The sequence below is a fragment of the Amycolatopsis sp. NPDC051371 genome, from assembly GCF_040682155.1.
Taxonomy (GTDB): domain Bacteria; phylum Actinomycetota; class Actinomycetes; order Mycobacteriales; family Pseudonocardiaceae; genus Amycolatopsis.
Genome location: NZ_JBFBAG010000001.1, coordinates 457,828 through 503,541 on the forward strand (window position 1 = coordinate 457,828; position 45,714 = coordinate 503,541).

The window sequence follows — 45,714 nt, forward strand, 5'->3', positions numbered from 1 at the left end:
CGGCCGGCACGCCGAGCAGGATCCGGTACTGCGCCTCGAAAGCGCTCAGCGCGCCGTCGATGTCGTGGCGGGCGACGAGGGCCCGCGACCGCGCGCCCATGCGGACCCGCTCGGCCGGATCGGCGGCCAGCTCGGCGATCCACCGCGAGAGGGTCGTGACGGCGCCCGGTTCGAACAGGTAGCCGTTGGCGCCGTGGTGCACGAGGTGCGGCAGGGCGAGCGCGTCCGCGGCGACGACGGGCAGCCCGGCGGCCATCGCCTCCATCGTGGCGAGGCTCTGCAGTTCGGCCGTGCCGGGCATGCAGAAGACGTCGGCGGCGGCGTACCGGCGGACGAGCTCCGCGTCCGACACGAAGCCGTGGAACGTCACGCGGCCGGCGATGCCCAAGTCGGCGGCGAGGGAGGTCAGCTCGGCCCGCCGGGTGCCGTCGCCGACGAGGTCCGCGCGGACGTGCGGCAGCGGGGCGAGCGCGCGCAACAGCTGGTCGACGTTCTTCTCCGCGTCCAGGCGGCCGACGAACAGCACCGACATCGGTTCGCCGGCCGGCCGCGCGGCGGCGGCGTAGTGGGCGAGGTCGATGCCGCAGGACACGACCTCGACCGCGCGCTCGAGCCCGATCCCGGCCAGCACCTCGGCCGCGCGCGGGGTCGGCGTGGTCACCAGGCGCGCGTCGCGGTAGACGCGCCGGAGGTCGCGCCACGCCCAGCGGGCGAGCGTTTCCCGCACGCGGCGGGGGAACGGCGTGTAGCCGAGCAGGTTGTCCGGCATGAAGTGGTTCGTGGCCATCCCCGGGATCCCGCGCGCCGCCGCGGCTCCGAGCAGGGCGCGCCCGACGCCGAAGTGGGCTTGGACGTGCACGACGTCGGGCCGGAGCCGGTCCAGGAGCGGTCCGACAGCCTTGCAGGCGCCGGCCGGGGTGCAGAAACGGTAGTCCCCGTGGAACGGGATGGCCCGCGACCGGATCCGGTGGACGGTGTAGCCGTCGCGCTGCTCGGTCCCGGCCGGACCGGCGTCGGAGGGGCAGGCGACGTGGACGTCGTGGCCGCGTCGCGCGAGTCCTTTGGCGAGACGTTCGGCGAAGAAGGCGGCACCGTTGATGTTGGGCGGGAACGTGTCGGCACCGATCAGGACGCGAAGGCCGGACGACGGGGGCACAGGGATCTCCTCGGCTCGGGAACGGGCTGGCGGGACGGCACCGGCGAGCACGCGCACACCGGCGAGAGCGACGACCGCGGCGATCGCGGCGGCGGGTTTCGGGGCCTCGCCGTAGGCCAGGGACGCGACGGCGACGGCGGTGAGCGGGTCGAGGACGGTGGTGGTGCCGACGACGACGGCGGTGGGCCCGGCGGCGTAGGCGCGGTGCAGGACCACGCCCCCGGCGCCGAGCAGCAGCAGGGCCTGGCCGCCGAGCAGCACAGCCACGCCGGGCGACTGGGAAGCGGCGGCGTGCACGACCGCCGAGCCGAGTCCGAAGAGGACGGCCGCCGCGGCGGAGAGCACGGCGCAGCCCGCCCGGGTTCGCCACGCGACGGCGGCGATCCCGAATCCGGCGAGGGCGACCGCCTCGGCGGTGCCGGCGGTGATCGAAGTGGCGGTGGCGGTCGACGCGGCGAGCGCCACGAACCCGGCCACGCCCGCCACGACGAGCACGACGGCGGTCAGTATCCGGCGGTCCCGGACCCGCCGCCCGAAGACGACGGTGAGGACGAGGCTGAGCACCCCGAGCGGCTGGACGACGGGAAGAGGGGCGAGCGAGAGGGCGACGAGGTGGAGGAGGCTGCCCCCGATGGCCAGCCCGGTGCCGGTCCACCAGCCGGGGGACCGCAGGAGCCGCGCGAGGGCGCGCAGGCCGGGGCTGCCCTCGGTGCCGAGGCCGGCGACCTCGGCATGCTGCCGGACCGCGGCGGCCGCGAAGAGCGCGGCGCCGAGCAGTGCGCAGACGACGGCGAGCGCGGTCATCGGTCGGCCTGCTGTGGCGTGGCGCCGAGCGGTGCGGCGGCGGGCGTGGTCATCGGCCGAGTCCGCCGCGGCGCTGCTGCCGCGAACAGTGCCGCGCCGGGCAGCGCACAGGCGAAGGAGCGCGTGGTCATCGGTCGGCCCGCCTTGCCACAGGCGCGGTCGCGGCATCGCCCGCGGGCATCCCGGCGTCGACTCCCCGCCGCGCCGCCGTCGCCACCGTGGCGATGATCAGGAACTCCGCCAGCAGCGCCAGCCGCTCCAGCAGGCCGGCCGGGAGCCAGCCGACCACCTGCGCCACCCCGAATGCCGTCGCCGTCACGACCCCGGCGACCGCGCCCCGCCTGACCAGCGGCGCCACACCCAGCCAGCGCGCCTCCGACCGCAGCCGGATGCTCAACGCCCAAGCCGCCGACGGAAGGCTGGCGAACAGCACCGCCCCGCCCGCACGGTGGATCGAACCGGACGTCGTCGGGTCCGCCGCGCTGACGTTGCTCGGGAACACCGCGACCACCACCAGCCCGGCCGCCCACAGTCCGAAGAGGACGATCACGCGCGGCGGCAGCGGCAGCGCCGCGAGGCGGGCCGCGACCGCGAGGGTCACCGCCGCCGCGAGGAGCAACAACACCGCCAGCGTGAACAGGAACCGGCCGCCGTGGTGCCACGCGTAGTCGCTGACCGGGTCGCGCAGGGGGTCGACCGGGCCGGCGAAACCGACCGTCAACCCGGCCATGATCGCCTGGGCGATGAGGGCCAGGACAAGCGTCAAGGTCGCGGGCGTCGGCCGTGGGGTCACCTGTCAGACAGTGCTGGCCGTCCATGAGAGTTCGATGAAGATCGCGCGCAGTTTCCTTAAGAAGACGGCAGGACCAAGTCGAACCGCGCGCCGCCGGTGTCGGCCCGCGACGCCGAGGCGTGCCCGCCGTGCTGCGTCAGCACCTGGTCGACGATCGCGAGCCCGAGCCCCGAGCCGGGCAGCGCGCGGGCCGCGTCGGCGCGGTAGAACCGCTCGAAGACGTGCGGCAGGTCGGCTTCGGCGATTCCCGGGCCTTCGTCGTCGACGCGCACCCGCACCGCCATCGACGTCACCGCCATCGACACCCGCACCGTTCCCCCGGGCGGCGACCACTTCGCGGCGTTGTCGAGCACGTTCAGCACCGCCCGTTCCAGCGCCGCCGGCCGGGCGACGACTTCCGCGTCGGTCAGTTCGGCCGTGAAGGACACCTTCGGCCACCGCGAGCGCGTGCGTTCGAGAGCCGAGCCGACGACGTCGGCCAGCGCCAGCCGTTCCGTCGCCTCGCTCGGCCGCTCCCCGGTGGACAGGTCGACCAGCTCGCCGATCAGCGCGGTGAGCTCGGTGGCCTGGGTGTCGAGGTCGGCCAGCAGCCGCGAGCGGTCCTCGGCCGACAGCTGCCGCTCAGGGTTCGCCTCGGCGTGGATGAGCAGCTCGATGTTGTTGCGCAGGCTCGTCAACGGCGTGCGCAGCTCGTGACCGGCGTCCTCGGCGAGCCGCCGCTGCTCGTCCCGGGAGCGCCCCAGCGCGCCGAGCATCTCGTTGAACGACGTCGCCAGCCGCCCGATCTCGCCCGTCGCGGTGACGTCGATGGCCGCCGACAGCTCCTGCGTCCGGGCGATGTCCTCGGCCGCCGCGGTCAGGTCGTCCACCGGGCGCAGCGCCGAGCGGGCGACGGCCCGGCCGGCCAGCGTCGCCCCGAGCACACCGCCCAGCGACACGACGAGGAGCCAGACACCCAGGCGGGCCAGCGTGTCCTCGATGTCTTCGGAGTCCTGGGCGACTTCGACCGTCCCACCGCCGGCCCGCTGGGCCGTCCACACGCGGAACCGGTCCCCGCCGACGCGGCGGACGGTGGGAGTGTGGCCGTCCGCCGTCGGCGCGACGGGCTCGTCCGGCGCGCGCGGGAGGAACGACAGCGCGCCCGCGATGCCCGTCTCGGTCCCGGTGGCGGACAGGAACCGCACGGTCAGCCCGCCGTCTTGGCCGAACCCGGGGCCGTCTTCGGTGGACCGGAGGGTTTCCAGTGCTTCCTCCGGGGACGACGTCTTCGCCGCCAGCTGGGCGTAGGACTGCAGCCGGGCGTCGAACTGGTCGTAGAGGTTCGCCCGGGTGATGCTCCACGAGCTCGCCGACACGGTGACCACGGCGATCGCCACCGCGGCGGCCACGAGCACGCCCAGCCGGGCCCGCAGCGACAGCGTCTTCCAGCGGGGCCGTTTCACAGCGGTTCCTCGCGCAGCACGTAGCCGACGCCGCGCACGGTGTGCAGCAACCGGGGCTCTCCCTCGGCCTCCAGCTTGCGGCGGAGGTAGCTCACGTAGACGTCGAGGCCGTTGGACGCGGTCCCGAAGTCGTAGCCCCACACATTCTCGAACATCACGGTGCGGGTCAGCACGATCCGCGGGTGGCGCAGGAACGTCTCGAGCATCGCGAACTCGGTCCGGGTCAGGTGCACCGGCCGCGCACCGCGGAACACCTCCCGCGTCGCCGGGTCCAGTGCCACGTCGGCGAACCGCAGCGCCGGGGGAGCGGCGGGCGCGGGCGGGGTGTTGTAGTCGGTGCGCCGCAGCAGCGCGCGCACCCGGGCCAGCAGCTCCTGCAGCGCGAACGGCTTGACGAGGTAGTCGTCGGCGCCCGCGTCGAGCCCGGCGACCCGGTCGGTGACCGCGGTCCGCGCGGTCAGCATGAGGATCGGGACCGTGTTGCCTTCGGCCCGCAGCACCCGGCACGTCTCCAGGCCGCCGAGCACCGGCATGGTGACGTCGAGCAGGACGCCGTCGGGAGCTTCGTCGCGGATCATCGTGAGCCCGGCGGCCCCGTCGCCGGCGACCGAGACGGTGTAGCCCTCGAAGCGCAGGGTGCGCGACAGCGAGTCCTGCACCGCCGTCTCGTCGTCGACGATCACCAGGTGCACCCGGTGCCCCTTCCTCCGGCTTCCGATGACACACCGTGACTGTAGTCGAGGTCGCCGCGGGGGCGGCCAACTCTCATCGAACGTTAACGATCGAAGGCGTCCGGCCGCGATTTCCGGAGCTAGCCTCGGGGTCGGGGACTTCACCGACGCGGAAAGAGAAGACGATGAGCGACAACGTGCCCGGCACCTTGGCGGAAGACGGGATCCGCTGCTCGGATGCGGAACGTGAGCAGGTTCGCGCCGCCCTCTACACGGCGGCCGGCGAAGGACGGCTGACGATGGACGAAGTCGAAGACCGCCTGGGCCGGCTCGAGGAAGCCCGCTTCCGGCACGAACTCGCGGCCATGACCGCGGACCTGCCGGCCTCGGAGCCGGCGGAGGCGACGGGCTGGCGGCCGATCCTGGCCGCCGCCCGCCGGACTCTCCTCGCCGACCTGGCCGTCCTCTTCGGACGGTCCGCCGAGCCGGCCCCCGCGCGCCGGCGGGTGCTGATGATCGTCGCCGCCGTCATCGTCCTCGTGCTGATGGCCGCGATCGCTTTGCAGGGCTTCGAATCGCACGGCTTCGATCCTCGCGGCCTGGAGCGCGGCTGAGGACGAAGACGAGGACGGCCACCAGCACGCCGGCCCCGGCCCACATCGACTGCCGCCAGCCGTCCACAAAGGACTCCTGGGCCGCGCGCAGTACCGCCGGTGGTGCGGTGAGCGCGTTCGCCACGCCCTGGCGGGCGCTGTCGGCTCCCGGAATCCCCGCGAGCCGGGAGTCGACGGCGTCGCGGTAGCCGGCGGTCAGGACCGTTCCCAGCAGCGCGACGCCGAGGGCCGTGCCCAGTTCCCGGGTGACGTCGTTGAGCGCGGACGCCACGCCCTGGCGGTCCCGCGGCAGCGAGCCGGTGATGGCTTCGGTGGCCGGGGTCATCGTCAAGCCCATGCCCAGTCCCATGGTCAGCATCCCGGGCAGGATCGACAGGTACCCGCCGTCGACGGACACGAAGACGGCCATCAGCGCCAGTCCCGCCGCGCCGACGGCGATTCCCGCCGCCATCACGGCGCGGCGTCCGGCGCGCGCGGCGACCCGCGGGGCGAGCCCGGAGGCGGCCATCATCAGCAGCGCCGTCGGCATGAGCGCCAGGGTGGCGCGGAAACCGGACCAGCCGAGCACCGCCTGGAAGTACGGGAACAGCACCACGAAGATCCCCGCCTGCACGCCGAAAACCGCCAGCAGGGCCACGGAACCGCTCGTCAGGCCGCGCTCGCGGAAGAGGCGGACGTCGAGCAGCGGCGCCGGGTGGCGCAGCTCCCACCCGACGAAACCGAGGACGCCGAGCACTCCGGCGGCCAGACTCAGCAGGGTGACCGGCGCGGTCCAGCCGCGTTCCGGTCCTTCGTGGAGGACGAAGACGATCCCGACCGTGGCAACCATCGACGTCAGCGCGCCGACGACGTCGAAGGCGTGCCGGGACGCCTCGCGGGAGTCGGGCACCGAGCGCAGCGTCACGACGACGGCCGCCACGACGAGCGCGATCGGCAGGGCGAACAGCCAGCGCCAGCTCGCCACGTCGACCAGCACCGCCGACAGGAACATCCCGAGGATCCCGCCTCCGCCGGCGACGCCGGTCCACACGCCGATCGCGCGCGAGCGCTCCTCGTCGGGGAAGGTCGCCGTGATGACGGCCAGCGTGACCGGCATGATCATCGCGCCGCCGACGCCGCTCAGGAGCCGGGCGCTCAGCAGGATTTCCGCGGACGGCGCGAGAGCCGCCAGCAGGTTCGCGAGCCCGAAGAGCGTCAAACCGCCGAGCAGCACGGGTTTGCGGCCCCACCGGTCGCCGGCGGCGCCGAGCGGCAGGAGCAGCGCGGCGAGGCTGATCGGGTAGACGTTGACGATCCACAGGACGGTGGTCTGCGACGCGCCGAAGCCGACCGCGAGCTCCGGTTGGGCGACGTTCAGCCCGGACACCGACGCGATCACCGCCATGAGCGCGAGACAGACGCCGATCAGGACCGCGCGGCGGCGGCGCGGGTCGTCGATCGTGGTCATGCTGACCTCCTCGCGCGCACGACGACGTCGTGACCGCGGTCTTCGGCGGTGACGATCTCCCAGCCGTCGAGGAGGGCGGTGATGGCCGGCGCCGCGGCCGACGCTTCGGGCACGTGGTGTCCCTCGGCGTGCCCGACGACGAGCAGCGTGCCGCCGGGTGCGACCCAGCCCGCGATGCGGTCGTAGAAGGCCGGTTGCGGCATCGCCGGGTGGGCGTAGTGGGTCATGACCAGGTCGAACTGTCGTTGTGGCGTCCACGTCGTCAGGTCCGCCCGCACCCAGGCCACGGTGTTCGCGGCCGCCTGGATGAGGGCTTCCGCCGAGATGTCCACCGCGGTGACGGCCCAGCCGCGCGCGGCGAGCCAGGCGGCCTCGGCGCCCCGGCCGCAGCCGGCGTCCAGCGCGGTGCCCGGCGTCAGGCCGGCGGTCTCGTGGACCAGGTGAGGGTTGGGGTCGGTGTCGTGGTGGCGGGCGTGCCGCCAGTGGTGCTCCCAGTAGGGCTGGTCGAAGTCGTTCACGGGACCACCGTGCCGGGCGGTCGGCCGGATTGGCAAAGCTTCTTGCCGATCGGCAAAATGGCGGCATGGACGATGCGATCGACCGGGCGCTCGACGCCGTGGGGCCGAGGCTGAAGCGCCTCCGTCAGCAGAGGGAAACCACGCTCACCGCGCTGGCCGAGCAGACCGGCATCTCGGCGAGCACCCTGTCCCGCCTGGAGGCGGGGCTGCGCCGGCCTACGCTCGAGCAGCTCCTGCCGCTCGCGCGCGCCTACGGGGTCACGCTCGACGAGCTCGTCGACGCGCCGCCGACGGGCGACCCGCGCGTCACGCTGCGGCCGGTCGCGTGCCGGGACGGCTCGACGATCATCCCGCTGACCCAGCGGCCGGGCGGCATCCAGGCGTACAAGTTCGTGCTCACCGCCGGGGACGCGGAGCCGGACCTGCGCACGCACGAGGGCCACGACTGGGTCTACGTGCTCAACGGGACGCTCCGGCTGGTGCTCGGCGAGCACGACCTCGTCCTCGGGCCGGGGGAGGCGGCGGAGTTCGACACCCGCACGCCGCACTGGTTCGGGGCCACGAGCGCGGGGCCGGTCGAGTTCCTCAGCCTCGTCGGGCGGCAGGGCGAGCGGGCGCACGTCCGCGTGTCGGCCAAGCCGGCGGGCTGACCGGGGTACCCGGAGGGTCAGTTGGCGTACCTGGAGGGGTCGGCTCGCGTGATCCGGGGCGTGACTCGCGTGATTGGGGACGTAACTCGCGTGATTGGAGACGTAACTCGCGTGATTGGGCGGGCATCTCGCGTGATTGGAGGGGCATCACGCGTGTCTGGGGGCGGCACGGGTGGTCAGTCGTCGGTTGAGGTGAGGCGGTTGCGCTGGTGCTCGGTGATGTCGGCCAGCGTGCGCTTGAAGCGCTCGTAGTCCTCGTGGCCGAGGCGGTCCGCGTGGCGCTGCTGGATGGCGGCCATGATCGCGTCCGCCGCGCGCATCTGGGCGAGGCCGCGCTCGGTCGGGCAGATCAGCTTCGCGCGGCGGTCACTCGGGTCCGGCTGCCGCTCGACGTACCCCAGGCCCTCCAGCTCGTCGATCAGCGTCCCGATGATCTGCTTGTACTGCCCCGAAAGCCGGGACAGCTCGGTCGCGCGGACGCCGTCCGGGTCCAGGTAGGCGAGCACGGCGCCGTGCCGGTGCTTGAGGTCGTCGAACCCCTGGGAAGCCAGCGTCGCGAACAGCTCCCGCTGCACCGCGAACAGCAGCCGTCCCGAGAGGACACCCAGGTCGGGGTCCGTCGCGTTCCGCTCCGCGCGGGTGACCATCGGCTGCCCTCCTCACCGTCGGCCCCCACCCTAACGATCGTCACGAGCCGAGCGTGGGAAGGAAGGCCGGGGCCCGGCGCGCCGGGGCGGCCCGCTCGAATGCGGCCGCGAAGGCGAGGACCCGGGCGTCGGCCCAGCGACCGGCGAAGAACGAGACGCCGATCGGCAGCGGGCCCGCGAACCCGGCCGGGACCGACACGTTCGGGTAGCCCGCGACGGCCGCCGGCGTCGACGAACCGAGGACGAACGCGTCGCCGGCGGCGTAGTCCGTCTTCCACGCCGGGCTGTTGGTCGGCGCGACGATCGCGTCCAGGTGCAGCCGCGAGAGCGTCTCGTCGATCGACCGCTGTGCCAGTGACGTGGCCGTCGCCCGCTGCTGCCGGTACGTCGGGTCGCTCGGTGGCGGCGCGGCCGCGGCCTGCTCGAACAGCTCCTGGCCGAACTTCGACAGCTCCACCGGGTCGCGACGGTTGAACGCGATCAGCTCGTCGAGCGTGGCGGGGTGGCCCGGCCGGTGCTTGAGATACGCGTTCAGGTCGCGCTTGAACTCCGTGAGCAGTGCCGGGGTTTCCGCGGCGCCGATCTGGTCCTGGTACGGCAGGTCGACCTCGACCACCGTGGCGCCGCGAGCGGTCAGCGTCCGGACGGCGTCGCCGACGACCCGGTCGACGTCGGCGTCCAGGCCGGCCAGCCGCCAGACGCCGATCCGGGCCCCGCGCAGAGCACCCGGGTGCAGGAGGGCCGCGTAGTCGCGCGGCTGCCCCGCGGGGATGGCCGCCGTCGCGGGGTCGGCCGGGTCGCGGCCCTGCAGCACGGACAGCGTGACGGCGGCGTCGACGACGTGACGCGCCATCGGCCCGGCCGTGTCCTGCTCCGCGGAGATCGGCACGACGCCGGTCCGGCTGACGAGCCCGAGCGTCGGCTTCTCGCCGACGACGTCGTTGGCGCCCGCCGGGCACACGATCGAGCCGTCGGTCTCGGTGCCGATCGCGACCTGGGCGAGCGTGGCCGCGACGGCGGCGCCGGAGCCCGACGACGAGCCGCACGGGTTGCGGTCGAGCACGTAGGGGTTGTTCGTCTGGCCGCCGATCCCGGACCAGCCCGACGTCGAGTGGGTGGAGCGGAAGTTGGCCCACTCGGAGAGGTTCGTCTTGCCGAGGATGACGGCGCCGCCGCGCTGCAGCCGGTTCACCAGCGCCGCGTCGGCGGCCGGCCGGCTGCGCGGCAGGGCCCGCGAACCCGCGGTCGCCGGCTGCGCGCGCGTGTCGATGTTGTCCTTGAGCAGCACCGGGATCCCGTCCAGCTGCCCGAGCGCGTGGTGCGCGCGGCGACGGGCGTCGCTGGCGGCGGCCGCGCGGAGCGCACCCGGGTCGACGGCGACGACCGAGTGGACCTTGCCGTCGAGGGCGTCGATGCGGTGGAGGTAGGCGGTGGTCAGCCGGACGGCGGTGAGGCCACCGTGGTCCATCCGCTGCTGGAGTTCGGGGATGGTGGCCGCGTCGAGGTCGAAACCCAGGCCGGTCGAGGCGGCGGCGGGGACCGGGGCCAGTAGGGAACCGGCGAGGACGACGAGCACGGCGGCCGAGCGCAGACGATTCACGGCGTCCATGGCACTCCTGAACGCGGCGCCGGTCAACCCTCCTTTGGTCGGGCGCCTCCTCTGTCCACAAGGGACTCGATACCGGGCGGGAGGCTCGCGCGGTCGGCCACGAACCCGACGATCGCGGTGCGCAGCGCCCGGACGGCCCGGGTGGGCTCGACCTCCTTGCGGTAGGCCAGCTGCACGATCCGGGTCATGCCCGCGTCCGGCGCGAAGCGCGTCATCAGGAACCGCTCGCCCGCCACGGTGCTCGGCACCACCGCGGACCCGACGCCCGCGCGCACCAGCTCCAGCACGGCGTCCATCTCACCGCCCTCGATCGCGAACGACGGCTCGAACCCGGCCGCGCGGCAGGCGTTGACCGTCGCTTCCCGGACGTCGTAGCCGCGGCGGAACATCACCAGCGGGACGTCGGCGAGCTCGCGGACGTCGAGCCGGGCGCCCGCGCGGGGCACCGGCGCGTCCGCGGGGGAGATCACGACCAGCTCCTCGAGCAGCAGGGGCGTCGCCGCCAGATGGGGGTCGCCGGACATCCGGGCACCGGCCAGCAGGGCCAGGTCCAGCGCTCCCTCGGCCAGCCGCTGCCGGAGGTCGCCCGACCCGCTTTCGTGCAGCTCCAGCTGGATGCCCGGGTACCGGCGGCGGAACGCCGAGAGCATCGCCGGCAGCAGCCCGGTGCACAGGCTGGGCGGCGCGCCGAGCCGCACGCGGCCGCGGTCGAGCTCGTCCAGCTCCCGGATCGCGAGCCGCGCGGATTCGGTCTCCGCCAGAATCCGCCGCGCGATCGGCAGCAGGACCTCGCCGGCTTCGGTGAGCGAGACGTTGCCGCGGATCCGGTGGAACAGCGGCGCGCCGAGGTCGTGTTCGAGCGTGCGGATCTGCTGGGACAGCGACGGTTGCGCGACCCGCATCTCTTCGGCGGCGCGGGTGAAGTGCCGGTGCTCGGCGACGGCCACGAAGTAGGCGAGCTGGTGCAGCTGCATCGCTCTATGATAGCTGTTGGCTATCAAGTGTAGAGTTATGATGTCTTTGACCTCTGGTGAGCGCGCTCCTAACGTCGGTCGGGTGGTAAACGACCTCGCGGTGCGGCGGCGCTCGAACATCCGCCGGTTCTGGGACTCGACGATCGGCAAGAAGATCGTCATGGCGGTGAGCGGTGGGCTCCTGCTCGCGTTCGTGTTCGCGCACATGGTCGGCAACCTCAAGACGTTCCTCGGTGCCGGCGACCTCAACCACTACGCGCACTGGCTGCGGACCATCGGCGAGCCGGTCCTGCACTACGCCTGGTTCCTCTGGATCCAGCGCGCCGTCCTGCTTCTCGCGCTCGTCCTGCACGTCACGGCGGCGGTCCAGCTGGTCCGGCGCGACCTGCGGGCACGGCCGGTGCGCTACGTCCACCGGCGGCCGGTGCGCGCGACCTTCGCGGTGCGCACGATGCGCTGGGGCGGCGCGACGCTCGCGGTGTTCGTCGTCTGGCACATCCTCGACTTCACCGTCGGCACGGTGAACCGGGACTTCGTGCCGGGTGACCCGTACCACAACCTCGTCGCGGACTTCCAGGTCTGGTGGGTCAACGTGATCTACCTCGTCGCGCTCGCGATGCTCGGCCTGCACATCCACCACGGCTTCGCCAGCGCCGCGCGCACGCTGGGCGTCACCAGCGCGCGACGGGAACGGGTGATCAAGATCCTCGGCAGCACGACGGCGGTCGTGATCGCGGGCGGCTACGCGCTCGTCCCGGTCGCGGTCATGACGGGACTGGTGGACTGATGTCCGACTACATCGAGGGCGACCCGATCGCCGACACCAAGGCGCCCACCGGTGCGCTGGAAAACCGGTGGGACGAACGGAAGTTCACCGCGAAGCTGGTCAACCCGGCGAACCGGCGCAAGCACCGCGTGATCGTCGTGGGCACCGGGCTGGCCGGCGGCTCGGCCGGGGCGACCCTGGCCGAGCAAGGCTACCACGTCGTGCAGTTCTGCTTCCAGGACTCGCCGCGGCGGGCGCACTCGGTCGCGGCGCAGGGCGGGATCAACGCCGCGAAGAACTACCGCAACGACGGCGACTCGGTCTACCGCCTGTTCTACGACACGGTGAAGGGCGGCGACTTCCGGTCGCGGGAGTCCAATGTGTACCGGCTGGCGCAGGTGTCGGCGCAGATCATCGACCAGGCCGTGGCGCAGGGGGTGCCGTTCGCGCGGGAGTACGGCGGCCTGCTCGACACGCGTTCGTTCGGCGGCGTGCAAGTGCAACGGACGTTCTACGCGCGGGGCCAGACGGGTCAGCAGCTGCTGATCGGCGCCTACCAGGCGTTGTCCCGGCAGATCGACGCGGGCAACGTCGAGCTGCACCCGCGGACGGAGATGCTCGACCTGGTCGTCGTCGACGGCCGGGCGCGCGGGATCGTCGCGCGGGACCTGGTGACCGGGGAGATCGAGACGCACCTCGCCGACGCCGTCGTCCTCGCGACCGGCGGCTACGGAAACGTCTTCTACCTGTCCACCAACGCCAAGGGCTCCAACGCGACCGCGATCTGGCGGGCGCACAAGCGCGGCGCGTACTTCGCGAACCCGTGCTTCACCCAGATCCACCCGACGTGCATCCCGCGTTCGGGGGAGCACCAGTCGAAGCTGACGCTGATGAGCGAGTCGCTGCGCAACGACGGCCGGATCTGGGTGCCGAAGCGCAAGGGCGACACGCGGCCGCCGGAGGAGATCCCCGAGGACGAGCGCGACTACTACCTCGAGCGGCTGTACCCGAGCTTCGGCAACCTGGTCCCGCGCGACATCGCGTCGCGTGCGGCGAAGAACGTGTGCGACGCGGGCCTCGGCGTCGGGCCCGGCGGCCTCGGTGTCTACCTGGACTTCGCCGACGCGATCGAGCGCATGGGCCGCCCGGCGATCGAAGCCCGCTACGGCAACCTCTTCGACATGTACCAGCGCATCACGGCGGAAGACCCGTACGCGGTGCCGATGCGGATCTACCCGGCCATCCACTACACGATGGGCGGGCTGTGGGTGGACTACGACCTGCAGAGCACGATCCCCGGGCTGTTCGTCATCGGGGAGGCCAACTTCTCCGACCACGGCGCCAACCGGCTCGGCGCGTCGGCGTTGATGCAGGGCCTGGCCGACGGCTACTTCGTGCTGCCCGCGACCCTCAACGACTACCTCGGCGGAACCCGTCTGGACGAGGTTCCCGCACGCCACGACGAGGTCACGCGGGTGGAAACCGAAGTGCGCGAACGGATTTCGCGGCTGCTCGGGGTCGGGGGGACGCGGTCGGTCGACTCGTTCCACCGCGAGCTGGGCCTGCTGCTGTGGGACCACTGCGGGATGTCCCGCAGCCGTGAAGGCCTGCGCAAGGCCCTGGAGCGGATCCCGGGCCTGCGCGCGGAGTTCTGGCGCGACGTCCGCATCCCCGGCGGCGCGGGCGAGCTGAACCAGGAGCTGGAGAAGGCGAACCGCGTGGCGGACTTCCTGGAGCTGGCCGAGCTGCTGCTGATCGACGCGCTCGCGCGGGAGGAGTCCTGCGGCGGGCACTTCCGCGAAGAACACCAAACGGCCGGCGGCGAGGCACAACGCGACGACGAGCACTTTTCGTACGTCGCGGCGTGGGAGTACGGCGAGAAACCCGTGCTGCACCGCGAGGACCTCACCTTCGAGCACGTCCACCCGACCCAGCGGAGCTACACATGAAACTCACCGTCCGCATCTGGCGGCAGGCCGGCCCGGCCACCGAGGGCCGGCTGGTGTCCTACCCGGTCGACGACGTCAGCCCGGACATGTCCTTCCTCGAGATGCTCGACGTGCTCAACCAGGAGCTGATCGCCAACGGCGAAGAACCCGTGGCCTTCGACCACGACTGCCGCGAGGGCATCTGCGGCTCGTGCGGCGTCGTGATCAACGGGCAGGCGCACGGCCCGGAGCGCACGACGTCCTGCCAGCTCCACATGCGATCGTTCGAAGACGGCGACGTCGTCGACGTGGAACCCTGGCGGGCCCAGGGATTCCCGGTGATCAAGGACCTGGTGGTGGACCGTTCGGCGCTGGACCGGATCGTCCAGGCGGGCGGCTACGTCAGCGCCCCGACGGGCAGCGCCCCGGACGCCCACGCGACCCCGGTCCCCAAGCCGGACGCGGACCTGGCGTTCGACAACGCGACGTGCATCGGCTGCGGCGCCTGCGTGGCGGCGTGCCCCAACGGCTCGGCGACGCTGTTCACCGCGGCGAAGGTCACGCACCTGAGCCTGCTGCCGCAGGGGCAGCCGGAGCGGGCGCAGCGGGTGCTGGACATGGTGGACACGATGGACGCGGAGGGGTTCGGCGGGTGCACGAACACCGGTGAGTGCGTGGCGGCGTGCCCGAAGGGGATCCCGTTCGCGAGCATCGCCAACCTCAACCGGGAGTTCCGGAAGGCGAGCCGCTCGGGTCGTCCTTGAGCGGCTCGCCACCCGGGGGTTCAGCGCTTGAGCGTGAAGGTGAAGTCGCCGGAGAGCTTGCCGCTCAAGCGGACCGCCGAGACGACCTTCCCTTCCTCGATCAGCCGCTCCACCTCGGCCCGCGAAAGAGCGCACCCTTCCGCGATTAGCCGCGCCGGCCGGATCGGGATCGGCTCGGCGAAGCGGACCGAGACGTCGAGCAACTCACGGTCGAGGTAGTCCGACCCGCCGGTGTCGAGGCGCCAGGCACCCTCCCAGTCGAGGGCGACGTGGTTGCGGCGCCGCAGCACCGGATCCCGGATCAGGATCGTTGGCGTGCAGCCGGTCCAGCAGCTCGGGGCGTACGGCGCGCACGTCCACACGCTCCAGGACTGTGAGCTTCACGGTGTCTCCGCACCGGTGCGGAGCGCGAGGAGCCACCGGTTCCAGTGAGAAGTCCGCGGCAAAAGGCGCGCGGCGCGCGACGGTTCAGCGCTCGGGAGGTCTCATGCGATGTACAACGGCGGGTCCTTCGGCCGGACGACGGGGCTCGCAGGACAAAATGGCGCGCGGCGGTGCCGTTCCACCGATTTTCGCGCGCCGCCGGGACGAGAGCCGGGTCAGCTCGGCGTTCACCTACCGCTGGCCCGGCTCGGCGTCACTTCTTGAGCTTGGCGTACACGATCACGTTGTCGAGGTAGTTCCGGTTCGCCGCGTCGTACTTGCCGCCGCAGGTGATCAGGCGGAGCTCGGCGTCGGAGGTGTTGCCGTACACGGCTTCCGTCGGGAACTCCTTCTTCGCGATCTGGTCGACCTTCGTCACCTCGAACGTCAGCTTTCCGCCGTCGGCGCGGTCGACGTGCACGGGATCGCCCGGCTTCAGCTCGTGCAGCCGCCAGAAGATGCCCTTGCGGTGGTCGCCGTCGATGTGGCCGAGGATCACCGCCGGCCCGATCTCACCGGGCGTCGGGCCGTACTCGTACCAGCCGGCCTGGAGCGGCTGGTCGACCGGCGGCACCTCGACGGTGCGGTCCGGGTTGAGCCCGAGCGACACCAGCGTCGACTTCGCGTCGATCGCGGGGACGTCGAGCGCGGTCGGCAGGGACCGCGTCAGAGCCGCGGTGGCGGGAGCAGGCGGCGGAGCGGCAGGGGTCGCCGTCGCACCGCAACCGGCGAGCAGCAGCGCGGAAACGGCGATGAGGAGGGCGCGGCGCAGCATCGCCTCAGCCCTCGGTCGCGAGGCTGCCGTCGCCGGTCTGCGGGGCACCGGCGGGGATGACGACGACCTGCCCGGGCCCGGTCGGGCGCGGCGGCGCTTCGGGGGCGCGTTCCTTCGACGGGCCGCAGGTGACGGAGGCGAGCTTGACGTCGCCGCTGCCGAGTGCGCCGGTGGTCTTGCCGCCGAGCAGCTTGATGTGCAGGGCCGTCACTTCGAGGGAGCCGTCGTAACGCTGGAGCTGTTCGTTGACGATCACCTCGGCGACCCCGGGGATGCCGAGCTTCCGGTTGGGCGAGGTGGCGGCGGGGAGCGTGCCGAGCCGGCCGAGGTTGACGCCGGCGAGGTCGCTGCTGCCGGTGACGTGCCCGTCGGCCGAGGCGCAGCGCGCACTGATCAGCCGGATCGACGGCACGCGCCCGGCGGCCGCGGCGAGCAGCGGCAACGTCACCTCGGCGACGCTCGCCTTGGCGGCCACGGACCCGGTGCCGTCGACGACGGAGCTGCTGATGGCCTTGGCGGTGACGAGCCCCTTGAGCGGGACATCGGCGACGCTCGCTTCGGCCGGGCCGGCGCTGCTCGACTTGGCCAGCTGCCCGGTGTCGACGGTGATTCCCTTGCCGTCGGTGAGGACGCCCGGCAGGAGGGAGACACTCGCCGACGCGCCGAAAGCGGACCCGGTGACGGCGTCGTCCGCGGCGGCGACGCCGGTGGAGCCGGCGAGAACGGCGACGGTCACCCCGGCCAGGCCCCCGGCTCGGAGCAGGGTCGTGCGCATGAAGAAGTCCTTTCGCCGGAACGGAAAACGGGGAGACACCGCAGCGGGATGTGACCCGGCGGCGAGGGAAAGCCCGGCCACGCTATCAAAATCGCTACGCGGGGCAAGGAACCGTTGCGACGGCGGGGATCGCGGCGGTTCGCGAAACGTGATCTTCCGATGCGGGGACGACACGAAGCGGTCACTCAAGCGCTCGGGTTTTCAGAATGTGCCGACGCGGAGTAGTGCGCACTGCGGCATTCGAGGGGGTTCGGCCGGGGATCAGACACGGAAGAGTGATTACCTGGACGGGCGGCGGCGAACACTCAGGGTGATGTGACCACCACGGCCCTGGGCCGGTGGTGGAGCGGGCGCGCCGATGACGTGAACGACTCTTCCCCGTCGTCCGGGTGACAGGAAAGAGTCGTTCACGACATCGTCCGGCGGCAGCCGTTCAAGCCCGGTAGGGGCCGTGGTTCCCGAGATCCGGGCTCACCCGCGGCGGCGGACCGCTCTGCCCGGGCACCGGCGTCACGGCCGTCTGCTCGATCCCGGTCTCCACCGGCTGGACGTACAACTCACCCGGCCGGTCGGTCTCCCGTTCCTGGTAATGGGATTCGACGATCGTGTCCTGCCGGCGGCGGCCGAGAACGGCCAGGGTCAGCCCGTGCGCCACCGCCAGCAGCAGCAGGAACACGCCCAGCCTGCCGACCAGGGCGGCCGTCGAGCCCGACCAGCCAGGGCCCACCACCGACAGCAGGGCCAGCACGCCGAACGCGACCAGGTGGAAGACCGTCACCACCATCCACGCCATCGAGCCGGTTCCTTCGCCGCCGTCCGGGCCGCTCAGGTAGCGGCGGCCGCCGCGGTAGAGGATCTGACCGTCGGCGATCACGAAGATCAGGCCGATGATCAGGAACCCCGGGAGTTCGTTGTCGGGCATCGTCTCCTCCTCCTTTCGGCGGGGGTACCCGGGGACGGCGGCGCGATGGGCCGCTTCACCGGATCGGGCGACGGCCGACCTGGAGGAACCCCGGGTTTACGATCGCGATCATGCGATTCGCCATCAAGACCTCGCCCCAGAACACCGTCTGGGCGGACATGCTCGCCGTGTGGCAGGCCGCCGACGAAATCGAGCTCTTTGAGTCCGGCTGGACCTTCGACCACTTCTATCCCATCTTCTCCGATTCGACCGGTCCCTGCCTCGAAGGCTGGGTCACGCTCACCGCGCTCGCCCAGGCCACCCGGCGCCTGCGGCTGGGCACGCTGGTCAGCGGGATCCACTACCGCCACCCGGCGCTGCTCGCGAACATGGCCACGACGCTCGACATCGTTTCGGGCGGCCGCCTCGAAATCGGCATCGGCGCCGGCTGGAACGAAGAGGAGTCCGGCGCCTACGGCATGCAGCTCGGCACGGTCAAGGAACGCAGCGACCGCTTCGAGGAGGGCTGCGAGGTGCTCGTCGGCCTGCTGACCCAGGAGACGACGACGTTCCAGGGCGAGCACTACCAGCTGACCGATGCCCGCTGCGAGCCGAAGGGCGTGCAGAAGCCGCACCCGCCGATCTGCATCGGCGGCAGCGGCGAGAAGCGCACCCTGCGCACGGCCGCGAAGTACGCCCAGCACTGGAACTTCGTCGGCGGCACGCCCGAAGAGTTCGCCCACAAGCGCGAGGTGCTGCACCGCCACTGCGCGGACATCGGCCGCGACCCCGCCGAGATCACGCTGTCCTCGCACGTCCGCCTCGGCCCGGACGGCGACTACGCCAAGGTCGCGGCCGAAGCGGAGGCGCTCGGCGAAGCGGGAGTCGATCTCGCGATCGTCTACCTGCCGCCGCCGCACACCCCGGCCGTGCTGGAGCCGCTGGCGAAGGCGCTCGAACCGCTGCGCTGAGGAAGGCGGTTCTCACCCGGGCGTGCGGAGTGGATCACCCGCCCGAGTTGCCCGGAATGCGCGACCCCGGACCCGGTGGCAGCGTCGGGAGACCGAACTGCTTTCCCGCCACGGATCCAGGAGTCGCGCATGACCACCACCGAGATGCCCGCCGTCCACGAATGCACCGTCAGCGGCTGTTCCTACAACCACGACGGCTGCCACGCCTTCGCCATCACCGTCGGCGGGGACAACGGTTCCGCCGACTGCGGCACCTTCGTCCCGCTGAACACGAAGGGTGGCCTCGACCGCGTCGTGGCTCAGGTGGGCGCCTGCTCGCGGGCCGACTGCCGGCACAACTCCTCGCTGGAGTGCACGGCTTCGAGCGTCCGGGTCGGGCCGGGCGAGGGCGCCCACTCCGCCAACTGCCTGACCTTCACGAAGTAGCGCTACGCGTCTCCGGCGCCGGTCGGCTCCCGACCGGCGTCGCGGCGCGCCGCCGCACCAGGTGCAACCCGGCGGCGGCCACCGCGCCCACCGCCGTGACGACTCCCACCGCCACCGGGCTCAAGGATTTCGACAGGCTCGGCGCCGTGCTCGGCCCGGCCAGCCAGACCGCCAGCGGAACGACGTAGGCCGCCGCCATCAAGCCGCTCCACCAGCGGGCCGTGCGGGACCGCAGGGTGCGCGCCAGCACGATCGCGACCGGGATCCCGGCGAGCAACGCGAACTGGCCGAGCACCATGACCGGGAACGCCCACGCCGCGACGAGCACGGCCTTCGACGGGCGAGTGGGTACAGACATCGCATTCTCCTTCGAGATCAGCAGTGGCGGGCTTCGGCGGCGGTCTTGAGGTCGGCCAGCCACCGGTCGAGGCCGGGGGCGAGGTACTTGATGGCCGTGGCGGGGTCGGCCTCGATCTGGGCGCCCGTCCAGCTCTCTTCGGTGCGGACGACGACGCCGCCCCGGACCGGCGTGAACGTCCAGACGTGGACGCCCCGGTCGATGCTCAGGCCCTCGCCGATCGCCGGGCCCGTCCAGCGGATGCACCGGTCGCCCTGGACCTGCTGGACGGTGGACGTGATGACGAGCGTCGTGGCGGGGGAGGACGGCGTCGCCGGGGCCGGTGTCGTCCAGCGGAACCGCGAGCCCGGGTGCAGGGGCCCCGGGTCCAGCCGCCGCACGCTGGTGACCGCGGCCTGCCAGTCCGGCCAGCCCTCCACGCCGGTCTGCACCTTCCAGACGGTGCTCGGCGGCGCTTGGACGAACGTCTCGGTCCGGTGGTGGAGCTGCGCGGCCGGGTCGATGCCCTGACCGCGGCAGGTCACCGTGTCCGCGGTAGCCGTGTTCGTGGTGGCCGCGTCCGCCGGGGCGGCGGCCAAGAGGGCCGCGGCGGCCATGGGGACGGCGACCAGGGCGGACCGCAGCGGGATGGTCGGGAACATGGGGTCTCTCCTCGTTTAGTTAGTGCCTATTGCTGTAGTTAGAAGCTATAACCAATCAGGGCTTAGTGTCAATAAGGAAAGTGATAGCCTCTAACTGTCGGGAAGGAGTCACTCATGACGGACGCGGGGCCGAGCTCACGCGAGCGCTACCGGGCGCAGGTGCGCGCGGAGATCAAGCAGCACGCGTGGGAGCAGATCGCCGAGGCGGGCGTGCCGGCCCTGTCGCTCAACGCCATCGCCAAGCGGCTCGGCATGAGCGGGCCCGCCCTCTACCGGTACTTCGCGAGCCGGGACGAGCTGATCACCGCGCTCATCCGCGACGCGTACCGGAGCGTCGCCGACACCGTCCGGGCGGCCCACGACGGCGGGGCGGACCTGGCCGGGCTGGCGCGGGTCATCCGGGACTGGGCCCGGAAGGACCCCCAGCGGTACTTCCTCATCTACGGAACGCCCGTCCCCGGCTACCGCGCTCCCGACGACACCACCGCGATTTCGCACGAGGTGATGGCGGTGCTCATCGAAGCCTGCGGCGCGCGGCAGGCGGAGGCGCCGGCGACACCGTTCGACACCCACCTGGAAGACCACCGCGAGTGGGCCGGCGACCACCCGGCACCCGCGGCGGTGCTGCACCGCGCGCTGTCGTTCTGGACGCGCCTGCACGGCGTGCTCTCGCTCGAGCTGGCCGGCCACTTCGCCGGCATGCGGTTCGACCCCGGCCTGCTGGCCGACGAGGAGGTCGCCGGTTTGGCACCGGGATCCGAGGGGTAGCCGAACCGACATGCCCGGACGCGAAGACCTGCCCAGCACCCTCCTGCGTTCGCCGCGCAAGGCGCAGGACACGTGGGTGGCCGCGCACGACTCGGCGCTGGAAACCTACGGCCCCGGCCGGCGCGCCCAGCAGACGGCGTACTCGGCGGTGAAGCACTCTTTCGAGAAGGTCGGCGACCACTGGGAACCCAAGCCCGAGCGCGGCCCGTCGGACGAGCAGGCCGCCCGGGGCGCGGGGGAGCCGGCCAAGCCGACGCGCGGGGGTGTCAACGCGACCGCGAGCCGGCAGCACCTCTACGAGCGGGCCAAGCAGCTCGGCATCCCCGGCCGGTCGCGGATGTCCAAAGAGGACCTCGTCACGGCGCTGGAGAAGGAGAACCGGCGGCGCACCGACCGGGCCCGGCGCTGAGCCGCCGCTCTCAGGTGACGGACTTCGCGGCCGGCGCGACGATGCCGGCCAAGCCGAGCCGGGCGAGTTTCCCTTCCACTGCGGCCGACGCCGTGACGATCACCCGGGGGCCGGCGCCCTGCAGGTAGGGGATCAGCGCCGCGACGGCCTCGGTGGTGAAGTGGTCGACGCCGGACAGGTCGACCAGCACGGTCGGTGCGCCGGCGGTCGCGGTGGCCAGCGCGGCGGCGAGACCGTCGGCCGGTGGTGCGCCCTGCGCCCGGACGATCACCGTCTCCCCGGCGGATCCACTGACCTCGATCGTGCCGTCCGGCACCGTGCTCATCGGGGGTTTCCTTCCGACGGTGAAGTGGTCGTGGGGCGTTCGGAGCCGGTCGGCGTCCGGATGGGGGCCTCAGGGGGTGAAACAGCTCAGCGACGGGAGCGCCGCCGCGGAGCTGTCCGACAGTTCGACGAGCCACACGAGCAGGTGGATCACGACGGCGACGACGTCCTCCGGCTCCCCGCGGGTGGCCAGCTCCACCTGGATGTCGCGGCTGGCCTCGTCGTCGCCGAGGGCCGCGAGCAGGGCCCGCAGCGCGGCCAGGGGCCCCGGCGGCAGCCGGTCCACCTCGACCGGCCGGGCCTGGTCGTCGGCCACGACGATGGTGAAGATCGACCCGGGATCGGCCGGGTGGCGGGCGCGGACCAGGGATGCGCACCGGCCGACCAACTCCCCGGCGATCTCGGCGGGGACGTGCGGTGAGCCGGCGCGGGTGAGCACGCCCAGCGCGTCGGCCACTTCGTCGTATGCCCCGGCCGTCGCGGCCCCGACGAGGTCGGCGGTGAACTGCCCGACCGCCCCGCCGGAGTTTCGGTTGTCCGTCATCCGATCGAGGTACCCGGCCGGCCCGGGGTTAATCCGTCAGCGCGGCTCCGGCAGCGCGAAGAGGGTGTGCTGGGCGGGATCCTCGGGTTCGCCGCCGAGGCGCAGGCACTTGCGGCACGTCACCGCCAGGTCGACCGGGGTGATCTCGCCCGCCGCGCCGAGCCCGGACCACCCCTGGTGACAGGCGGGCGCCGGCAGGGTCAGGTCGTCGAGCCAGGGCACCCACGCGACCCGGTGGGCGACGCCGGAGCGGCCGATCCGCAGCCGCATCCCGGTGAAGAGGCGGTGCTGCGCGGCCGCGAACCGCTCGGGATCGACGCGGGTGACCGGGAACAGCGGGATCGGTTCGCTCACCCGCCCAGTATGCGGGGCCCGGGTACGTGTGCGCGGTGGCCGGCCGGTCGGGGGGCGTGCCGCCCGGCCACCGCGTCGAACAAGAAGAGGGGCCCCGCCCCCGGCTATGACGGCCGGACGGTGGGTTCACCGGTTCGGGTGACGACCTCAGCCGGCGGCCAGCCAGTCGAGGTTGATCGAACCGGTGTCCCCCGAGGCGTACGACAGCGTGACCACCGTGTCCCGGCCGGCGAGCGGGACGTCGGCGAAGGTCACGGTGCCCCAGGCGTCCCAGCTGTCGGAGACCTTCGGGAAGCTCACCTGCCGCAGCGGTCGCCCGTCCACCGACAGCATCATCGTGCGGGTGTCGCTGTTGGCGTTGGCGTAGCGCACGGTGATGGCGGTCGTCGCCGAGCCGCTCGACGTGCGGTGCAGCGTGAACGACGACGCCGCGCCCTGCGCCCAGAGCCCGTCGAGGAACGCGCGGCCGGAGTAGCCGGTGTGGTTCACGTTCGTCTTCACGCCGCCGGTGTTGACCGCGTCCTCCGCTTCGAGGTGGCCGGGGGCCGGGCAGCCGTCGACGGTGCCCGCGGTGTCGGCGCAGCGGTCGGTCGCGTCGGGCACATGGTCGCCGTCGCGGTCGCCGGCGGCCGCGCCGGTCATGGTGATCACGATGGTGTGGCTCCCGCTCAGCGTGGCCGGGACGGCGTTGCCCGGCGCGGGCCGGCCGTCGATCGTGAACGAGCCGACCCGGGTGCCCGCGCCGCGCAGCGTGATCGTGAGATTCGCATTGCGGTAGCTGAGGTTCCGGAGGGTGACGTCGCCCCAGCCGGCGGGGAGATCGGGCGCGAACGTCAGGCCGCGGTCGGTGAACGTCAGCCCGAACAGGCCGGTGTGGATCATGTCGAGGAACGCGGTCGCCGACCAGGTCTGGTCGGGTTCGGACCCCCAGTGGAACTTCACGGTGTCGCCGAGCCGCTGGTAGCCGCCGTCCACGACGCCGGTGTTGCCGTTGTAGATCTCCCAGAACCCGCTGTTGCCGTCCGCCAGCTTGGCCAGGCGCGCAGTCTCCGACGCGAAGGCGCCCTGGTTGCCCTGCCCGGCCAGCGCTTTGGCCCACAGGCCCTGGACGAGCGGCCAGACGATCGCGTTGTGCCGGCCCGGTTGCGCGTCCGAATAGCGGTCCCAGTTCGGGAAGGTGTCGGGCATGCCCCACGGCATCTCCCGGACCTGGGCGACGATCGACCGCGCCTGGGCCGGGTTCGCGATGCCGAAGAGCAGGGCGAACGCGAGTCCGGTGCCTTCCTGGTAGGCGCCGCGGGTGCCGTCGGCGAGGAGCTGGTAGTCGTACAGGCCGGTCTTCCCGTTCCAGAAGTTCCGGTTGATCGCGGTTTTCAGCGCGTTCGCCTTGGTCCGGTAGCCGGCGGTCTCCGCGCCCGGACGGCCGAGCTTCTCCGCCATGTTCGCGGCGTTGACGTACGCGGCGTAGTAGACCTCGTTGGTGCTCAGGTACATCCCGCTCGCGACGCCCGGCCACGGCATGCTTCCGGTGCTGACCGACTCGGTGGCGTCGGCGGGCGGCGCGGGGTAGCCGGCGATGCCGTCGTTGAAGAAGGACGCGCCGGTGAACAGCCCGTACTTCGTGTTGAAGCCCGCCGTGGTGGCATGTTCGCGGATGGTCAGCGTGTCCGCCGTGGTGCGGTAGGCGTTTTCGAGGAACCCGCCGTCGCCGGTGACCAGGTAGTGGTGCCACGCGGCGGTCGCCCAGATCACCTGGTCCCATTGCTGGTCGTCCTGCTGGACGCGCAGGGCGCCGCCGGCGTCCTTGTCGACGACCGCCCACAGCGTGTTCTCCGCCAGGGCGGGGGAGAGGAGGCTGGTCGCGTTCCAGCTGTTGATCGAGGCGTCGCGCGTCCACGGCTGGTTGTAGCCGCCGCCGGCGCGGACGAGGCCGGTCGACGGGTCGAGCAGGCCGCTCTTGTCGTACTTCGCGTCGTAACCGATCGTGTTGGTGCGCAGCAGGTTGTCCAGCGCTTCGCGGTAGGCGGTGCCGAACAAGGTCTGGCTGGCGGGGTTCGCGAACTCGAGCTGCGGCGGCGCCGGACTCGCGGACGCCGGGCTCGTGGACGTCGGAGCGGCGATGACGCCGCACGCGACAGCCACGGCGAAGAGTGTCGAACCGACCCGTTTTCTCATGCGCATACCTCTTTCGGCGCCCGGGGGACCGCCGCCAGTGCACCACGGAACGCGAGTTCTTCCCGGAGAACAGGGGAAACCTGTCCGTTTCTGTCCGGCGGTCCGAGCGGCCGTCACGGTCCGGTAAAGATCGTTGTGCCTGGTAGCACCGTGTGATCGGGTGTCGGGACCGTGACCCGAGTCCGGTGAGGAGGATCGGTGGCGTTCTTCCTCTCGCGGCTGTTCGCGCGCTGGATCCCGAACCACGGCTGGCTCCTGCCGGCGGCCGTGGTGGTGGTCGTGTTCGCGACGAGCTGGCCGCTGATGGCGCTCGCCGAACCGGCCGGCAGCGAGCTCGTCCGGCCGGGCAACTACTGGTGGTACTTCGTCGTCACGACGACCACGGTCGGCTACGGCGACTTCTCGCCCGAGACGGCCGCCGGGCACGTCGTGGGCGCGTACGTCATCGCCGGCGGGCTCGCGACGCTCACCACGGTGTTCACGAAGCTCGCGTCGGTGCTGGAACAGGCGAAGGGACGGCGGATGCAGGGGACGGAGGCGGTGCGGGCGACCGGGCACACGGTGCTGATCGGGTACGCGGCCGGGCGGACCGAGCGGATCGTCGCCCAGCTGCTGGCCGACGGCGTGACCGGGCTGGTGCTCTGCGCCGAGGTACCGGTGCACCCGATGCCGGGGCAGCCGGTGGAGTTCGTCCGCGGCGAGCCGACAGCCGCCGACGTGCTGGCGAGGGCAGGCGTGTCACGCGCGGCCGCCGTCCTGGTCGACATGGCCGACGACAACGAGGCCCTGGCCGTCGCGGTCACCGTGGACCACGCCAGCCCGGCGTCGCACGTCGTGGTCACCCTGCGCGACCTCGAGCGGGCCGAGCTGGTGCGGTACGTGGACCCGCGGATCCGCTGCGTCCAGTGGCACACGCCCCGGATGGTGACCGAGGAGCTGACGTCGCCGGGGATCGCCGAGGTCTACGCGGAGCTGATGACGGCCGGCGGAGCGGACACGTTCTCGGTGACGCTTCCGGAGTCCCTCGGCCGGCTGCCGGCATCCCGGTGCCGCATCGCCCTCGGGCGCGCGTACGGCGCGACGGTGCTGGCCGCGCGCACCGGGGAGGACCTGGTGGTGAACCCGGGCTGGGACGCGGAGCTGGCGGCGGGAGCGGTCCTGTACTACGTCGGCCCCCGGCGGCTCACGGGCGGTGAAGTCGAGACGGCGTTGCGGGACTCTGACCTGTGATTCAGGCGCTTTGTCCGGATTTCTGCGGGCTGATGGTGGCCGGTTCGGGCTGGGGGTTGCATACTTCGACCATGGCGCGAGGGAAAGCGGAGGTCGCGCGGTGAGTCCCCGGGAGGGGCCGCCCCGCCCGAAGTTCGGCAGGATCGACCCGTTCTGCCTGATGGCGGTGCTGCCGGTGCTGCTGGTGGCCGGCATCATCGGGTCGCTGGTCAACCTGGCACTGGGGCTGGGCTGCGCGGTGTTCGCGGGGCTGATCGTGCTGTTCGACTCGTGGGCGAACCGCCCATCCCGGGCCCGGACGCCCGAGCCCGAGCCGGAGAGGCGCGAGCGAGCGCCCCGCCCGGCGGCGGCGCGTCCCCCGGTGCGGCGTCCAGGGCCGCCCCCTCCGCGACCGCAGGTGCCCCGTGGGCAGGCGCCACGGGCCCAGGCGCAGCGTGGACAGCCTCCGCGCGCACAGGCGCCACGGGCGCGGCAGGCGCCGCGTGAGGCGCCTTATCATTGAGCGAAGGTGCGCGTACCGCGTGTAGCCGGAAGCGGTTCGCGGCGCTCTGGCTTCGCGGCGGCGTTCTCAGTTGCCCGCAGTGACGCCGGGCGGGCCACCGACGTCGGGCCGGACGCGCGGTGCGGGTGCGGCGCGATCAGTGTGACGGGTCGGACTTGAGCGTGGCTTCCGGCTGCGCTGATGCCGACGGCGCACCAAGCCCGAGCCTCCTGCGGCCGCGCAGCGAGTGCCTCGCACGGTTCCACCGCTACGCCGGGCAGATCCGCGCCCCTCGCCGCCGCCTTCCGCGATTTCGCCGGCCTACCGCCGTGCGCCCGCGTACCTCTTCGTGGCGCACGGGTTCGCTCCCTCGCGACCGCACATGCCTCGCCAGGATCACCCGCGCAGTCCAATTCAGTCCGAAGTGGACACCGCAACCCCTCCGTTCAAACGGCCCCCATATCCAGCGAAAGCCAATGCTCGGGCCGCAAGAACACCACGATGTGCTCCCCGATCTGCGTCCGCTCGAACTCCAGGTACCCGGCGACCTTCTCCTCCGGCAGGTACCGCGCCGCCATCTCCCGCGCCCGCTCCGGCGAGTCCGGTTCCGTCCTCGTCACCGGTCCCTCCACCGAGACGTACCGGACCGTCGGCGCGGTGCGCTGAGCCATCAAGCTGAACCGCCCCGCCGCGTCGATCGCCTTCATCTTGCGAGACCCCGGCGACGTGCGCACCCAGAGCTCGCCGCCCGGGGTGTACTGGTACCAAAGGGGAACCGTCAGTGGCGCGCGGTCCGGCCGCTCGGTCACCGACAGCGCGCCGATGTGGGGCTCGGCCAGGAAGTGCTCGCGTTCCTCCGTCGAAAGTGCCATGCGCCGGACGCTACCGCGCACCACCGACAAGAACCGACGTCCGGAACGGACCGGCGTTCAGGAGTCCTGGTGCTGCGCCATGTACCGCGAGTACCAGACCGGCCATTCCGCGTCGTACTCCCCGGTCTCCTTCTCGTGCTCGCCGTGCGCGGCGGCGGCCTCGCGCAGCGCCCGCTCCAGCTGCTCCGCCGAGCCGTACGTCACGCCGTCGACGCGGCCGGGGAAGCGGGTCGTGATCTCCTGCAGCAGCCAGGTGTTGCCGTCCAGGTCGCTGAACGACGCGAACGACGAGTACGTGCCGCGGTCGGGGTGCACGCCCGGGGCGAACGCGCCGGTGTCGTCGCGGTGGAAGACCTCGCTGACGTCGACGCCGTGGCCGGCGAGCTCCTTGCGGGCCGCTTCGATGTCCTCGACGACGAGGTAGGTGCTGCGGACCGAGCCCGGCGCGGCGTCGGTGATGCCGGTGCCGAAGTGGACCGACGTCGGTGATCCCGGCGGGGTCAGCTGCACGATCCGGGAGGTGCCGAAGGCGATGTCGGCGTCTTCGCGCCAGCCGAGGGTCTTGTAGAAGTGCTTGGTCCGGTCGACGTCGGTGACGGGCAGGACCACGACTTCAAGCTTCATGTCCATGAGCGGAACTCCTTCGGGTGAGGCGAGCGGGCTCGGTGCCGCTCGAGACCACTTTCCCGCGGCACGGGGCCCGTTCGCCCCAGGGAGACACCCTGGTGTACCCCCGGGGCCCGGTAATGTCACCGAGCATGTCGGGTCACGGGCTCCGGTTGCTCGGCCGGGACGACGAACGCGCGGTGCTCGACCGGCTGCTCGCCGACGCGCGGGCGGGGGCGGGCCGGGCGCTCGTCCTGCGGGGCGAGGCCGGCATCGGCAAGACCGCGCTGCTCGACCACTTCACGGCCCACGCCTCCGGGTGCCGGGTCGCGCGGGCGATGGGCGTCGAGTCCGAGCGGGAACTGCCGTACGCCGGGCTGCAGCAGCTGTGCGCGCCGTTTCTCGACCGCCTGGACCACCTCCCCGGCCCGCAGCGCACCGCCATCGGCACGGCGTTCGGCCTGACCGCGGGCGCGCCGCCGGACCGCTTCCTCGTCGGCCTCGCGGTGCTGACCCTGCTGGCCGAAGTGGCCGAGGAGGAGCCGTTGGCCTGCGTGATCGACGACGCGCAGTGGCTCGACCGCGTGTCCGCGCAGACCCTCGCGTTCGTCGGAAGGCGGCTGCTGGCCGAACGGGTCGCCCTGCTGATCGCGGTCCGCGAGCCCGCGGACGAGCTCGACGTCGCCGGGCTGCCGGACCTCGCCGTACGCGGCCTGGGTGACGCCGCCGCCCGCGCGCTGCTGGACTCCGTGCTCAAGGGCCCGGTGGATCCCCGCGTCCGGGACCGGATCGTCGCCGAGACGCACGGCAACCCGCTCGCCCTGGTCGAGCTGCCCCGGTTCTGGACGAGCGCCGACGGGTTCGGCCAACCCGGCGTCCTCCCGCTGGCCGGCCGGATCGAGCAGTGTTTCGTCCAGCAGCTGGAACCGTTGCCCGCCGACACGCGGCGGCTGCTGCTGACCGCGGCCGCGGAGCCGCTCGGCGACGCCACCCTGCTCTGGCGCGCGGCCGGCGAGCTCGGCCTGGGCGCCGACCCGGCGGCCGCGGCCGAGGCGACCGGGCTGATCGAGTTCGGCCCGCGGATCCGGTTCCGGCACCCGCTGGTGCGCTCGGCCGTCTACCGGTCGGCGCCGGCCCGGGAACGCCAGGAGGTGCATCGGGTACTGGCGGCGGTGACCGACGCGGACGTCGACCCGGACCGCCGTGCGTGGCACCGCGCGCAGGCGACCGTCGCCCCCGACGAAGACGTCGCGGCCGAGCTGGAGCGCTCCGCGGGCCGGGCGCGGGCACGCGGTGGCCTGGTCGCCGCGGCCGCGTTCCTCGAAACCGCCGCCGCGCTCACCCCCGACCCGGCGCGCCGCGCCCGCCGTGAGCTCGCCGCGGCGCGGGCGAAACGCGGCGCGGGCGCGCTCGAAGCGGCGCTCGGGCTGGTGAGCGCGGCCGAAGCCGGGCCGCCCGACGCCGTCCGCGGCGCGGAGGCGGAGCGCCTGCGCGGCCAGGTCGCGTTCGACCAGCGGCGGGGGAGCGAGGCGGCCCGGCTGCTGCTCCGGGCCGCCGCCCACCTCGCGCCGGTCGACGCCGGTTTGGCGCGCGAGACCTACTTGGAGGCGCTGGGCGCGGCCGTCTGGGCCGGGACCGGGCTCACCGAAGCGGCCGAAGCCGCGTGCGCCGCACCGCCCGCGCGGGTGCCGCCGAGCGCCGCCGACCTCGTGCTGGACGCGCTCGCGACTCGGCTCACCGCCGGCTACCAGGCTGCGGCGCCGCTCCTGACCAGCGCGGTCGAAGCAGTGCAAGCCCTCGACATCGCGACCGAGGACGCCGACCGGGTGCTGTGGCTGCTGGGCAACCGCGCCGGCGGCACGATCGCCGCCGAGGTGCTCGACTTCGCGGCCGGGCGGGCGCTGGCGGCGCGCCAGGTCCAGCTCGCGCGCGACACCGGCGCGCTCGTCCAGCTGCAGTTCGCGCTCAACTTCCTGGCCAACCACGAGCTGCTGGCCGGCGACCTGGCCGCGGCGGAGACGATGGTCGAGGAGGACCGGCTGCTCGCCGGCGTGACCGGCGGTCCGCCGGTCGGCTACAGCGCGATCCTGCTGGCCGCCCTGCGCGGCCGCGAGGCGCCGGCGGCCGAGCTGATCGCGGCCACGGCGAAGCAAGCCGCGGCGCGCGGCCAGGAGCGAGTGGTGACGTTCGCCGACTACGCGAACTCCGTGCTGTGCAACGGGCTCGGCCGGCACGACGCGGCGCGCGACGCCGCCCGCCGCGTGTTCGAGCGCGACGCCGTCGGCCACCAAGCCCTCGCGACGGCCGAGCTGGCCGAAGCGGCGTCACGGACGGGGGACTCGTCGCTGGTGGCCGCGGCGTTCGAACGGCTCGAGGTCCGGGCCGCGGCGACGCCGAACGCGTGGACGCGCGGCCTCGCCGCCCGGCTGCGGGCGCTGGCGGGCATCGAGCCCGAGCGCCACCACCGCGAGTCGATCGACCTGCTGGCCGGGACGCCACTGCGGGTGGAGGTGGCCCGCGGCCACCTGCTGCACGGGGAATGGCTGCGCCGCGAAGGCCACCGCGTCGAGGCCCGCGAACACTTGCGCACGGCGCACGACCTGCTGGCCGCGATGGGCCTCGAAGCGTTCGCCGACCGGGCGCGGCGCGAGCTGCTCGCGACCGGCGAGACGGCCCGCAAGCGCACCGCGGAGCCGACGGGGGAGCTGACCCCGCAGGAGCTGCAGATCGCCCGCCTCGCCCGGGAAGGCTTCTCCAACCCGGAGATCGGCACCCGGCTGTTCCTCAGCCCCCGCACGGTGGAATGGCACCTGCGCAAGATCTTCGGGAAGCTCGGGATCAGCTCGCGGCGGCAGCTGCGCGACACCGAGCTGACGGTGTAGGGCGCCCCGGCGCGGACCGCACCGGGGCGCCGGGGCTCACTGGCAGGCTTCGCAGTCCGGGTCGTCGATGCGGCAGGCCGCGCCGTCGGTGAGCTCGAAGTCGAAGTCGTCGAGCGCGGGCACCACCGGAGTGGTGGACGCTGCTTCCGGCGTGGTGGTGGCGGACATGGCCCTCCCTAGGGATTCGTACGGTTCCTACCCTCTGTAGCGCCCAAGATCGACGCGCATTCCGTGACGCGGAGCACATCCGCTCTGGTAGCTTCCCGGCATGCGCCTCGCCTTCGTCCGGACGCTCGCGATCCTCGCCTCCCTCCTGATGTTTTCCCTGGTCAGCTCGCCTGCGAACGCGGCGCCGCGGCCCGGTTGCGAGTGCTCGACGCCGTCGATCGACCGGTTTCAGCAGTGGCTCGCGAGCGGTGAAGGCACCACCGTCCCGCCCACCGGGAACCTTCTTGTCCCCGAGGGACACCAGTACGCGGCGAAGGTGACGTTCCTCAACGCCGAGTGGCACGTCGTCGTGGTGTGGCTCGGCAACCAGTTCGAAGCGCAGGCCGATCTCTCCCGCTCGGCCGGCTTCTGGCTGACCTACCGCGCGACCGACGACCTCTACGTCCAGCTGCGCCCGGCGTCGCACTGGAGCGGCGGCGACAAGTGGCTGACGCTGGTGCCGTCGACCCGCGGGAAACTCGTCACGAAGTTCTTCAGCTTCAAGCCCCGGAACTGGACGTCGCTGCCGGAACTGGGCACGCCGGCGTACTCGTTCGCGTCGGCGCTGACCGAAGCCCGCGGCCTGGTCTTCGTCGGCAAGACGCCCAACCGGCTCGAGTTCCGCGGCCTGCGTGTCGACGGCTACCGGCCGCCCTGCCTCTGACGCACACATCGCCGGCGAGCGGTCAGTCGTGGGCGGAGATGGCCTCCTCGGCCGTTGGGTAGGTCGGGAAGAAGTCCGCCAGCCCGGTCAGCGCGAGGGTGCGGATGAGCCGGGCCGGGACGGCGACCAGCGCGACCTTCGCCTTGGCCGCCTCGGCGACGTTCCGCGCCGCGATGAGCGCGGAAATCCCGCTGGAGTCGCAAAAAGTCACGCCCGCCAGGTCCACCACCAGCAACTGCCCGGCCGTCAGCGTCAGCTCCGCGATGCGGGCGCGCAGCCGGGGTGCGGTGGCCACGTCGAGCTCGCCGCGGACGGTCAGGAGCGGGCCCGTGGCCGCCGGGTCGGTCGAAGTCGAAAACGGGCTAGTCATGGCTGGTCGCCTCCGGGCAGGGGGATGCTGAACGCCAGCAGCGCGGTGTCGTCTTCGACGCCGTCGCCGAAGCCCGCCAGCAGGTCGGTGACCGCCTCGATCACCGTCGGCGCGGTGGTCGAGGCCGAGCCGGTCAGGTCGGCGCGCAGCTGCTCCTCGCTGTAGCGAGTGCGGCCGTGCGTACGGGCTTCGGTCAGCCCGTCGGTGTAGAGGAGCACGGTATCCCCGGGCTCCAGGCGAACGTCCACGGCGGTGAAGCGCGCGCCGGGCAGGGCACCGACCAGCTGGCCGCCCGGGATCGGCAGGAACGTCGCCGTCCCGTCGGCCCGGATCAGCAGCGCCGGCGGGTGGCCGCCGCCGGCCAGGGTGACCGTCGCGCTGTCGCCGTGCGGGCGGATGCGGCCGTGGATCACCGTGCAGTAGCGCGGATCGGTGCCGTGGAACTGCTGGTTGAGCACCGTGTTGAGGATACCGAGCGCGACAGTCGGGTCCGGGTCGTGGACCGCGGACGCCCGCAGCGTGTAGCGCGCCAGCGACGTCACCACCGCGGCGGCGGCGCCCTTGCCCGAGACGTCGCCGAGGAAGAATCCCCACGTGTCGCCGGTGACCGGGAACAGGTCGTAGAAGTCGCCGCCCACCTGGTCCGCCGACGCGGGGTGGTAGTACGCCGCCACCTGCATCCCGGGCACTTCGGCCAGGGTGGGCGGCAGCAGCGTCTGCTGCAGCGTCCTCGCCAGCCGCTGCACCCGGTCGCGTTCGCGCTCGGCGTGGTCGCGTGCCCGCAGCAGCTCTTGTTCGTAGGCGCGCCGGTCGCTCGCGTCGAACACCGTGGTGCGGATCAGCTGCGCCTCGCCGCCGGAGCCGGTCTTGACGGTCGAGGTCACCAGCACCGGCAGCCGGGCGCCGCTCGCCGTCTTCATCTCGAAGGCGACGCCGCCGAGCTCGCCTTGCATGCGCAGCAGCGGCGCGAAGTGCGTCTCGTGGTACAGCCGGCCGCCGACGGTGAGCAGGTCGGAGAACCGGCGGCGCCCGACGATCTCGTCGCGTTCGTGGCCCAGCCAGCCGAGCAGCGTTGTGTTGATCTTCGCGATCGTGCCGTCCAGCAGCGTCGAGAGGTACCCGCACGGCGCGTTCTCGTAGAGGTCCTCCGCGCTGTCCTCCAGCAACGCCGAAAACGCCGGATCGGCGTTCTCCCGGCCGCCCGCGTCGGCTTCGGCCATCATGGGCCGCTCACGAAGGCCGTGATCGCGGCGGCGGTGGCTTCCGGGGCGCTCAGCTGCGGGCAGTGCCCGATCGCGTCGAGCGTCACGAGCCGGCTGCCCGCGATCCGCTCGTGGGTGAACCGCCCGACCTCCGGCGGCGCGATGGCGTCCTGGGCGCACTCGAGGACCAGCGTCGGCACGGAGACCTTCGCCAGGTCGTCGCGGTTGTCGGAGAGGAACGTCGCCCGCGCGAAGACGCGCGCGATCGCGGGATCGGTGCGGCAGAAGCTGTTCGTCAGCTCCTCGCCCAGCTCCGGGCGGTCCGGGTTGCCCATGATGACCGGCGCCATCGCCGCCGACCAGCCCAGGTAGTTCGACTCCAGTGCGTCGAGGAGCTCGTCGATGTCCTCGCGGCTGAACCCGCCGCGGTAGTCCTCGTCGTCGATGTAGCACGGCGACGGCGTGAGCAGCACCAGCTTCGCGAACCGGTCCGGCTCGCGGTTGGCGGCCAGCACCGCGATCATCGCGCTGACCGAGTGCCCCACCAGCACGACATCCCGCAGGTCCAGTTCGTGGCACAGGGCAAGGACGTCGTCGGCGTACCCGTCGAGCGTGCCGTAGCGCTCCGGGGTCCAGGCCGACAGGTCCGAGCGCCCGGCGCCGGTGTGGTCGAACAGCACCACGCGGTACCGCTCGGCCAGGTCGGGAACGACGAGGCGCCACAGGTTCTGGTCGCAGCCGAACCCGTGGGCGAGCAGAACCGTGGGCCCGGCTTCGCGGCCGGTCACGACCACGTTGTTCCTGGTACGCATGCTCACCCGGCACATCCTGCCACCCGGGCACCCGCGGCGTGGGGCGAGCCGCCGGTTGTTTGGGCACCTCCGTAACTGGGTAAAGGAGAGGGGTTTAGAAGGAGTGTGAAGATGATGCCGACGCGCGAGCTCGGCACGGGCGCGGGCCAGCAGGCGCAGGTCCGGGAGTGGGCCCAGGGCCTGCTGACCGGCCTGGATCGGGACAGCCTCGCCGACACGGTGCTGGTGCTCGACGAACTGGTGTCGAACGCCCTGTGCCACGGTGTCGGCCCGGTCCGGGTGCGGCTCGTCCGGGACGCCGGTCACCTGCGGGTCGAGGTCACCGACGCCAGCCCGTGGCCGGCCCGGCCGCGGCAGCCGGATCTCGACGGCGGGCGGGGACTGCTGCTGGTCGACGCCTGCAGCCGGCGATGGGGACAGTGGCGGCACGACACCGGCAAGACCGTCTGGGCCGAACTGCCCTTCGCGGTGACGTCGTGACGGCCGCTACGGGCGGGAGTTCGCCGGGTTCTGCCCGCTCAGCGTCGACCGGTGAACGCCAGCAGTGCTTCGGCGGTCCGCGGCGGATCTTCCAGCATGGGGGAGTGACCCACCCCGGGTAGCGGCACGACCCGCGCGCCCGGCACGGCGCGATAGGCCGCGAGCGCGGTCGACGGCTCCCACCGCCGGTCGTCCTCGCCGAAGAGCACCAGCACCGGCGTGCCCAGTGTCGTCAGCCGGTCCGGGATCGGTTGCCGCGCAAGGTATTCGACGGCTCCCTGCTGCGTCGCGGTGAACGAGGCGAAGGTCATCCCGCGCACGTCGTCCACGAGCGACGCGGGAGCCTCGTAGCCCGGACGGCTGAAGGCCGAGGTCATGGCCTGGCGGATCTGCTCGTCGGTCAGCCGCGCCCACTGCTCGGCTTCGAACGCGAGCCGCGGGCCGATGTAGGTGTCCAAGCTCGGCCCGCAGTTGACGAGCACGAGCGCGGTGACCAGTGCGGGCCGCTGCTCGGCGAGGGCGGTGGCGACGAGGCCGCCGCTGGAGTGGCCGACGACCACGGCCTGCCCGACGTCGAGCCGGTCCAGCGCCGCACCGGCCCGCCGGGCCTGCTTGGGGACGCCGTACGCGGCGTCGTCCGGCTTGGCCGACCGCCCGTGCCCGAGCAGGTCGATCCGGACCACGCGGTGGGTGCCGGTCAGCAGGGGGAGCAGTTCGTCCCACGAGTGGATCGAAGAAGCGGACCCGTGGATCAGGAGGAGGACCGGGGCGTCGCGCGGGCCGTCGTCGGTCACGTGGAGGTTCGTCATGCTCCGACCCTGGCCGCGCGGGCGGGCCGGTGGCTTGGACGAATGTTCCGCGTAGCTTGGGAACCATGGGGCCGGCCGACGAAGCGCTGTGGGACGTCGCGCTCCCGGCGTCGCCCGGCCGGCCGCCCGGGGTCACTATGGCGGGGTTCTCCGACCGCGGCCGCACGCCGCCCGGCCTCCGGCTGATCCCGCCCCCGGCCGTGACGCTGGCCCTGATGTTCGGCCCCGGCACCCTCGAACTGTCCGACGGGGCCGCGCGGGGGAGCGTCGTCGCCGGGCTCGGGTTCGGCACCACCCGGGTGCGGCAGGCGGCGGACTTCGCCTGCGTGCAGGTGCGCCTGCCGCCGGTGGTCGCGGGCGCGGTCCTGGGCGTCCGCCCGGCCGAACTGGGCGGCGCTTTCGTGGCCCTGGACGACCTGTGGGGCCGAGAGGCGGCCCGCCTCGCCGAGCGCTTGAGCGAAACGCCGTCGTGGGAAGAGCGGTTCGCCGTGACGGACGCGGTGCTCGCCCGCCGCGCCGAAGCGGGACCGGCGGCCGACCCGGAGGTCGCGTGGGCGTGGAGCCGGCTGGTCCGCACCCGTGGCCTGGTCCGCGTCGAGCGGCTCGCCGACGAAGTGGGGTGGAGCCGCAAGCGCCTGTGGTCCCGGTTCCGGGCGCGGATCGGCCTGCCGCCCAAACGCGCGGCGCGGCTGGTCCGGTTCGACCACGCCGTCCACCGCCTGGTCGCGGGCGTGGAAGCTGCTCGCGTGGCGGCTGACGCGGGTTACGCCGATCAATCCCACCTGCACCGTGAAGTCCGGGCGTTCACAGGGATCACGCCGACGGCGGTGGCGGGCGAGCCCTTCCTGACCATCGACGACGTCGCGTGGCCCTCTTCGCGGTAGGCGCTGTCCGGTTACTGTGCGGATAGTCGACCAAGGGCGAATTGCCCGGTACCTATCTTTTGTCCTGTACGACGAAAGTCGCTACCACCGCCCCCGGCCGCGGCTCACCCTCGGGACACCGGACACCCACCGCGACCGGCGCGGCCATCCCTCGCGCCGGTTCCCCCGTGAAAGCGAGTCCCGGCATGCGCACAAAACACCTGCTCGCCCGCTCCGCGACCACCCTGGTGGCCGCCGTCGCGGTCGCCGGCTTCCTGACGAGCCCGGCCACCGCCGTCACCATCGACGGCTATTCGCCCGACGTGCAACGCGACGCCGTCGCCTCCCTCGCGGCGGACGCCGGGATCAGCGAGTCCGCCGCCGTCGCGTTCCTGCGGACGCAGGCGGCCGGCGTCGAGACCCTGCACCAGGTCACCGCGGCGCTCGGCGCCCAGGCCGTCGACGGCTACCTCGACGCGGCCGCGAAGCCCGTGGTGAACGTGCTCGACCAGGCGGCCGCCGACCGGGTCACCGCGACCGGTGCGCAGGCCCGGGTGGTCAAGCACTCGAGCGCGGCGCTCGCCGGCGCGCAGGACGCCCTGCAGGCGCTGCCCGCGGTCGCGCACACGTCGATCGGTCTCGACCCGAAGACCAACCAGGTCGTGCTGACCGTGGCGGACGCGGCACGCGGCACCGACGCCCTGCTGAACGCGGCTTCCGCGCTCGGCGACCGCGTCCGGGTCGAGCGGGTCGCCGGCGAGCTGCACGCCGCGATCTACAACGGCGAAGCCATCACCGGCGGCGGCACCCGCTGCTCGGCCGGCTTCAACACCAACCGCGGTGGCGTGAACTACATCGTCGACGCCGGCCACTGCACGCGCGCGGTGTCGCAGTGGAACGTCGGCCCGTCGCAGGGTTCGAGCTTCCCGGGCAACGACTACGGGCTGATCCGCAACAACACCGGCAGCGCACCCGGCGCGGTCACCCTGTGGAACGGCTCCACCCAGCGGATCAGCTCCGCCGGCACCGCGACGGTCGGCCAGCGGATCAGCAAGAGCGGCAGCACCACGCACCTGACGTCGGGCTCGGTCACGCGGACGAACGTGACCGTGAACTACGCCGAAGGTTCGGTGTCCCAGCTGATCCAGACCAACGCACTGGTCAACCCGGGCGACTCCGGCGGCTGCCTGTTCGCCGGCAGCGTCGGCCTGGGCATCACGTCCGGCAAGGGCACCGGGACGTCGTTCTTCCAGCCGGTCGGCGAGGCGCTGAGCGCCTACGGCGTCAGCCTGAACTAGTCGCGGCGGCTCCGGCCGAAGGCCATCCGGTAGATCACCAGGATGATCAGCGCACCGAGGACCGCGAGGCCCCAGGTGCGCAGGTCGAAGAAGGTGCCGAGGTCCGTGTGGAACAGGGTCTTGCCGACCCAGCCGCCGACGAAGGCGCCGCCGATGCCGAGCAGGATCGTGATGATGCAGCCGCCGGGGTCCTTGCCCGGCATGAGGACCTTCGCGATCACCCCCGCGATGAGCCCGAGCACGATCCAGCTGATGACGCCCACGGGTGCCTCCGTCCGCCTGTCTTCCTGACGGCACAGGATGGCAGGCGGACGGCACCCGGGCACGGTGAGCCACGCCGACGTGACGGGCGTCTCAACCGGCGAGCGGCCGGTAGCCCGAGCACAGGACGCGCAGCCAGTCGATCTCGCCGTTGCGCGCGGTGTAGTAGGCCTGCTGCTCGACGAGGTGGTCCACGCCGTCGCGCTCGACCCGCAGCCGGTAGGTGACGTGCCCGCAGTCCGCGACCCGCCCGGTGGTCACCGCGCACAGCTCGAGGATCTTCCGGCCGGGACCGAACCAGTGGCCGAAGATCACGTCGTCGACGATCTCCGCCGGGTCCGTGGCCGTCCAGTGGCGGCCCGGGGTGAGCGCGGCGAAGTCGACTTCCTCGGCCAGAACCGCCTGCAACGCGGCGGAATCGCGCGCCGCGAGCGCGTGGGCGAACTCTTCGCCTTCGGTGGTCATGGCTTCAGTAGCTGAACGTCGTGACGGGCTCGTCGCCGATCCACTCCCACATCGGCACCGTGCCGCCGAGGGAAGCGTTGGCGACCAGGCCGTCGTCGGTCAGGTGGCGGGCGGTGAAGCAGATCGGGCAGACCAGGAAGCGGCCACCGGCGGCCTCGTAGCGCTTGACCAGCTCGGCCAGCGGCGGGCAGCCCTCGCACGCCGTGGCCTGGGCGAAGCCGTCGAGCGCGAGCCGGACCGCCTCCTTGGTGAGGAACATCAGGGTCGCGCGGTGCTGTTCGGCGGCGCCGACCGCGACAAGGAACGCCACGGTGACCTTTTCGGGGTCTTCGAGTCCGGTGGTGAGGCTGATGACGGCTCGGGTGGGCATGGTGAGCTCCTTTCGAAGGAGCTCAGCCTCGTTCGCGCCCGGCCGCCGCCGCATGGGGCGGATGCCTCATCTTCCGGGGAGACCGCTGATCCCGTGCTCGAGGGCGAACAGCCCGGCGCCAGTCCGGTTGGAGACCCCGGCCTTGGCGTAGATGTGCTCGACGTGGTTGCGGACGGTCTTCTCGCTGATCGACAGCGTCCGCGCGATCTCGCGGTTCGTCGCGCCGCCGGCCAGCAGGCGCAGCACCTCCACTTCGCGGCCGGTCAGCCCGGCGGGGTGGGACGGCCGTCGCCGCGCGTGCCCGGCGGCCAGCAGCACGGCCTCGACGGCGTGGGCGTCCAATCGGGACTCTCGCGCGTGCTGCCGCAGGATTTCGGCGGCGTCGACGGCGTCGCGCGCCGGGCGGTGCGGCCGCGGTTCGCGCAGCGCGTGGTAGACGTCGGCGGCGGCGAGCAGGCGCGCGTGCGGCGCCAGTGCCGCGCCGGCCGCGCCGAGCGGGTAACCGGAGCCGTCGAGCCGCTCGTGGTGCGCCGCGGCGATGACGGCGACCTGCTCCAAACCCTTTACGCGGCGCAGGATCCGCCCGGTCAGGTAGGGGTGCAGCCGCACCCGCTCCCATTCGGCTTCCGACAGCGGGCCCGGCTTTTCCCAGATGCTGTTGGGCACGCCCATCCGGCCGAGGTCGTGCACCAGCCCGGCCCGCCGGACGAGCCGGACGTCCACTTCGGACATCCCGCTGCCGCGCGCGGCTTCGGCGGCGAGGGCGGCGACCCCGCGTGAGTGCCCCAGGGCGAACGGGCACTTGAGGTCGGCGAAGTCGCCGATCGCGGTCAGCAGGTCGTCCAGCTCGGTGTCGGTGAGCGTCCGGTCGCGGTCGGGAGCCTGCTCCAGGGCGGCCGTCCAGACGTCGTCGTCGAGCAGGCCGCCGAGAATCTCGCCTGCGCCGCCGGCGAACGCCTTCACGACGGCGGGGTCGAAGTGGGTGCCGCTGCGCGCTTCGGCCATCGCAACGGCGGCCGGGACCCCGCCGCGGCGCAGGTACACCTCGGCGACCTCGGCGAGGTGCACCACGCGCACCTCGATCGGGAGCCCGTCGCCGCGGGCGCCGGTGGGCAGGCCGCTGCCGTCCCAGCGCTCGAAGGTGCCGGCCAGCGCGGTGCCGACTTCGGCGCCCAGGCCCAGCCGATCGGCGAGCCTTCCGGCGGAGGTGCAGTGGGAGTGGATCAGCTCGGCGAGGCGGCCGCGGGCCTTCGTCAGGAACGCGACCGCGAGCATCGCCTGCGCGACCGGGGCGCGGTCACGTCCGGCGTGCGTGGCGAGCAGCCGCAGGAACGGCCACCCCGCCCAGTCGACGCGGTAGGTGGCGGAGCGGAACGCGATGTCGTCGCCGAACCAAGCGGCGAGCTCATGCGAATCGGCGTGGCAGCCGATCCAGGCGACGAGGGTGGCGTAGAAGGTCGTACCGCGCTGGTGTTCGTCCAGGCCGAGCCGCTCGGCGAGCCGGGTCGCGATCAGCGCGGAGCGCAGCATGTGCTCCATCGGCTGCCCCAGCCCGAGATCGATGGCGAGCGACAGCGCGGCGAGCACCTCGGCCCGCCGCGGCCCGCTCGGCTGGACGGCCATGGGATCGCCTCTCCTTCGCCAGAAGCGTGCCACCCGGATGGTCGGTGACCAAGCTGCTCCGTCCGGGTGACCATCGGTAACGGTGCGATCGCTCTCGGCGTCTGACCTCTCGGTGCCTGATCTTTCGGGACCCCGACGACGCGGAGGCCGTGGATGAAGATCGACCTGTTCAACGAGATCCAGAACCCGCGGCCCTGGCCCGAAGGCCACGAACAGCTGCGGTTCCGGCAAGCCATTGAACAGGCAGTCCTCGCCGACGAGCTGGGCTACGGGTGCTGGTGGCAGGTCGAGCACCACGGCGCGGGGGAGTTCAGCCTGTCGTCCGCGCCCGAGCTCATGCTGGCGGCGCTTTCCCAGCGCACCAGCCGGATCCGGCTCGGCCACTCCGCGGTGCTGGCGCCGGGACGGTTCAACCACCCGATCCGCGTCGCCGAGCGCGCGGCGACGCTCGACCACCTCAGCGGCGGCCGGGTGGAGCTGGGCCTGACCCGGTCGACGATCCCGGAGTGGCGCCTGTTCGGCATCGAGCCGGACGACGCCCGCGCCCAGACGCAGCAGGCGTTCGAGATGGTGCCGAAGATGTGGACGTCCGAGCGGTTCTCGTGGGAGAGCGACGCCTACCGCGTCGACGACGCCGGGATCGGGCCGAAGCCGCTGCAGAAGCCGCACCCGCCGCTCTGGCAGGCAGCGGCGAGCCCGGCGTCGTTCGAAGAGGCCGGCCGCCGCGGGGTGGGCGTGCTGGGCACGACGATGTGGGAGTCGCTGGAGCGGGCGAGCCGCTTGATCGGCCTGTACCGCGCGGCGGCCGCGCAGTGCACGTCGCCGGTCGGGGCGTTCGTCAACGACCAGGTCGGGTTCTTCACCTTCGTCCACTGCGCGGACACCGACGAAGAGGCGATGCGCAACGGCGCGGCGGCGGCCGCGGCCTGGTACACGGTGACGGCCCTGACGTTCTTCGAAGCGGCCACGGAGTTCGTGCGCGCCAACGCCCGCAACGAAGAGCTGGCGAAGTCCCCGGGCCTCACGGGCGACTTCCTCCGCGGCGAGGCGGCCGACGGGCCGTCGGAGGCGAACCTGCTGATCGCGCGGGTCCTGCAGGGCGAGCAGGTGCGCGACGAGGAGGTGTTCGAGGTGCTGAGCGCGCAGGACTCGCTGATCGTCGGCAGCCCGGAGACGTGCCGCAAGAAGCTGCGCGCGTACGCGGACCTGGGCATCGACCGGATGATGTGCCTGCAGCAGATCGGCGGCATCCCGCACGAGAAGGTGCTGAAGAGCATCCGCCTGATCGGCGAACTGATCCCGGACCTGGAGTGAGGTCCGTGGAGGCCACCTTGAGGAAGCACAAGTTCCTCAAGGTGGCCTTCACGAAGTCAGGCCGTGAAGCCGCCGTCGACCGGGAGGACTACGCCGCTCAAGTGGCTGGCCCGGTCGCTCAGCAGGAACGCCGCCGTCGAGCCGACTTCCGCGCCCGTGCCCGCCTTCCGCAACGGCGTCGCCGCGATGCGGGCCTCCACGCCGCCCGGGATGGTGCGGCGCAGCTCGTCCAGCATCGGCGTTTCCGTCGGGCCGGGCGCGATCACGTTGACGCGGATGCCCAGCGGCCCGAAGTCGTGCGCCGCGGTGCGGGTCAGGCCGATCACCGCGTGCTTCGTCGCCTGGTACGCACCCATGCCCGAACTTCCGCGCAAGCCGCCGATGCTGCTCACGTTGACGATCGAGCCGGCACCCTCCATCGCGCGGACCTCCGCACGAAGGCACAGCCACGTGCCTTTCACGTTCACCGCCATGATCCGGTCGAAGTCCGCTTCGGACACTTCGTCGAGACGGCCGCTGCCACCCATCGCCGCGTTGTTGAACGCGCCGTCGAGGCGGCCGAAGCGCGAGACCGTGGCCGCCACGAAGGCGTCCACACTGGACGCGGACGTGATGTCACCCGTCGTGTAGGCGACGTCGTAGTCGGACAGCTCCGCGGCGAGTTTCGCCAGCGGTTCCTCGGTGCGGGCGACCAGCATCACCGAAGCGCCGTCCGCGGCGAACACCCGCGCCGCGTCCGCGCCGATGCCCGAACTGGCCCCGACGACCAGGACCACCTTTCCGGTCAGCAAGCTCATGCTTCTCCTCCTCGCAGTGCCAGCATCGCGCGGGCGTCGGCGGGCGTGGCGATGGGCTTGCCGAGATCCTCCACCACCGCCCGGATCTTCCGGACCTGCTGGGCGTTGCTCTCCGCGAGCTTGCCCTTGCCGATCCACAGGCTGTCCTCCAGGCCGACCCGGACGTGCCCGCCGAGCCACGCGCTGTGCGTGCCGAAGCCCACTTGGTCGCGGCCGGCGGCGAACGCCGAAAACGCGTAGTCGTCGCCGAAGAGCTTGTCCGCGATCCGGACCATGTGCTCCAGGTTCGCGTGGTCGGCGCCGATCCCGCCGAGGACGCCGAACACGCCCTGGATCAGCAACGGCGGTTTCGCCAGGCCGAGCTCGACGAAGTACGCCAGCGAGTACAGGTGCCCGATGTCGTAGCACTCGTACTCGAACCGCGTCCCGGACTCACCGAGCGTCCGCAGTGTGTGCTCGATCTTGTCGAAGGTGTTCACGAACGGCTTCGAGTACGTGTTGAGCACGTACGGCTTTTCCCAGTCGTGCTTCCACTCCGTCACCTTGTCGGCGATGCCGGAGTAGACGAAGTTCATCGACCCCATGTTCATCGACGCGAGCTCCGGCCGCAGCCGGTAGGCGGCCGCGAGCCGTTCGTCCATCGTCATCGAGGACGCGCCGCCGGTGGTGATGTTGATGACGGCGTCGGTCTCCGCGGTGATCCGCCCGACGATCTTCTCGAAGACACCGGGATCGGGCGTCGGCCGCCCGTCCGGTTCCCGGGCGTGCAGGTGCACGATGGCCGAGCCGGCTTCGATGGCCGCCAGCGCGGCGTCGGCGACTTCGTCGGCCGACAGCGGCAAGTACGGGCTCTGCGACGGGATGTTCACCGATCCCGTGATGGCGGTGGTGATGATGACCTTTTCGGCCGTGCGCATCAGTTCTCCTCTTCGGCGAGTGCGCGGTAGGCGTCGAGTTTCGCGTCGTCGAGCGGCCCGACCAGGCTCAAGGCCACCTGCGTCGCGCCCGCGTCGTACTGCGCCCGCACCGCCTCGCGCACCTGGTCGGGCGTGCCGCACGCGACGAGCGCGTCGATCAGCCGGTCGGACCCCGGTGGCGCGAGATCCGCTTCGGTGAAGCCGAGCCGGGTCAGCTTGGCGATCTGGTGGGGGAGCGTCAGGTAGTACGCGAGCCGATCCCGTGCCACTTCGCGCGCTGCTGCGCGGGAACGACCGACCACCGCCCACTGGACCACCGATAGGAAGAGGTCCCCGATCGTTTCCCGCGCCCAGCGGGTGTGCTCCGGCGTGACGAGGAAGGTGATCAGCCCGTCGGCGCGCTCGGCGGCCAGCTTCGTGATCCCGGCCGAGTACGCGCCGAGCACCTTCGGCACGCCGTCGGCCACCTTGTCGACGCCGTCCAGGTACTCGCGCAGGAACGGCAGCGGTCCGACCCCGCGTTCGCGGACCGCGCCGCTGACCCCGAGCCCCAGCACGTACCGCCCGGGGTAGCCGGCGGCGAGATCGCGTGCCGCCGACCCCGCGGACTTCGGCACGCGTTCCAGCGCCCGCGCGACGCCGTTGCCGACGATCAAGGTCGAGGTCGACGCCAGGACCAGGGAAGCCGTCGTGAACGCCTCCCGCCCGGCGACCTCGGGAAGCCAGACCATGCGGTGGCCGTACTCCTCGAGCGCCCGCACGAACCGCACCACGCCGTCGTGGTCGAGCTGGTCCGGCTCGGCGATCGACAGCGCGGTGCGCGGCAAGGACAGTGTCATGCGGTCGCGTCCCGGAACGCCCGGACCAGACCGCGGGCGGCCTCGGCCAGCATCGTCGTGTCGTTGCTGAGCAGGACGAAGTCGCAGCCGTCCCGCACCGCCTGCGCGGCCTTCTCCGGAAGCCCGCCGAACGCCAGCCCGCAGCGCTTCCCGGCGTCGTGCGCGGCTGCGATCGCCGAGGCGATCAGATCGAGCACGTCGGGTGACGCGGGTGTCGAGCCCATCGACATCGACAGGTCTGCCGCGCCGACGAACACGGCGTCCACCGAGTCCAGCGCCAGCATCTCGGGCGCGGCCTTGATCGCCTCGACGCTTTCCAGCTGCGGGATGCACAGCACGTCGTCGTTGCCCGCCGCCAGGTACTCGGCGTTCGGCTTCAGCCCCCACGCCCCGGCCCGGCTGGTGCCGCCGGCGCCGCGGACGCCGTGGGGCGGGAACCGGCACGCCCGCCCGACGGCCGCCGCCTCCTCGACCGTGTCGACGTGCGGGACGAGGATGCCCATGGCGCCCGCGTCGAGGATCTTCTGGATCGTCGACGGTGTCTTGTCCGGCACCCGCACGATCGGCGTCATGCCGAGCGCGGCCGCGGTGTTGATCAGCCGGTACGCCGTCACCAGGTCGAGCGGCGCGTGCTCCAGGTCGACGACGACGAAGTCGAACCCGGCGAACGCCATGATCTCGGCGGGCTCGGTCGAGGCGATCTTCAGCCAGGTGCCGACGGGAGTGGTCTGGCGGGCGAAGAGCCCGCCTCCGGTGCGCCCGCTCACGGCATGGGGTAATCGTCGGCGTTCAAAACCCAGCTCGGCTTCTCCGAGAAGTCCACCCGCGGCGGGCTGAAGATGTCGATCAGCTGGTTCACACCCGGGTCGCTCGCCTCGGAGGTGTGCACCGTGGGCGGCGGGATGACCGTGACCGATGGGCTGCCGATCCGCACGTGCTCGTCCTCGCGCCAGGTGCTGCTGTCGGGCAGCCACGGCGTGCGGATGTGGTGGACGTACTCGCCTTGGACGGCCAGCGAAAGCTGCTCGAAGTCGTCGTGGTGGTGCGGCGAGAGCTTGTGCGGGTCGCGCGGGCCGTCCTGCAGGGGCAGGAAGTTCACCATGAACGACCGGGTGCGGAAGATCCGCCCGAACCGCTTCGGGTCGTCCGGCACCTCGGACAGCGGGTAGAAGCGGACTCGTGCTTCGGCGGGTGCCGGCCAGCGCTCGAGCAGCGTGACGCGCGGGTGGTTCTCGGCATAGGCGTCCGCGTTGGCGACGCGATCCCGCCACGCCGGTTCGGTCGCCTCGACCAGCCGGACGAGCGGGCCGTCGCCGTGGACGCTGATCCGCGACGCTCCGGGCGGGACGACGACGAGCCCGGGGGAGTCGACCTTCGTGGCGCCGTCACCGGTCAGCACGGTGAAGGCGGGGGAGGCGTCGGTGACGACGATCGCCAGCTCGCCCTCGAGGGTGCCGTTGTCGAGGTCGTCGCCGTCGCGGGCGTCGGTGTGGATGAGGATGACGTTCTGCGCGCGCACCACCGGGGTCGCGCGCAGGTCGAGGTACTGCGCGGCGGTGATCGCGGCGCCGCTGTCGGGCCGGGCCGCGGTGGCCAGCGCCGAACGGGGATCGTCCTTTTCGTACACGGGGAGGTCCTAATCAGTTCTGGGAGTGAGCTATCCGGCACACTCCTGGTGGTAGCCGGCCGGCAGGTGAGCACTCGTAGGTCCTGGACGCGTGAGTC

General features: G+C 72.5%; 54 protein-coding genes (1 of these 54 only partly in view). 17 read left to right on the top strand and 37 right to left on the bottom strand.

Features of this window, described 5'->3' with window-relative positions; translation table 11 throughout:
- The 5 genes in view from AB0M59_RS01900 to AB0M59_RS01920 are tightly spaced (at most 56 nt apart) and all read right to left on the bottom strand, a layout consistent with a single transcriptional unit that may run on beyond the window.
- Positions 1-1,960, bottom strand: the 5' portion of a protein-coding gene (locus tag AB0M59_RS01900; protein WP_364606925.1) for a glycosyltransferase. The gene continues 20 nt to the left of window position 1, outside the view; the window shows 1,960 of its 1,980 coding nt (coding positions 1-1,960); it begins with the start codon at positions 1,958-1,960; its stop codon lies off the left edge, out of view.
- The gene (locus AB0M59_RS01905; RefSeq protein WP_364606928.1) at positions 1,957-2,091 is read right to left on the bottom strand and encodes a hypothetical protein; all 135 of its coding nucleotides are present in this window, start codon (positions 2,089-2,091) and stop codon (positions 1,957-1,959) included. Before AB0M59_RS01905 ends, AB0M59_RS01900 begins: the two co-directional genes overlap by 4 nt.
- Positions 2,088-2,753, bottom strand: coding sequence for a DUF998 domain-containing protein (locus AB0M59_RS01910; RefSeq protein ID WP_364606931.1), 666 nt, complete (start codon positions 2,751-2,753; stop codon positions 2,088-2,090). The genes AB0M59_RS01905 and AB0M59_RS01910 overlap by 4 nt, the downstream gene beginning before the upstream one ends.
- 56 nt (positions 2,754-2,809) lie before the next feature.
- On the bottom strand, positions 2,810-4,195 hold the full coding sequence (locus tag AB0M59_RS01915) for a HAMP domain-containing sensor histidine kinase (RefSeq protein WP_364606934.1): 1,386 nt from the start codon (positions 4,193-4,195) through the stop codon (positions 2,810-2,812).
- Positions 4,192-4,887, bottom strand: coding sequence for a response regulator transcription factor (locus AB0M59_RS01920; RefSeq protein WP_364606937.1), 696 nt, complete (start codon positions 4,885-4,887; stop codon positions 4,192-4,194). The genes AB0M59_RS01915 and AB0M59_RS01920 overlap by 4 nt, the downstream gene beginning before the upstream one ends.
- A 164-nt stretch (positions 4,888-5,051) precedes the next feature.
- On the opposite strand from AB0M59_RS01920, the gene AB0M59_RS01925 reads away from it, so the two are divergent.
- On the top strand, positions 5,052-5,480 hold the full coding sequence (locus AB0M59_RS01925; protein ID WP_364606940.1) for a DUF1707 domain-containing protein: 429 nt from the start codon (positions 5,052-5,054) through the stop codon (positions 5,478-5,480).
- Here the strand turns inward: AB0M59_RS01925 and AB0M59_RS01930 are convergent.
- Together AB0M59_RS01930 and AB0M59_RS01935 are read right to left on the bottom strand one after the other, a co-directional pair.
- Complete coding sequence (locus AB0M59_RS01930) at positions 5,395-6,927, bottom strand: MFS transporter (RefSeq protein ID WP_364606943.1); 1,533 nt, start codon at positions 6,925-6,927, stop codon at positions 5,395-5,397. The genes AB0M59_RS01925 and AB0M59_RS01930 overlap by 86 nt on opposite strands.
- Entirely contained in the window at positions 6,924-7,445 is a 522-nt protein-coding gene (locus tag AB0M59_RS01935; protein ID WP_364606946.1) for a class I SAM-dependent methyltransferase, read from the bottom strand. The genes AB0M59_RS01930 and AB0M59_RS01935 overlap by 4 nt, the downstream gene beginning before the upstream one ends.
- Before the next feature lie 65 nt (positions 7,446-7,510).
- Here AB0M59_RS01935 and AB0M59_RS01940 point away from each other — a divergent pair, with 65 nt between their 5' ends.
- Positions 7,511-8,095 (top strand): XRE family transcriptional regulator, encoded by a 585-nt coding sequence (locus AB0M59_RS01940; RefSeq protein ID WP_364606949.1) that lies wholly within the window; start codon positions 7,511-7,513, stop codon positions 8,093-8,095.
- 176 nt (positions 8,096-8,271) lie between these two features.
- On the opposite strand, the gene AB0M59_RS01945 is transcribed toward AB0M59_RS01940, so the two are convergent.
- From AB0M59_RS01945 to AB0M59_RS01955, 3 genes are read right to left on the bottom strand one after another with little or no spacing between them, the layout of a single operon-like run.
- Positions 8,272-8,742 (bottom strand): MarR family winged helix-turn-helix transcriptional regulator, encoded by a 471-nt coding sequence (locus tag AB0M59_RS01945; protein WP_364606952.1) that lies wholly within the window; start codon positions 8,740-8,742, stop codon positions 8,272-8,274.
- 40 nt (positions 8,743-8,782) lie between these two features.
- Positions 8,783-10,351 (bottom strand): amidase, encoded by a 1,569-nt coding sequence (locus tag AB0M59_RS01950; RefSeq protein ID WP_364606955.1) that lies wholly within the window; start codon positions 10,349-10,351, stop codon positions 8,783-8,785.
- 23 nt (positions 10,352-10,374) lie between these two features.
- A complete protein-coding gene (locus tag AB0M59_RS01955) occupies positions 10,375-11,325 on the bottom strand; it encodes a LysR substrate-binding domain-containing protein (RefSeq protein WP_364606959.1) in 951 nt (316 codons plus the stop codon).
- 82 nt (positions 11,326-11,407) lie between these two features.
- Here AB0M59_RS01955 and AB0M59_RS01960 point away from each other — a divergent pair, with 82 nt between their 5' ends.
- Genes AB0M59_RS01960 through AB0M59_RS01970 form a run of 3 tightly spaced genes read left to right on the top strand, consistent with a single transcriptional unit; the run spans position 11,408 to position 14,783 of the window.
- A complete protein-coding gene (locus tag AB0M59_RS01960; protein ID WP_364606962.1) occupies positions 11,408-12,112 on the top strand; it encodes a succinate dehydrogenase cytochrome b subunit in 705 nt (234 codons plus the stop codon).
- The gene (locus tag AB0M59_RS01965) at positions 12,112-14,040 is read left to right on the top strand and encodes a fumarate reductase/succinate dehydrogenase flavoprotein subunit (RefSeq protein WP_364606965.1); all 1,929 of its coding nucleotides are present in this window, start codon (positions 12,112-12,114) and stop codon (positions 14,038-14,040) included. Before AB0M59_RS01960 ends, AB0M59_RS01965 begins: the two co-directional genes overlap by 1 nt.
- Positions 14,037-14,783 (top strand): succinate dehydrogenase/fumarate reductase iron-sulfur subunit, encoded by a 747-nt coding sequence (locus AB0M59_RS01970; protein WP_364606968.1) that lies wholly within the window; start codon positions 14,037-14,039, stop codon positions 14,781-14,783. Before AB0M59_RS01965 ends, AB0M59_RS01970 begins: the two co-directional genes overlap by 4 nt.
- Before the next feature lie 20 nt (positions 14,784-14,803).
- Here AB0M59_RS01970 and AB0M59_RS01975 read toward each other — a convergent pair whose 3' ends face one another.
- The 5 genes from AB0M59_RS01975 to AB0M59_RS01995 all read right to left on the bottom strand — a co-directional run bounded on the left by AB0M59_RS01975 (position 14,804) and on the right by AB0M59_RS01995 (position 17,678).
- Positions 14,804-15,073 carry a DUF1062 domain-containing protein gene (locus tag AB0M59_RS01975; RefSeq protein WP_364606971.1) on the bottom strand — a complete coding sequence of 90 codons (270 nt, stop codon included), beginning with the start codon at positions 15,071-15,073 and terminating at the stop codon, positions 14,804-14,806.
- The gene (locus AB0M59_RS01980) at positions 14,988-15,203 is read right to left on the bottom strand and encodes a DUF1062 domain-containing protein (RefSeq protein ID WP_364606974.1); all 216 of its coding nucleotides are present in this window, start codon (positions 15,201-15,203) and stop codon (positions 14,988-14,990) included. Before AB0M59_RS01980 ends, AB0M59_RS01975 begins: the two co-directional genes overlap by 86 nt.
- A gap of 217 nt (positions 15,204-15,420) precedes the next feature.
- Positions 15,421-15,981: a class F sortase gene (locus AB0M59_RS01985; protein ID WP_364606977.1), complete on the bottom strand. Its 561-nt coding sequence runs from the start codon at positions 15,979-15,981 to the stop codon at positions 15,421-15,423.
- Positions 15,982-15,985: 4 nt separating this feature from the next.
- A complete protein-coding gene (locus AB0M59_RS01990) occupies positions 15,986-16,756 on the bottom strand; it encodes a choice-of-anchor P family protein (protein WP_364606979.1) in 771 nt (256 codons plus the stop codon).
- 433 nt (positions 16,757-17,189) lie between these two features.
- A complete protein-coding gene (locus tag AB0M59_RS01995; RefSeq protein WP_364606982.1) occupies positions 17,190-17,678 on the bottom strand; it encodes a hypothetical protein in 489 nt (162 codons plus the stop codon).
- A 110-nt stretch (positions 17,679-17,788) separates the two neighbouring features.
- Between AB0M59_RS01995 and AB0M59_RS02000 the strand changes: the two genes are divergently transcribed.
- The gene (locus AB0M59_RS02000; RefSeq protein ID WP_364606985.1) at positions 17,789-18,628 is read left to right on the top strand and encodes an LLM class F420-dependent oxidoreductase; all 840 of its coding nucleotides are present in this window, start codon (positions 17,789-17,791) and stop codon (positions 18,626-18,628) included.
- Between the two features lie 129 nt (positions 18,629-18,757).
- Positions 18,758-19,054, top strand: coding sequence for a DUF1540 domain-containing protein (locus AB0M59_RS02005; RefSeq protein ID WP_364606988.1), 297 nt, complete (start codon positions 18,758-18,760; stop codon positions 19,052-19,054).
- Here AB0M59_RS02005 and AB0M59_RS02010 read toward each other — a convergent pair.
- Both AB0M59_RS02010 and AB0M59_RS02015 read right to left on the bottom strand, forming a co-directional pair.
- Positions 19,044-19,412 carry a hypothetical protein gene (locus AB0M59_RS02010; protein ID WP_364606991.1) on the bottom strand — a complete coding sequence of 123 codons (369 nt, stop codon included), beginning with the start codon at positions 19,410-19,412 and terminating at the stop codon, positions 19,044-19,046. The two genes, AB0M59_RS02005 and AB0M59_RS02010, sit on opposite strands and share 11 nt — an antisense overlap.
- A 17-nt stretch (positions 19,413-19,429) precedes the next feature.
- Positions 19,430-20,053, bottom strand: a complete 624-nt coding sequence (locus tag AB0M59_RS02015) for an SRPBCC family protein (RefSeq protein ID WP_364606994.1) — start codon at positions 20,051-20,053, stop codon at positions 19,430-19,432.
- Positions 20,054-20,167: 114 nt separating this feature from the next.
- Between AB0M59_RS02015 and AB0M59_RS02020 the strand changes: the two genes are divergently transcribed.
- The gene (locus AB0M59_RS02020; RefSeq protein WP_364606997.1) at positions 20,168-20,821 is read left to right on the top strand and encodes a TetR/AcrR family transcriptional regulator; all 654 of its coding nucleotides are present in this window, start codon (positions 20,168-20,170) and stop codon (positions 20,819-20,821) included.
- Positions 20,822-20,831: 10 nt separating this feature from the next.
- On the top strand, positions 20,832-21,230 hold the full coding sequence (locus AB0M59_RS02025) for a ChaB family protein (RefSeq protein ID WP_364607000.1): 399 nt from the start codon (positions 20,832-20,834) through the stop codon (positions 21,228-21,230).
- 10 nt (positions 21,231-21,240) lie between these two features.
- On the opposite strand, the gene AB0M59_RS02030 is transcribed toward AB0M59_RS02025, so the two are convergent.
- The 4 genes from AB0M59_RS02030 to AB0M59_RS02045 all read right to left on the bottom strand — a co-directional run bounded on the left by AB0M59_RS02030 (position 21,241) and on the right by AB0M59_RS02045 (position 24,627).
- The gene (locus tag AB0M59_RS02030) at positions 21,241-21,555 is read right to left on the bottom strand and encodes a hypothetical protein (RefSeq protein WP_364607003.1); all 315 of its coding nucleotides are present in this window, start codon (positions 21,553-21,555) and stop codon (positions 21,241-21,243) included.
- Positions 21,556-21,624: 69 nt separating this feature from the next.
- A complete protein-coding gene (locus AB0M59_RS02035) occupies positions 21,625-22,098 on the bottom strand; it encodes a hypothetical protein (RefSeq protein ID WP_364607006.1) in 474 nt (157 codons plus the stop codon).
- 36 nt (positions 22,099-22,134) lie between these two features.
- Positions 22,135-22,452, bottom strand: a complete 318-nt coding sequence (locus AB0M59_RS02040) for a hypothetical protein (RefSeq protein WP_364607009.1) — start codon at positions 22,450-22,452, stop codon at positions 22,135-22,137.
- A 147-nt stretch (positions 22,453-22,599) separates the two neighbouring features.
- Positions 22,600-24,627: a glycosyl hydrolase family 65 protein gene (locus tag AB0M59_RS02045; RefSeq protein WP_364607012.1), complete on the bottom strand. Its 2,028-nt coding sequence runs from the start codon at positions 24,625-24,627 to the stop codon at positions 22,600-22,602.
- A 198-nt stretch (positions 24,628-24,825) separates the two neighbouring features.
- Here AB0M59_RS02045 and AB0M59_RS02050 point away from each other — a divergent pair, with 198 nt between their 5' ends.
- On the top strand, positions 24,826-25,857 hold the full coding sequence (locus AB0M59_RS02050) for an ion channel (RefSeq protein ID WP_364607015.1): 1,032 nt from the start codon (positions 24,826-24,828) through the stop codon (positions 25,855-25,857).
- Positions 25,858-25,957: 100 nt separating this feature from the next.
- On the top strand, positions 25,958-26,359 hold the full coding sequence (locus AB0M59_RS02055) for a hypothetical protein (RefSeq protein ID WP_364607018.1): 402 nt from the start codon (positions 25,958-25,960) through the stop codon (positions 26,357-26,359).
- Positions 26,360-26,784: 425 nt separating this feature from the next.
- Here AB0M59_RS02055 and AB0M59_RS02060 read toward each other — a convergent pair whose 3' ends face one another.
- Positions 26,785-27,210, bottom strand: a complete 426-nt coding sequence (locus AB0M59_RS02060; RefSeq protein ID WP_364607021.1) for a pyridoxamine 5'-phosphate oxidase family protein — start codon at positions 27,208-27,210, stop codon at positions 26,785-26,787.
- Between the two features lie 57 nt (positions 27,211-27,267).
- Entirely contained in the window at positions 27,268-27,840 is a 573-nt protein-coding gene (locus AB0M59_RS02065; RefSeq protein WP_364607024.1) for a VOC family protein, read from the bottom strand.
- A gap of 128 nt (positions 27,841-27,968) precedes the next feature.
- Between AB0M59_RS02065 and AB0M59_RS02070 the strand changes: the two genes are divergently transcribed.
- Positions 27,969-30,698: an AAA family ATPase gene (locus AB0M59_RS02070; RefSeq protein ID WP_364607027.1), complete on the top strand. Its 2,730-nt coding sequence runs from the start codon at positions 27,969-27,971 to the stop codon at positions 30,696-30,698.
- Positions 30,699-30,734: 36 nt separating this feature from the next.
- Here AB0M59_RS02070 and AB0M59_RS02075 read toward each other — a convergent pair whose 3' ends face one another.
- Positions 30,735-30,866 carry a hypothetical protein gene (locus tag AB0M59_RS02075; protein ID WP_364607030.1) on the bottom strand — a complete coding sequence of 44 codons (132 nt, stop codon included), beginning with the start codon at positions 30,864-30,866 and terminating at the stop codon, positions 30,735-30,737.
- 100 nt (positions 30,867-30,966) lie between these two features.
- Here AB0M59_RS02075 and AB0M59_RS02080 point away from each other — a divergent pair, with 100 nt between their 5' ends.
- The gene (locus AB0M59_RS02080; RefSeq protein WP_364607033.1) at positions 30,967-31,569 is read left to right on the top strand and encodes a hypothetical protein; all 603 of its coding nucleotides are present in this window, start codon (positions 30,967-30,969) and stop codon (positions 31,567-31,569) included.
- A gap of 22 nt (positions 31,570-31,591) precedes the next feature.
- Here AB0M59_RS02080 and AB0M59_RS02085 read toward each other — a convergent pair whose 3' ends face one another.
- From AB0M59_RS02085 to AB0M59_RS02095, 3 genes are read right to left on the bottom strand one after another with little or no spacing between them, the layout of a single operon-like run.
- The gene (locus AB0M59_RS02085; protein ID WP_364607035.1) at positions 31,592-31,939 is read right to left on the bottom strand and encodes an STAS domain-containing protein; all 348 of its coding nucleotides are present in this window, start codon (positions 31,937-31,939) and stop codon (positions 31,592-31,594) included.
- Complete coding sequence (locus AB0M59_RS02090; protein ID WP_364607038.1) at positions 31,936-33,162, bottom strand: SpoIIE family protein phosphatase; 1,227 nt, start codon at positions 33,160-33,162, stop codon at positions 31,936-31,938. The genes AB0M59_RS02085 and AB0M59_RS02090 overlap by 4 nt, the downstream gene beginning before the upstream one ends.
- Positions 33,159-33,968 (bottom strand): alpha/beta hydrolase, encoded by an 810-nt coding sequence (locus AB0M59_RS02095; RefSeq protein ID WP_364607041.1) that lies wholly within the window; start codon positions 33,966-33,968, stop codon positions 33,159-33,161. Before AB0M59_RS02095 ends, AB0M59_RS02090 begins: the two co-directional genes overlap by 4 nt.
- 96 nt (positions 33,969-34,064) lie before the next feature.
- On the opposite strand from AB0M59_RS02095, the gene AB0M59_RS02100 reads away from it, so the two are divergent.
- Positions 34,065-34,433, top strand: coding sequence for an ATP-binding protein (locus AB0M59_RS02100; protein WP_364607044.1), 369 nt, complete (start codon positions 34,065-34,067; stop codon positions 34,431-34,433).
- Between the two features lie 38 nt (positions 34,434-34,471).
- Here AB0M59_RS02100 and AB0M59_RS02105 read toward each other — a convergent pair whose 3' ends face one another.
- Positions 34,472-35,242, bottom strand: a complete 771-nt coding sequence (locus tag AB0M59_RS02105; RefSeq protein WP_364607047.1) for an alpha/beta hydrolase — start codon at positions 35,240-35,242, stop codon at positions 34,472-34,474.
- A 65-nt stretch (positions 35,243-35,307) separates the two neighbouring features.
- Here AB0M59_RS02105 and AB0M59_RS02110 point away from each other — a divergent pair, with 65 nt between their 5' ends.
- Together AB0M59_RS02110 and AB0M59_RS02115 are read left to right on the top strand one after the other, a co-directional pair.
- Entirely contained in the window at positions 35,308-36,126 is an 819-nt protein-coding gene (locus AB0M59_RS02110) for a helix-turn-helix domain-containing protein (protein ID WP_364607050.1), read from the top strand.
- Between the two features lie 185 nt (positions 36,127-36,311).
- Positions 36,312-37,403 carry a S1 family peptidase gene (locus tag AB0M59_RS02115; protein ID WP_364607052.1) on the top strand — a complete coding sequence of 364 codons (1,092 nt, stop codon included), beginning with the start codon at positions 36,312-36,314 and terminating at the stop codon, positions 37,401-37,403.
- Here the strand turns inward: AB0M59_RS02115 and AB0M59_RS02120 are convergent.
- The 4 genes from AB0M59_RS02120 to AB0M59_RS02135 all read right to left on the bottom strand — a co-directional run bounded on the left by AB0M59_RS02120 (position 37,400) and on the right by AB0M59_RS02135 (position 40,122).
- Entirely contained in the window at positions 37,400-37,666 is a 267-nt protein-coding gene (locus AB0M59_RS02120; protein WP_155547145.1) for a GlsB/YeaQ/YmgE family stress response membrane protein, read from the bottom strand. The genes AB0M59_RS02115 and AB0M59_RS02120 overlap by 4 nt on opposite strands.
- 91 nt (positions 37,667-37,757) lie before the next feature.
- Complete coding sequence (locus AB0M59_RS02125; protein ID WP_364607055.1) at positions 37,758-38,129, bottom strand: hypothetical protein; 372 nt, start codon at positions 38,127-38,129, stop codon at positions 37,758-37,760.
- Positions 38,130-38,133: 4 nt separating this feature from the next.
- Entirely contained in the window at positions 38,134-38,499 is a 366-nt protein-coding gene (locus tag AB0M59_RS02130) for a DsrE family protein (protein WP_364607058.1), read from the bottom strand.
- A gap of 66 nt (positions 38,500-38,565) precedes the next feature.
- Positions 38,566-40,122: an HD domain-containing phosphohydrolase gene (locus AB0M59_RS02135; RefSeq protein WP_364607061.1), complete on the bottom strand. Its 1,557-nt coding sequence runs from the start codon at positions 40,120-40,122 to the stop codon at positions 38,566-38,568.
- A 153-nt stretch (positions 40,123-40,275) separates the two neighbouring features.
- Here AB0M59_RS02135 and AB0M59_RS02140 point away from each other — a divergent pair, with 153 nt between their 5' ends.
- Positions 40,276-41,436, top strand: coding sequence for an LLM class flavin-dependent oxidoreductase (locus tag AB0M59_RS02140; protein WP_364607064.1), 1,161 nt, complete (start codon positions 40,276-40,278; stop codon positions 41,434-41,436).
- Between the two features lie 56 nt (positions 41,437-41,492).
- Here AB0M59_RS02140 and AB0M59_RS02145 read toward each other — a convergent pair whose 3' ends face one another.
- The 5 genes from AB0M59_RS02145 to AB0M59_RS02165 are packed head-to-tail and all read right to left on the bottom strand — an operon-like array spanning position 41,493 to position 45,616.
- Positions 41,493-42,233, bottom strand: coding sequence for an SDR family NAD(P)-dependent oxidoreductase (locus AB0M59_RS02145; protein ID WP_364607067.1), 741 nt, complete (start codon positions 42,231-42,233; stop codon positions 41,493-41,495).
- A complete protein-coding gene (locus tag AB0M59_RS02150; RefSeq protein WP_364607070.1) occupies positions 42,230-43,150 on the bottom strand; it encodes a 3-keto-5-aminohexanoate cleavage protein in 921 nt (306 codons plus the stop codon). Before AB0M59_RS02150 ends, AB0M59_RS02145 begins: the two co-directional genes overlap by 4 nt.
- On the bottom strand, positions 43,150-43,989 hold the full coding sequence (locus AB0M59_RS02155) for an LLM class flavin-dependent oxidoreductase (RefSeq protein ID WP_364607073.1): 840 nt from the start codon (positions 43,987-43,989) through the stop codon (positions 43,150-43,152). Before AB0M59_RS02155 ends, AB0M59_RS02150 begins: the two co-directional genes overlap by 1 nt.
- The gene (locus AB0M59_RS02160; RefSeq protein WP_364607076.1) at positions 43,986-44,756 is read right to left on the bottom strand and encodes an aldolase/citrate lyase family protein; all 771 of its coding nucleotides are present in this window, start codon (positions 44,754-44,756) and stop codon (positions 43,986-43,988) included. Before AB0M59_RS02160 ends, AB0M59_RS02155 begins: the two co-directional genes overlap by 4 nt.
- Positions 44,753-45,616 carry a hypothetical protein gene (locus AB0M59_RS02165; RefSeq protein ID WP_364607079.1) on the bottom strand — a complete coding sequence of 288 codons (864 nt, stop codon included), beginning with the start codon at positions 45,614-45,616 and terminating at the stop codon, positions 44,753-44,755. Before AB0M59_RS02165 ends, AB0M59_RS02160 begins: the two co-directional genes overlap by 4 nt.
- Between the last annotated feature and the right edge of the window lie 98 nt (positions 45,617-45,714).

Bases quoted from the DNA above. Each gene is read 5' to 3' on its own strand.
- AB0M59_RS01905 (WP_364606928.1), bottom strand. From the start codon at position 2,091: ATGACCACGCGCTCCTTCGCCTGTGCGCTGCCCGGCGCGGCACTGTTC.
- AB0M59_RS01925 (WP_364606940.1), top strand. From the start codon at position 5,052: ATGAGCGACAACGTGCCCGGCACCTTGGCGGAAGACGGGATCCGCTGC.
- AB0M59_RS01930 (WP_364606943.1), bottom strand. From the start codon at position 6,927: ATGACCACGATCGACGACCCGCGCCGCCGCCGCGCGGTCCTGATCGGC.
- AB0M59_RS01940 (WP_364606949.1), top strand. From the start codon at position 7,511: ATGGACGATGCGATCGACCGGGCGCTCGACGCCGTGGGGCCGAGGCTG.
- AB0M59_RS01945 (WP_364606952.1), bottom strand. From the start codon at position 8,742: ATGGTCACCCGCGCGGAGCGGAACGCGACGGACCCCGACCTGGGTGTC.
- AB0M59_RS01950 (WP_364606955.1), bottom strand. From the start codon at position 10,351: ATGGACGCCGTGAATCGTCTGCGCTCGGCCGCCGTGCTCGTCGTCCTC.
- AB0M59_RS01955 (WP_364606959.1), bottom strand. From the start codon at position 11,325: ATGCAGCTGCACCAGCTCGCCTACTTCGTGGCCGTCGCCGAGCACCGG.
- AB0M59_RS01965 (WP_364606965.1), top strand. From the start codon at position 12,112: ATGTCCGACTACATCGAGGGCGACCCGATCGCCGACACCAAGGCGCCC.
- AB0M59_RS01970 (WP_364606968.1), top strand. From the start codon at position 14,037: ATGAAACTCACCGTCCGCATCTGGCGGCAGGCCGGCCCGGCCACCGAG.
- AB0M59_RS01985 (WP_364606977.1), bottom strand. From the start codon at position 15,981: ATGCTGCGCCGCGCCCTCCTCATCGCCGTTTCCGCGCTGCTGCTCGCC.
- AB0M59_RS01990 (WP_364606979.1), bottom strand. From the start codon at position 16,756: ATGCGCACGACCCTGCTCCGAGCCGGGGGCCTGGCCGGGGTGACCGTC.
- AB0M59_RS01995 (WP_364606982.1), bottom strand. From the start codon at position 17,678: ATGCCCGACAACGAACTCCCGGGGTTCCTGATCATCGGCCTGATCTTC.
- AB0M59_RS02000 (WP_364606985.1), top strand. From the start codon at position 17,789: ATGCGATTCGCCATCAAGACCTCGCCCCAGAACACCGTCTGGGCGGAC.
- AB0M59_RS02005 (WP_364606988.1), top strand. From the start codon at position 18,758: ATGACCACCACCGAGATGCCCGCCGTCCACGAATGCACCGTCAGCGGC.
- AB0M59_RS02010 (WP_364606991.1), bottom strand. From the start codon at position 19,412: ATGTCTGTACCCACTCGCCCGTCGAAGGCCGTGCTCGTCGCGGCGTGG.
- AB0M59_RS02015 (WP_364606994.1), bottom strand. From the start codon at position 20,053: ATGTTCCCGACCATCCCGCTGCGGTCCGCCCTGGTCGCCGTCCCCATG.
- AB0M59_RS02020 (WP_364606997.1), top strand. From the start codon at position 20,168: ATGACGGACGCGGGGCCGAGCTCACGCGAGCGCTACCGGGCGCAGGTG.
- AB0M59_RS02025 (WP_364607000.1), top strand. From the start codon at position 20,832: ATGCCCGGACGCGAAGACCTGCCCAGCACCCTCCTGCGTTCGCCGCGC.
- AB0M59_RS02030 (WP_364607003.1), bottom strand. From the start codon at position 21,555: ATGAGCACGGTGCCGGACGGCACGATCGAGGTCAGTGGATCCGCCGGG.
- AB0M59_RS02035 (WP_364607006.1), bottom strand. From the start codon at position 22,098: ATGACGGACAACCGAAACTCCGGCGGGGCGGTCGGGCAGTTCACCGCC.
- AB0M59_RS02045 (WP_364607012.1), bottom strand. From the start codon at position 24,627: ATGAGAAAACGGGTCGGTTCGACACTCTTCGCCGTGGCTGTCGCGTGC.
- AB0M59_RS02060 (WP_364607021.1), bottom strand. From the start codon at position 27,210: ATGGCACTTTCGACGGAGGAACGCGAGCACTTCCTGGCCGAGCCCCAC.
- AB0M59_RS02065 (WP_364607024.1), bottom strand. From the start codon at position 27,840: ATGGACATGAAGCTTGAAGTCGTGGTCCTGCCCGTCACCGACGTCGAC.
- AB0M59_RS02070 (WP_364607027.1), top strand. From the start codon at position 27,969: ATGTCGGGTCACGGGCTCCGGTTGCTCGGCCGGGACGACGAACGCGCG.
- AB0M59_RS02075 (WP_364607030.1), bottom strand. From the start codon at position 30,866: ATGTCCGCCACCACCACGCCGGAAGCAGCGTCCACCACTCCGGTGGTG.
- AB0M59_RS02080 (WP_364607033.1), top strand. From the start codon at position 30,967: ATGCGCCTCGCCTTCGTCCGGACGCTCGCGATCCTCGCCTCCCTCCTG.
- AB0M59_RS02085 (WP_364607035.1), bottom strand. From the start codon at position 31,939: ATGACTAGCCCGTTTTCGACTTCGACCGACCCGGCGGCCACGGGCCCG.
- AB0M59_RS02090 (WP_364607038.1), bottom strand. From the start codon at position 33,162: ATGATGGCCGAAGCCGACGCGGGCGGCCGGGAGAACGCCGATCCGGCG.
- AB0M59_RS02095 (WP_364607041.1), bottom strand. From the start codon at position 33,968: ATGTGCCGGGTGAGCATGCGTACCAGGAACAACGTGGTCGTGACCGGC.
- AB0M59_RS02100 (WP_364607044.1), top strand. From the start codon at position 34,065: ATGATGCCGACGCGCGAGCTCGGCACGGGCGCGGGCCAGCAGGCGCAG.
- AB0M59_RS02105 (WP_364607047.1), bottom strand. From the start codon at position 35,242: ATGACGAACCTCCACGTGACCGACGACGGCCCGCGCGACGCCCCGGTC.
- AB0M59_RS02110 (WP_364607050.1), top strand. From the start codon at position 35,308: ATGGGGCCGGCCGACGAAGCGCTGTGGGACGTCGCGCTCCCGGCGTCG.
- AB0M59_RS02115 (WP_364607052.1), top strand. From the start codon at position 36,312: ATGCGCACAAAACACCTGCTCGCCCGCTCCGCGACCACCCTGGTGGCC.
- AB0M59_RS02125 (WP_364607055.1), bottom strand. From the start codon at position 38,129: ATGACCACCGAAGGCGAAGAGTTCGCCCACGCGCTCGCGGCGCGCGAT.
- AB0M59_RS02130 (WP_364607058.1), bottom strand. From the start codon at position 38,499: ATGCCCACCCGAGCCGTCATCAGCCTCACCACCGGACTCGAAGACCCC.
- AB0M59_RS02135 (WP_364607061.1), bottom strand. From the start codon at position 40,122: ATGGCCGTCCAGCCGAGCGGGCCGCGGCGGGCCGAGGTGCTCGCCGCG.
- AB0M59_RS02140 (WP_364607064.1), top strand. From the start codon at position 40,276: ATGAAGATCGACCTGTTCAACGAGATCCAGAACCCGCGGCCCTGGCCC.
- AB0M59_RS02145 (WP_364607067.1), bottom strand. From the start codon at position 42,233: ATGAGCTTGCTGACCGGAAAGGTGGTCCTGGTCGTCGGGGCCAGTTCG.
- AB0M59_RS02150 (WP_364607070.1), bottom strand. From the start codon at position 43,150: ATGCGCACGGCCGAAAAGGTCATCATCACCACCGCCATCACGGGATCG.
- AB0M59_RS02155 (WP_364607073.1), bottom strand. From the start codon at position 43,989: ATGACACTGTCCTTGCCGCGCACCGCGCTGTCGATCGCCGAGCCGGAC.